This window comes from Rhizobium sp. BK181, from assembly GCF_014193305.1.
Taxonomy (GTDB): Bacteria; Pseudomonadota; Alphaproteobacteria; order Rhizobiales; family Rhizobiaceae; genus Rhizobium.
The window spans coordinates 57,672-98,564 of record NZ_JACHZA010000018.1 but is presented as its reverse complement, the minus strand read 5'-3'; the positions used below and the strand labels follow the sequence as shown (position 1 = coordinate 98,564).

Genomic DNA, 40,893 nt, shown 5'->3' with positions numbered 1-40,893 from the left:
ATTTACCCATGTGATTCACCTCCAACCGCAGTGAATCACACCGATACCCTCGTGAAAACCCCACTCGATTCTCAATTCAAGTGCGATGCTCTAACTTACGGGGCGGGCGTCACCGTCGAATATAAGGCAACCTTATGAGTTACTTGAACGGAAGAAATGGGTTGATTAATCTCCGTTTGCGTCCCCGACCTGGGCGCGATCTTCTGCTTACCTCCACGCCCCGCCATCCAGCGGGGCTCTTTTTCGTGGGCCGCCCGCGGACATCTCAGCAGTTATTTTCCCTTCCCTCTACCGTTGGGCCTGAAATCGATCAATATGGATTTTAGCTCGACCTCTCGCACGCGACGTGCGGCCTCGTTCGGGCTGACCCAAGCCAAGGCGCGCTGTCCGCGTTCCTTGAAGTCTGCAGCCTCCGTTTTGATTTCGATTTGGAATATATCAACCATGCAGGGCACGACGTCCCCATCGCTCAAAAGCTTCAGATAGGTGTATCTGCCGACGGGCTTCTTCCCGACCTTGCCTCGAACTCCCGCCTCTTCCCAAGCTTCGATAGCAGCAGATGCATGGGGCGCCTTGCCTTCCATAGGCCATCCCTTCGGGATGATCCATCGGCCGCTATCGCGCGATGTTACAACCAGTATTTCTATCGAAGCCCCGTCGTTCTTATAGCGGAAGCACAAGGCAGCGTATTGCTGACGAAACTTGCCGGCGAAGAGCTTGTCTGGCTGAGCCGCAAGCTGCTTCAAAAGGGACTTTGGTTGACCCACACGGGCCTCTGCCGATTTCTTCTTGGGCGCCATGGATTCTTTGAGGTATGGCAAGCTTCCGACAAGATCAAGGAACCTGCCGTTTTCCGACTGGATCTCTTGCGAATAAACGGTGTGGAAGAAACAGGTATGTCCTTTCTTGCCGCTGCAGCGCTGTTACGGTAGGTGCGCTCATGCGTCTTCTCCTTTATTGGTCCGGAAGCCGCCGGACACGGATCTCATGTTGATTTTTCCGCCCTCGAAGTAGGAGCTTAGAGGCTCCATCAGGGTCAGCTCGTGCCTAAAGCCCACCCATGCTACCTTTGTTGAAAACGGAGGAGACCAGCTTGGAAGACGCTGAAATCGAACGACGTGCGAAGCAGCTGTGGACAAAGGAAAACCCGGGAAGGCCCTGGCAACCTGTAGCCCAGCGTATTGAGCTGGGGCAGGATCTATCCATTAGCGCAACGGAAGAGGACCGAAAGCGCTACATTCAACGGGTTCGTGACGGCGACTAGCTAAGCCGCAAGCCGCAGGCCTATTCACTTCGACCTGGTTGCAGTATAGCTTCGACGTTCCCGTCTAAAGGGAGCGGAGATGGCAAAACGTTTTGTATATACGATCTTTGTTTTGGTGCTTGCCGGGTATTGTTTGTGGTGGGTCTACAACCATTGGTGAGAGCCGTAGTAAGCCGTGTGCTTGCCGAGGAGGCATTGACGGCAATTCAGGCCCGCCATGTTCAGACGTCATTCGGGATAAGTTCTCTCTGCGGCGATGATGGCGTCGGCCGGTCCGACTGCGAGGCGTTAGGTGACGGCGCGACGGGTCAGCTCGGCCAACCGTGCAACGATGCCAAACCGAATGTCATCGCCGCCAGGGCGAGATAGATTGCCCATGCAGCAGCGTTGCGGACAAGATGACGTAGACGAGCCAGACGGCTTTGCAGGCGATGTGCAGCGCTTGGTCCACGGCGGAAGTCGTTCTTCCGCGCGCCTTCGCCTCGTCGATAGACGGATGAGCCAGCCATTCTGCTAACCCGCGCTAACTATTACCTGTGACCACAGCCACACCGGCACCTTGTATGCCGGAATGAGCGATCAAGTGATCAATCGGCATCGGGCCGGATTGTTTCGCGTTAGACAGGAAGCGGCCCTTGAAGCTGGTAGGCGCACAGAAAGTGAGCGGCCAGCAACACCAGCGCATCAGGATATTTTCGATCATTGCTGCCCCAAGCTGTGGAGAAGTCGAACAACGAGCAAATCAGCCCCTCGGCCCTGTGAAAGGCGGCCAGTCCACGTTTATCGCTTTACTGAATCACCTGAATCCAGCTTCATTTGACCCAAGGTTGTTACCAGCGAAAGGGCACACAAATGGCTGATGAAACCACTACACCGGACGAAGTCGTAATCAGCAGCGGGCGCAAAATCGCTATGGGCGATCAATGGTGGGAGATCCGTGACAATGGAGAAACCATCAAGTTCACGGACTACCTAACCGAAGCTCGCATAATCAACGGGACCGTCTACCTCTCATTCGGCTCCTGCTTCATGGACGCGAACAATCAGGGCGTGGTCGACATCGCCTCTCGCCTTCGCATGGACTTGGGGACCGCGCAGATGCTGCACAATCTACTGGGTCAGATGATTAGCTCCGCCTTGACTCCTCCGGATATCTCGAAGGCGAACTAGCTGCCAATTGCCAAAGGGTGAATTTATTCGAGGCGCTTGTCTGGACGACCGGCTCCGAATGCTGAGAATATACAAGGATCGGCCAGAGACGCTGACCTCACTATCAAGCTCGTGATCCCGCCGGTGCTTGTGATGCCTGATCAAGGCTCTTACGTAATGCAAAAGAGGAGTGTCGGGTCAGCGGCCACTCCTCCTGATATCATACCGGCCTACCCTCCCGGCCGCCCGACGGGCCTAGGCGGCACGCACCCTACAGTTCGGGGCGCGTCGGCTTCTCCTCATATTTGCGCCTTGGCAAGGTCCGACCGATTCCTCTTGCTATTCAGCGGCCAATAACAGCTAAGTTTCTACGCGCCTCGACCAGGAGAACGTTGTGTCAAACATAAGGCCGCGACGCGGCAAATCCGATCCCGGGTTTTCGGACCGCAAACCCTACCACGTCGCCACGTTTGCCAAAAAGCATGGGATTACGACGTCCGATGCTACTCGCATCATTAAAACTCACGGATCTGATCGTGATGCATGTGACAAGGCGGCCAACCGCCTGAAATGAGATGGCCGGCGCCGGGAGGCTGATAAGCTCACACTCCATCGGAAGGGGATGACTAAAAGATCCCCCGCGATCTCGCCTCAGACGAATCTTTTAAACCGGGCCAGCGGCTATCTCGCCGCTTTCACCAGGGCGATCCGCTAGTATCAAAATTAGAGCATCGCGCTCCGGCCCAAACGGGCGCTTTTGCAAAAACTCACTCACCAGAGTTGTTGTTTCGTGACCGCCGGACGACGGGTTCCCACGGTGGATAACAAACTCTGTGTCCGTCAGCTTATCGACGCCCAAAAACCAGCGATCACCATTCGTGCTCGAGGCAAATTCTCTCAGGTTTTCCAATCTCGTTCTCCTTCTGAAGATAGAAGTAGAGCGCGGAACTGGAATTGCGATGAACGCTCTTCGCCAGGACCGTATTGTTTCAAAGGAAAGCGGTGTGATCGCAGGAACCGAAATTCGCCCGAAGGCGCCTCAAAATTCATGTCGCGTTCTGTTTTTCCAGTCTCTGGCGTCGCCGCTCGTTCTGCGTTTTGGCCCAAGAAAGGTCCCGCGCCTCGATGTCAGCGGCTGCGATGAAGGCTCCTCGAGCCATCCAAGCGAAGTGTCGCGGTTCCTTTATGGCGACCTGAATATGCTCGATTTGCGGCTCAAGTTGCAAGGTAGCGAAAACGCCATTCGTCAAATGATTGATGCGTTTTGAGCGAAACATTCGCAAACTTGATGCATTGCACGGTCGCAGCACTCTTCTCCGTAGTTCCGGTGGATGGCGAGCGGCAGGATCAGATTGCCGGAGCGCAGCATCGTCCCGACCACTACGGGCATCTCGTCGATGTCGTGTGGGTATTCCTCGATCCGGCATTTTACCTCGCGAGATGACGAAATATGGATTGTCCGTCCGTTTTTGTTTGTCTGGTTTGCACTTATGCTTCCGCTTGCTGCAACCCTTGTTGCGAGTTTCGTGCTGACCGGCCCCTTCGGCCTTGCAACCAGCCTGACGATCGCATTCGCCAAGACGGCGCTGATCTACTGGTTTTTCATGCACCTGAACAAGGAGCGCGGTCTGTCGCGCTTGACGCGCTTGCCGCGATCGGCTGGCTCGTCATCCTGTTTCTCTTTGTTCTGCTGAATCATGTCTCACGCTGAGCCTGCCCTTTCCTCACAGCCCGTGCGCCGAAAGGGAGAGCCCGGCAACCCGTCCGGTCCCTGTCCTGAAGAACGGACATCAAGAAAAAAGGGCGCCCATGGGGCGCCCTCTCGCCGCATCATTCGGCGTTACGGATCGTCAGGGCCGGGTTGTGGGCGAAGAAGTTATGCGGCTCGATGTGGATGGTCTTCCACTCCGTTGACATCACAGGCCAGTCCTCCATGCGGGGGATGTGATGGAAGCCGGCGGTAAACCAGGTCACGATGTCCTTGCCCATCAGCGGCTTGTTGGCCTTGACCCATTCCGGCAACGTGTCGGAGCCGTCGCTCTGCATGGCGAACTTTCCGCCCGCATATTGCTGGTCCGCATTGTAGACCGTGTTCCACACCGAGTACTCTATATAGGCGTTGCGCTTCATCGGCGGGTCCTTGGCGAAGTCGAAGGGACCGTAGGCCACGTCGCCATGGTGGATCATCCAGCCCGGTTCCTGGCCGAGGTAACCTTCACGGGACGGATCCGAGATCATGAAGTAACGCGGTTTTGCGGCGGACAGCTGGTAGCGGGCTTCCAGCTCTGTCTTCGGCATCGTGTGCTGCACTTCCCACATCGACCGGCGCGGGTTCGTCTTGTCAACCTTCGACGGAACGATGTCCATCGTGCCGAAATGGTTCTCCGGCTGGTCGACGTCGAAATCGATGCGGAAGTTGAAGTAGTGGTCGTGGTTGGCTGCCACCAGGTTCGGTGCAATCAGCGTGCCGTGTGCAGTATCGGCGGCAGCCGTCGGATCGTTCATCGAGGCCGATGCGACCCCCTTGACCGCGTCGAGGCCGGTTGCGCCGATCATGATGCGGATCTGGCCATCCTGTTGCAGGCGGTAGTCCATCAGATAGTCGTAATTGCCGACTTCGGACGCCGTGCGAACCACAAGTTCGGTGGCCGGACGGCCTTCGGCCGGAAGCGGTTTTTCCGGCGTCTGGGCAAAGACTTCGAAGTGACGCCAGGCCGGGTCGCCGATCGAGCGCTCGAAGACACAGATTGCGTTCGGAATGGTCAGCGGATTGCCCTTGTCATCGGCAATCGTTGCCGGCAGGAAGGTTGCATAGTCGGGGCAGTCAACGCCGGCACGCAACGGGCTCAGGAAAAGGCCGAACCCGTATTCCCCGCTGTCCATGTAGGTGCGCCAGTACCAGCCCTCGGTCGGGTCCATGTAGGGTACGAAGACTTCAGACAGGTGGGATTGATAGATGACCGAGCGCCACTTGTCGCCGTCCTTGACGTCGAGGTTGGAGAGCACCAGGCCCGGCCGCTTGTCGACTCGGAAGTTGAAGCGCCACAGGTCCCATTCGAGATGACTGCCCGATATCTTGTAGTTGGGGCCGCCCTGCTGGGAGAGCTCGGCCATGTTCATCTTCGGCCGCAGCGGCTCACGCGCTTCGACTTCCTTCTCGGTGTAGCCCCAATTATCCTTCGGGCCTTCGATCACACCGATGTCGATGACCTTCTCCACCTTCTTCTTGCCGATATCGTAGACGGCAAACAGGCCCTCGATCGGCTTGGCGTAGTAGTTTGATCCGTCAGGAACCTTGTAGCAGGGCACTTTCATCAGGCGGGAATTCTTGTAGTCCTCTGTGAAGAAGTTGCCCGCCGTCAGCGGCAGGCAGAAAGCCTGTTCAGGCGTCAGGCCCCGCTTCTTCAGGCCCATGACCATGTCCGGGTCCTTCAGCGCGCCCTGCAGCGCGTCCATGAACTCCGTGAACAGGACCATCGGCTGGCCCTTGACCGGCGTCGTACTCTCGACCCTGCCGGTCGTGATGTTGACGACGGCTTCCTTGAAGCCCTCCGGGCTCGTGAGATGCACCCGCGCCTCACGGTCGAGCGGCTTGTCGCCGTCCTTCCAGGAGATCACATCGGCCTTGGCCGGTTCCTTGAGTTCGATCAACGGATAGAGCGTATTCTCGTCAACCACCTTCGCATCGCGCAGGATCCCGTTGATCTTCTGGTATTCTTCCGCCGTCAAGCCATCCAGCGGATGGGCAATCGCAGCGGATGCTGAAAGGGCCAGCATCAGGCCGGCGGCGGCAATATAGGGCGTGCGATTCATCTCTCTCTCTCCCTCTTGATCTGTTGGTTGGGCGGCAACCTGCCCGCCCTCATTGTTCCTGCTCATACTGCAACGGTCGTCGCCGTTCGGACGGCGCGCTGGGCCTCAGCTGAAGACCACCTGGATGTCCGTGTATTCCAGTAGGCCTTCCTCGGCGAACTCGACGCCGAGCCCGGACGACTTGACGCCACCGAACGGGACATTGGGCTGGATAGCGCCGTGCTTGTTGATCCAGACGGAACCGCAGGCCATGCGGCTCGCCACGGCCTTTGCAGCCGCGATATCAGATGACCAGACGGAACCACCAAGACCGTTTGGGCTGTCATTTGCGAGTGCGATCGCTTCTTCGACGTCGTGGTAGCGGATGACCGGCAGGGCCGGACCGAACTGCTCCTCGTCGACAAGCGGATCGCCGTTCTTCAGGCCGGATATGATGGTTGGCGGATAGAACAGGCCCTCACCCGGCGCACCGCCAAGCAGGACCTTGCCACGCGTCGTGGCGTCCGCGACGAGACGTGACACCTTGTCGAACTGCATGCTGTTCTGCACCGGGCCAAGCACGCTCGTCTCCTCCATCCCATTGCCGACGGGAATGGCGCGGGCATAGTCTACCAGAGCTTCGCACACCGCGTCATGGATGCTGTCATGGACATAGAGCCGCTTCAGGGCGGCGCAGGTCTGGCCGTTGTTGATGAAGGCACCCCAGAACAGGCCCTCGACGATCGCCTTGGGATCGGCGTCGGGCAGTACGATGCCGGCATCATTGCCGCCGAGTTCGAGGGTCAGGCGCTTCATGTTGCCGGCGGCCGACTGCATGACCTTCTGTCCGGTCGCGCTGGAGCCGGTAAAGACGATCTTGTTGATCCCTGGATGGGCCGCCATCGCCGCGCCGAGATTGAAGCCCTTGTCGTCGCTTGTCACGACGTTGAGGACACCAGGGGGGAGAACCTCATTGATGATTTCCACCAGCCGCAGCGTCGACAGCGGCGTCAGCGGCGATGGCTTGATGACCACGGTATTGCCGGTGCGGAGCGCCGGCATGATATGCCAGATCGCGATCATGACCGGGAAATTCCATGGCGTGATGGAACCGACGACGCCGATCGGCTTGCGATGCAATTCGACGCGACCCTCGCTGTTGTCCTGTAGGACCTTAACTGGAACCGACAGTGCGGTCGTATATCCCGCCCAGGCGACAGCGCCCCCCATTTCCCATCGCGATCCGAGGCCGTTCAAGGGCTTGCCCTGCTCGCGCGTGATAATGTCGGCCAGTTCACCGGCATGTTCCTCGATACGGGAGGTGACGGCCGCGCACATGCGCTGCAGGTCCTCGTCACTTCTCGCCGACCATGCAAGAAACGCAGCGCGCGCAGCCTCGACGGCCTGGTCGAGTTCTGCGCCACCCATGTTCGGTGCGCGTCCAGCCACCTCGCCCGTTGCCGGATTGAAAACTGCGAAACCTGCCTCGCCAGTCACCGACGCCCCGTCGATGATTGCAGAATAGAACGTCATGATCAGCCTCCTCGCTGAGATCCGGTCCATCCCGGATTTGGAAGAAGCCTAGGCCAGAACCGTGCACCAGACTTGGACGAGAGCGTCCCGTCTGTTGGACAAAAGCGTCAATGACAGCGCACCACGGCGCCGGGAGTCGTGCAGTACTTCTTGCGGAACTCCCGGTAGAAATAGGAGAGATCGTTGAAGCCGGAACCGTAGGCGATGGCGGCGATGCCGTCGCTCGCCTGGTCGGCAGCACGTTCTGCCAGCCGGGCATGAGCCACCTCGAGGCGACGCTTGAGAAGGCGCTGCCCGGGCGTTTCCCCGAGCGGCCGGAAGTGGCGCTGCAGCATGCGCTCGGAGACGTTCAGGCGGCTCGCCAGTTCGCGCGGGCCGAAGGCCGGTTCGAGACCGTAGCGGTCAATCAGTGCCAATGCGCGCGACAGCAATGTCTCGGGCGCGCGATTGGGCATCATGCCCCGGTTCGATTGCAGATAAGCACCCATCAGGCAAAGGAAGGCCTCGCCAAGCTGCTGCTGGGCGCCCGAGGCGTCGAGCATCTTGGTCACCACGGCGCGGATGGCAAGCCACAGCGGATCGGAGCGGCTGATCGACACGCCGCCTGTGCAGGTATCGCCGAAGCGATGCACCATTTCGTCGCGCGGCAAATGGATAGAGACCTGGCTGGAACGGGCGCCGCCATACAGAAATCGCGACGGCTTGACGGAATCCACCAGAAACATGTCACCGGCAGCGAGCTCGGCCGTGCGGCCGTTCTGCTCGACGCGGCATTGGCCGCTGTCCTGGATCAGAAGAAAGAAATGCTCACCGGGATCCTGCCGGATCGCTTTGGCGCCGCGCTCCACATGACTGCTGGCATCGAGCCCGACAATGGCGGTATCGAACAGACCGATCCGCCGGGTCGCAACGTCGCCGGCAACCACGCCGGCCCCTCGCATCGGCTCAAGATCGAAAACACCGCAGACCTTTCGGATCTCAGCCTGCAAAATTTCCACTGGCACTGGCATATGGATTGGCGTGACAAGTGACTGCATCGTCCCTCCCGTGGCTTTGCAGATTGGCTTTTGCTTCAGTTATCGATAGTCACGATGCCGTGACCTGTGGAACGTATCGTCTCTGTGGCAAGAAAAGGCCGCATGGGCACAATCGTTCTACTGCGCTGCCGTCGCATACCCTCGGCGTGCGCATGGCATCGTGCGTGAACGTTTCGGACATTCTCTAGTCCTCCCGACGCGATCGCGCTCCATTCACCGACCGTTCGGTCACTTATTAGCATGAGATGCGTCACACATCAACATCATTGCTGGGAGCATGTGTGACATTGCATTTGCATGGGCCAGGTCATCAATCCGTCAACTGCGTCATTGATGACAAGCGAAACCGTGAAGGCTTCGCGCATCCCCTTTCCCGCGCTGTATCTGCGCCTGCCGCCTCCGAGTGCATAGTCAAACCTTACGGTCTTGCAGGTAAGGCGGCTGGCACCTGGTTCTGATCAACAATCCATTCAGCGGCGGTTGGGTAGATGTACCCGATTAGGCGCAGGATTGAGGCATAAGCTGCCTCGGCATTGCGGTTAGGGATCAACTCATGATGAGCCAGACGGTTGCGTAAGCGGCGAAGATTGTCTAGTGGCTGGAAGATCTGCGCGCCCGTGGGGCCAGCCGACGGTACAGGCTCTCCGTGCTGCAAGCCCTGAGTGGCATTACCCAAGAACGGCCTAGGCGTATCTCATTCGAGCGATCTCTGTTGTCGGCCGAGAGAAGTCTGTCCAGACCGCCTAGAAGAGCGAGGGTATCGAATTCATTCCAATGGCGGCGGAGATTTTCGACACTCCCGAGGATTGCCGCCACAGGACCACGCTCAATGTTCGCGGCATCAATGGCATGCTCTTACGCAGCGAGCTGCGGTCGGAAGACCACATCGGCATAGTAGTTCGCTGAATCAAAAGTGCTCGTCGGGAAGAGACCCGAGGTGGCAGAGCCGCCATAGGAATACACGCCGTTGCCGCCGGCGGCCGCGTTCGACAGCGCCGACAGCGGGCCGTTGGTGACGCCGTTCGCAAAGAAGCCATCGGTCGCCACATAGGCACCAGTCGTGTGGTACGACGCGATGTAGGTGGTGTTGGCGGTAATGTTGACAGGGGTCGCAAAGTTCACCGTCTGCCAACCACTCCCCGTGGTGCCGGTATATGTGGCAGTGCCGAGGTTGACGCCTCCAGTCGTCCACAGGTCGACGACGTTCTGGCCATTGTCGTTCGCGCTACGGTAGAACTTGATACCGGTAATATCACCAGCAACGTTCGACTGGAATTTGACACCAAGCTCGAGTTGCTGGCCATCGTTGAGATTTACCTGGGCCGGCGTGCTGGTAGCGCTGAACAGGCTGTAGGTCGACGGCACTGTCGTGGTGATATTGAAGGTCTCGCTGGTGGCAAGGCCGGCAAGGTCGGTTGCCGTCACCTTGATGCCTGACGTACCTGCAGTCGTCGGCGTACCGCTGAAGGTCTGCGTCGAGGCATTGAAACTCAGCCAGGTCGGAAGCGCCGAGCCGTTGTCAGATGTTGCCGTGTAGGTAAGCGTGTCGCCGCTGTCGACATCGGTGAAGGTGCCGGCCGGCAGCGCGAACGAGAAGGCGGTCCCCGCCGTCGCGTTTTGGGTGGCGGTCTGGGCGGCCAGAACCGGCGCGTCGTCGGCGCCGTGGATGGTGATCGTCAGCGAGGCCGTCGCCGTCGCACCGGCCGTGTCACGCATGGTGTAGCTGAAGACGTCACTCAGCGTGTTGGTCGACTGCCGCAGCGCCTGCACCGCAGTGTTGGTCTCGTTGATCGTGTAGCTGTAGGCGCCCGTCGCATCGAGCAGCAGGCTGCCATAGGTGCCGGCAAGCGCAGTGCCGAGCGTGCCTGTTGTCGCGCCGAAAACGACCGCCGTGACTGTCTTGGTGTCGTTCTGATCCGGGTCGGTATCGTTGGCAAGCACGTTGCCGGTGGCGGGCGAGCCACCAGAACCATTGGCAACACCGCCTTTCTCGGTCGCATCGCTGATATCGGCAACCGCCGTCGGCGTCGTGTTGCCCGCTATCGAAGTGGTGATATTGAAGATCTCGCTGGCAGCAAGGCCGGCAATGTCTGTTGCCGTCACCTTGATGGCTGACGTGCCGGTTGTCGTCGGCGTGCCGCTGAAGGTCTGCGTCGTGGCATTGAAGCTCAGCCAGGTGGGAAGTGCCGTGCCGTCCGAAGATGTTGCCGTATAGGTAAGCGCATCACCGGTGTCGACGTCGGTGAAGGTGCCGGCCGGTAGGGCGAATGAAAAGCCAGTGTTGACCGTGGCGTTCTGGGTGACGGTCTGGGCCGCCAGCACAGGGGCGTCGTCGGCGCCGTGGATGGTGATCGTCAGCGAGGCCGTCGCCGTCGCACCGGCGGTGTCACGCATGGTGTAGCTGAAGATGTCGCTCAGCGTGTTGGTCGACAGCCGCAGCGCCTGCACCGCGGTGTTGGTCTCGTTGATCGTATAGCTATAGGCGCCCGACGCATTGAGCACGAGGCTGCCATAGGTGCCGGCAAGCGCCGTGCCGAGCGTGCCTGTCGTCGCGCCGAAGGCGACCGCCGTCACCGTCTTGGTATCGCCGGCATCCGGATCGGTGTCGTTGGTCAGCACGTTGCCGCTGGCGGGCGAACCACCAGAGCCGTTGGCGACACCGCCCTTCTCTGTCGCATCGCCGGCATCGGCAACCGCCGTCGGCGGCGTGTTGTTTGCCGTCGCCGGGCGGAAAACCACATCCGCAAAGTAATTCGATGACTGGAAGGTGGCATTCGGGAAAATACCTGCCGAGGCGGTTCCGCCATAACGGTAGACACCATTGCCACCGGCCGCCGCACTCGAGAGTGCCGTCAGCGGGCCGCTAGTAACAGTTGCTGTGAAAAAGTTTCCGGTCGCCACATAGGCACCGGTCGTGTGGTACGACGCGATGTAGGTGGTGTTGGCGGTGATGTTGACAGGGGTTGTAAAGTTCACCGTCTGCCAGCCGCTACCAGTCGTGCCGACATAGTTGGCAGTCGCGAGCTTGGTGCCTCCAGTCGTCCACAGGTCGACGACGTTCTGGCCGGTATCGCTAGCACTTCGATAGAATTTTATCGCAGTGATCTGTCCAGCAACGTTAGCCTGAAATTTGACGCCGAGTTCGATCTGCCTGTTGTCGCTGAGATTTACCTGGGCCGGCGTGCTGGTAGCGCTGAACAGGCTGTAGGTCGACGGCACTGTCGTGGTGATATTGAAGGTCTCGCTGGTGGCAAGGCCGGCAAGGTCGGTTGCCGTCACCTTGATGCCTGACGTACCTGCAGTCGTCGGCGTACCGCTGAAGGTCTGCGTCGAGGCATTGAAACTCAGCCAGGTCGGAAGCGCCGAGCCGTTGTCAGATGTTGCCGTGTAGGTAAGCGTGTCGCCGCTGTCGACATCGGTGAAGGTGCCGGCCGGCAGCGCGAACGAGAAGGCGGTCCCCGCCGTCGCGTTTTGGGTGGCGGTCTGGGCGGCCAGAACCGGCGCGTCGTCGGCGCCGTGGATGGTGATCGTCAGCGAGGCCGTCGCCGTCGCACCGGCCGTGTCACGCATGGTGTAGCTGAAGACGTCACTCAGCGTGTTGGTCGACTGCCGCAGCGCCTGCACCGCAGTGTTGGTCTCGTTGATCGTGTAGCTGTAGGCGCCCGTCGCATCGAGCAGCAGGCTGCCATAGGTGCCGGCAAGCGCAGTGCCGAGCGTGCCTGTTGTCGCGCCGAAAACGACCGCCGTGACTGTCTTGGTGTCGTTCTGATCCGGGTCGGTATCGTTGGCAAGCACGTTGCCGGTGGCGGGCGAGCCACCAGAACCATTGGCAACACCGCCTTTCTCGGTCGCATCGCTGATATCGGCAACCGCCGTCGGCGTCGTGTTGCCCGCTATCGAAGTGGTGATATTGAAGATCTCGCTGGCAGCAAGGCCGGCAATGTCTGTTGCCGTCACCTTGATGGCTGACGTGCCGGTTGTCGTCGGCGTGCCGCTGAAGGTCTGCGTCGTGGCATTGAAGCTCAGCCAGGTGGGAAGTGCCGTGCCGTCCGAAGATGTTGCCGTATAGGTAAGCGCATCACCGGTGTCGACGTCGGTGAAGGTGCCGGCCGGTAGGGCGAATGAAAAGCCAGTGTTGACCGTGGCGTTCTGGGTGACGGTCTGGGCCGCCAGCACAGGGGCGTCGTCGGCGCCGTGGATGGTGATCGTCAGCGAGGCCGTCGCCGTCGCACCGGCGGTGTCACGCATGGTGTAGCTGAAGATGTCGCTCAGCGTGTTGGTCGACAGCCGCAGCGCCTGCACCGCGGTGTTGGTCTCGTTGATCGTATAGCTATAGGCGCCCGACGCATTGAGCACGAGGCTGCCATAGGTGCCGGCAAGCGCCGTGCCGAGCGTGCCTGTCGTCGCGCCGAAGGCGACCGCCGTCACCGTCTTGGTATCGCCGGCATCCGGATCGGTGTCGTTGGTCAGCACGTTGCCGCTGGCGGGCGAACCACCAGAGCCGTTGGCGACACCGCCCTTCTCTGTCGCATCGCCGGCATCGGCAACCGCCGTCGGCGGCGTGTTGTTTGCCGTCGCCGGATTGAATAGGACATCGACCCAGTAATTCTCACTGTTAAAGGTGCTGCTCGGAAAAACACTTGCCGAATTGTAGCTATAGACGCCGGCATTCGCCGGCGCCGTGAGTGATCCATTCGTTACGGAAGAGGCAAAATAGCCTCCTGTTGCCACATAGTGCCCGTAGTTGGTGTGATAAGAGACCACATATGTGGTGCCGGCAACGATCGAGACTGGCGTTGAAAAGCTGGCGGCCTGCCAACCGACCCCTGATTCGTTGGAAAAAGTGACCGTCGCCAATCTGGTGCCTGTGCTCGACCACAGCGACCCTGTGTGCGGTCCGATGTTCAAATCGCTCTTGTAATACCGAACACCCGTTACAGTGCCTGCGACGGAGGATTGGAACTTCATTCCAACTTCGATGGCATTTGCATCGCCGTCCGGCACGGTAGGCGGTATCGCTGAAGCGGAAAAGAAGTTGTTGCCCGTTACCGTCACTGTTCGGCCACTACCGGGGGTTTCGAGATTGAGGCTGTCGTCTACCGCCCTGGTCTTGATGGTGAACGTACCGGCTGTCTGCGCGACCCAGCTATAGGTCCAGGACTCGTCTCCAACCGCCCGGTGCCAGGTCGTACCACCATCGGTGGAGACCTCGACCGACGCGATAACACCGCCGACGTCGGATGCGGTTCCGCTAATGGTGATGGCATTGCCTACCTTAAGCGGGGTCCCGTCGTTCGGCGCAATGATCAATGACACAGGCTTTGTGGTATCCGTTGACTGTGTTTCGGCTACCAGTCCCGCTTCCAGCGTACCCGGCTGGATGCCCATGTCGGCCAGCAAATTGACCATCGCCTGCTTTACGCGCGGGTCGACGGGCGTGGCTTCTAGGTCATGGTTCGCATCAAGCCCCCATGCCCAGTAAACTGTGCCGGCACCGAATACCAATGCACCACTCGGCGCCCGGTAAAGCGTCAGGTTGTGCGTTGCGGTTGCATTGCCGGTTGTCGTACCGTAGTCCAGCAGATATTGGCTGACCGGCAACGTCGTCGACGACAACTCGATAAGCCCAGCGGGGCGAAATCCATTGTCAGGCGACTCATCCCATTCATATCCGAGATAGTTCTGCTGAAGGGTTGCTGTCTGGCCCGGCTGGAGGGTTGCCACGCTGGTATCGCGCCAGAACCGCAGGTTGGCGTCATCATACGGGATGGTAATCGCATCACTTCGGTAGGAATCGACCTGGAACATGGTACCAGTCAGCGCGTTTTCCGGCCGCCCTCCCCCGACCGCGGTCGGCGAGACATAACGTGGATCCCGGAAGGTTCCAGTCCATTGATTATCCGGATCAATTGGGCCGGCCCTTGTTTCCTTGTAGCTGACCAGGGTGCGATAGGGTTGCGCGCCCGCACTGATGCTTGGAGCGAAGCGAGTCTCCCAGTAAACCTCGTTGCCGCTCCAAAAGGAGAGGTTAACCCCGGCATCCCGCGCTGCCTCGACATTGGCACGCTGTTGTCCCGACCAATACTCATCGTGGCCTACACTCAGGAACATCTTATGATTTTTAATCAGGCTGCCGAGGCGGTCGGAGTCCATTCCAGCCATATAAGACACATCATATCCGTTTTTCTCAAGCCATTGAATGGCTGAGAATTCGACACCGAAGATATAATCCTGCGGCCCGGCCGCGAGGCCGCCGCCCCTGGTGGTGATCGGGCGATTGTAGCTGACAGCGTATGCACGACCCGGGGCGGAATCTCCCCCTGGCCCGTTGCCTTGGTAGAGATTGGCTCCACCCCAGGGGTTATAGGCCTGCCAGGTCTCATCGGAGGTTTGAAAGATAACATCGCTGTGGCTGCTGTCGTCGCGTACGATGAATGGGATTTGGTTCTCACCAGCGGTACCATCCTGCCGCACGAGCTTTGCAATATAGATGCCCGACGTCGCGTCTGCCGGAATTGCCCAGGACGCCGACACCGACCAGTTGCCGGCGTCGACCAGACCGGTAGCGTTATCGCGCAACGGTGTAGGCTGGTTCTGCACGCCTGTATGCTGGATCGTCGTAATCTTGCGCGCGCCCATGCCGCCGTAATAGCCGAGGCGATAGATGTCGATTCGATAGTTGTTGGAATTCGTGTTGATTTTGAAGCTGACAGTCTGGCCGCGATTGACGCTGATGTCGGTGGCAAAACCCTCGATGTTCGTGCTGCCTGCCCCGTCGATGCCCCATTCACTCTCCGGATTACCTTGCTTCTGGTTCTCGGTCACGATCGCGTTGCTGACCGCCGCTGCGGCCGCCAAACTTTGGATCGCCGCACTCTGAGTGCCGCCCAGATCGGCTGCGGGCGCAGCAAAAAGCGTGGCGCTCTTGGAGCTGGCGCCTCCGGTTACGGGCTCTCCAACACCAACTAGAGTTCCGCTCGAGACCGTTGAAACGGTCAATCTTGCGGTTTCACGAAAACCTGACATTCGGGACAGGCCATGCAGCTGGTCGGTCGCCGACGCGCCGAACGACAGACCAAGCGCCTGGAGTGAACGAGACCCAGTCGCGCTTCCTTGGTCGAGCGTGGCCGTCTGCGGCATGACGAACCTGCCGGAAGCGACGTGCCCACCCACCATAATGGCCGGGTCTTGTCCTGAAGTCTTGCCAACCGTGCTGTGACCGGCGTGCTGCGATGACTCTATTCCAAATGTTTGCGCACCCCAACTGCCTGAGAAATGATCCCATCCCCCGGCGACAGAGCGAGGCACGGCACCGTTGCCCCCCTGAGGTCCGTCTCCGTTGCCTTTTGCCAGTGATAGCGGCGTCAGATCGCTGATCACCTGACCGTGCGCATCGCAGACCGCCCCCCCGTTCCGACGATCTTCTCCATCGGCTATCGTTTCCTTAAACGGGTTGTCGGCCACGGCGCCGGAGGTCGTCCCCACAGCGGTCGGCGTGGCGAGCGCGACTTGATGAAATCCGTCGCCTCCGTGGGCCGCATTGCGGGATTTCGACTTTCGGCCGCCGGAAAGCCACCTGGGGAGCCATGAATCCATGAGTGTCGAGCTGGAAGCCCATCGGCGAGCGTTGCGATTCATGGCATGCTCCCTCATAAATTTTCAAGATCAAACCCCTGAGAACCGGCCAATAAGCAGGTTTTTTAAGTATAATCTATAACGCATGAAATACAGTGTACGCCTTTCGATGTAAAACAGTCGACATCTCTTTGGCGATAGGATTGCAGCATGCTCAATGTGTAGTTGCGCTAATGACGCTCGCTGGTCACAGACTATATTCGATACATAGCAACGCGTAGCGTCTGCTAGCACTCGACATGCGGCCGGACCTCAGGCAAGATGCGTTACTGCCCGCAAGTAGCACCTGCATTCGCAACCACCTGAAATCGCGTTCATAGCTCTTCTGCCAATCTAACGAAAAGCGGAGTTCATGACGATGGCTGCACCTACGTCTTCGCAAGGCGGCACCGTTGCCGACCAGCTTCTCGATTACCTGGTTCTCGAAAATGCGACGCTGATGTTCGGCGTTCCGGGTGCCGGTATCGCACATCTTTTGGAGCGGGTCAGGCAAAGACGCGAATTCACCTATATCGTGTGCCGGCACGAGTCCGCGGCTGCTTACATGGCCGACGGTTATTTCAGGGCGACCGGCAAGCCCGGCGTCGTCCTGGTCACCAGCGGCCCCGGTGCCACCAACGCCCTCACCGGCACGATGAACGCCAATTTTGGCGGTTCTGCCGTCATGACGTTGACCGGCGAGGTGCAGCAGGACTTCCTTGGCCGCGGCTATCTCCAAGAAGGGACAGACTGCGGTCTGAATATTCGTGACATCTACGCCGCGGGAACCCGTTATAGCGCCGATATCGCAGCATCGGCCGGGGCGCCTATCATTATCGAGCAGGCGCTGCGCGACATGCTGTCAATTCCCCGGCGCGCCGTACGTCTCGGCATTTCCGACAGTGTCGCGTCGGCAATGATCGACGACGAGGACCCGTTTCAGATCGTGGCGCCGCGCCCCCCGGCCCGTCCCACCAACTATCGTTCGCTGCCAGGCGGTGCACCGGTCGACGCCGTCCGGCGAGTGCTCAAGGTGATGTCGACCGCCATGCGTCCACTGATCCTGGTCGGCAGCGGCTGCCGAGACGCGGTTCGGGATCCTGACACGGCCGACGCGCTTCGGGCCCTGGCGGAGTGGTGGCAGGTTCCGGTCATGACGACCTCGGATGGCAAGGGCGTCTTTCCCGAAACGAACGAGCTGTCGCTTCGCACCTACGGGTTTGCTGGTTGCCAATGGCCGCAATATTGGATGATCAACAAGGATGGCACTGCGGCCCATGACGCCCTGCTCGTCATCGGCTCCTCGCTCGGCGAGCTTGCAACCTACCGATGGAACCCGATGCTGGTGCCGAATGGCCCATTCATCCAGGTCGATATCGATCAGGCGATGATTGGACGCGGCTTCCCCGTAACCGACGGAATCGTCGCGGAGGCCGGAGCCTTCATCCGGGCTCTTTGGGATCAGGCGCCAACCTGGCCGGCTTCCCCTGCGGTGGTTGCAGAGCGAAAGGCCGAGATCGCCGGGATCAAAAAGGCCAATTCGCCATTTTCCTCGCCCGACGACTACACCTCGGAAGCGGCTCCTCTCCAGCCGGCCGCCCTTTGCCGAACGCTCAACGAATTGCTGCCGGCTGATGCATCCATTTTCATCGATTGCGGAAATTGCGTCGGCTGGGGCCTGCATTCCCTGATCGTTGACCGAAAGCAGGAATTCCATAGCGCCCTTGCCATGGGCCCCATGGGATTTGGTGTCTGCGGCGTGATTGGCGCCAAGCTCGGACAGCCGGGTCGCCTCTCTCTCGCACTGGTTGGGGACGGAGCCTTCCTGATGCAGCTCGGCGAGATCTCCACCGCCGCCGCCCACAAGGTGGGCGCCATCTGGGTCGTCCTGAAGGACGAGGATCTCAACATGGTGGCACAGGGAATGGCGATGATGTTCGCGAGCGATGGCAGCTTCAGCGATGCCTACAGCCTTGGCACGACCGACCTTGTGAAGGTGGCGGAAGGCCTTGGCGCCAATGCGGTTGGCATCTCGAGCCCCGGCGACCTTCGGGACGCCTGGCCAAAGATCGTCGATGGCGCAAACAACGGGAGACCGCAGGTGATCGTCGCGCATATAGACCCCAAGGCCGCTCCTCCATACTGGAGCCCGCCTTACTGGCAAAAGAAGGTCGACTGAGGGAGGGGAAACCATGGTTGCATTACCTGATGTCGACGTTGCGATCGTCGGCGGCGGGATTGGCGGCATTTATGCCGGATGGCGGATGCTGACATCGCGTCTGACGGGCTCCGGCCTCGCAGGCTGGGAGACTGCCCGGGGAAAACTCAAGGTCGCCCTCTTCGAAGGGAGCGACCGCATTGGAGGCCGCCTGCTTTCGGCCCGTTCTCCGCATATGCCCGATACAACCGCCGAGGTCGGGGGCATGCGCTATGTCGCACCAGCACAAACACTTGTTACCGGCCTGGTCGAGTGCGTGTTGAAACTGCCCTACCATGCCCAGGTTGTCGATCTTCCTGGTAATATTGCCTTCCTGCGCGGCAAACTCCTGCGCACAAGCGATCTCGGCGATACGGCGGCACTCCCATACTGGTTCGATCCAGGGGAAGCGGCATGGCTGGCGGCCAGCGGTGCCGGGAGTCCCGCCTCGCTGATCGGGCGCGTTCTGACAAGCCTGATGCCCGGGCTGATGGAGAATCTCAATGCTGGGACACTGCGCCAGTATCTCGAGAAAGTTGAGATCGACGGATTGCCACTGTGGCAGCACGGACTGTGGAATCTCCTCGCCAAGGGCCTTAGCGCTGACGGATATGCCGCCGCCCGTGCGACTGTCGGATATGACTGTCTCGGAGGAAACACCAATGCACTTGACCTGACCGCCGAGTATTTCGATTTTACTCCTGGCGTCAGCTACCGGATGGTCAACGGCGGTTACGAGACTGTGCCCTGGGAGCTCCAGAACCGTTTCCAGGCGGCTGGTGGCGAGATCCAGTTCAACCAATGGCTTGCCGGTTTCAAAGGCATCACGCTTGAGGACGGCTCCACAGGTATCAAGCTGCGTTTCCGCGACGGGACGACAAGGACGGCGCGTGCCATCGTGCTCGCCATGCCGCGCCGTTCCATCGAACTGCTCGATCCGGAAGGCAAGGTTCTCGGCCCTGAGAACATCCAGTTCCGACAAGACCTCGCTTCCGTCGCACCAATTCCCCTCTTCAAATGTTTTTTGCTCTATCCGAACTGCTGGTGGCAGGATTCCAAGGTAAGTTCCGGTCGTTCGCTCACCGACATGCCGATCCGGCAATGCTACTATTGGCCCGCAGGGCCAGACGGCGGGATCATTCCCAAGCGGGACGCACCAGGCCTCGTCATGGTCTACGACGATCTCCTGAACGTGAGTTTCTGGGAGGGGCTGGACAAGCGGGCGGAAGTCCACAAGGCAGGCCTGCCGCTCAACCTTAAAAGCCCGGGTCACCATTGGGCGAAGTTCCAGCCAGACACAGCCGAAATCGCGGACCCGTCTGACCCGTTCGCCAAACGGCTCGCCGATAACTGGGCACTGCACCCCGCCACCACACAGATGGTAAACGAACTCCATCGAGAACTCATGCAGATGCACGGCAACGACAGCGCCCCGCGCCCCATCGATGCCGCTTATATGGACTGGTCGCGCGACCCCTACGGCGGCGGCGTGCATCTTTGGAACGTCAACGTCCAGTCGGATGTCATGCTTACCCGCATGACCCAACCGGTTGAGGATTTCCCCTGCTACATCTGCGGAGAAGCCTATTCGACCAACCAAACGTGGGCAGAGGGCGCCCTGCAGACGGCCGAGATCGTCCTGCAGCAGCGGCTCGGTTTGCCGAAAGGCGAGTGGCAGCATGGTTGAGAGCGATTTGGGGATCATCGGACTGGGCTACCAGCTACCAAAAGGCGTGCGGCTCAACGACGACCCGATCTTCAACGCACTGAGGAATAACGCCTCGGAAACGGAGATCCTCGCGCTGTTCCAGGGTTATGAGCGGCGGCATGTCCTTGGAGCCGACGAGACATTGGCCTCCATCATGGTGGCTGCCGCCAAGAAGGCGATGATCGACGCGGAGGTAACGGCTGATGACATCGACCTTCTGATCGGCTGCGCATCGCTCAGCCGTTACATCGTGCCGAGCGACCTCGGAGACGTGCACAAGGGTCTTGGTCTGCCTGAGCGGGCCATGCCATTGGCGCTCGGCAACGACTTTTCTAACTTTACGGAATCGCTCATCATTGCCGATGCCCTGCTCAAGGCGGGACGGGTCCGGCGTGTCCTCGTCGTTGCCGGCTGCGACTGGACGCGGGCTGTCGACTATAACGAGGCTCCCTCTATCAGCGCCGGCGACGGGGCTGCGGCTGCCGTGCTCGGCGGTGCAACGGCCGGTGTACGATGGGTCGTCCGGGACCAGCAGGCTCTTGTCCAGTCCGACCTTTACGGTGTCATGTACGTCGCCGGGAACCGGATAAAGACCGACGGGCAACCGGAAGACCAACTATATAGCGGTCCCTATTTTCACATGACAGAGAAGGGCATCGACGCCTTCAAGTCTTTTGGCGGTGAAACCGCTCCGAGGGCGGCGTTGGATGTGTTGCAGCGCCAGGGGCTTTCCGGCACAGACATCACCCTAATCGGCCACCAGGCCTCGACAGTGCTTTTGAAGAGCTGGTCCAGCAAGCTGGAAACCGGACCGGCGCTCAGCACCATCACCGATTTCGGAAACATGACCGTCGCGAGCATCGCCGTGACGCTGGCTGCTCGCGAGGAGGACATAACAACGCCCTACGTCATGCTCCTCGCACTCGGGCTGGACTTGCATGCGCATGCCGTGCTGCTGCAGCGGGTGATTTGACGAAACTTACGACAACACCCAATGAATTGAGCGCAGTTTCGTTCAGCGGTGCATTTTTGTGCGACCAAGATGGAGCGACACAATACGTCGAAGTCATCGTCTCGCAGTCCACACATCTCAACCTCAGGCAAATTCGTCAGCGAGGCGTGCGCGTTTCCCTTCGGCACCCCAAGTCCGGTAAGCAGCCAGCGCCCCGGGAAGCGAGCCCGGGACCTTGCCGACTGCTTTTTGCAGCCGGGCCAGGCATTCCAGGGCGAACGCATGGTCCTCCAGATGGCCAACTTTTGCCGCGCGTTGCGCGGCCGCACGAAACAACCTGTCAGCTACCTCAATATGCCCGGCACCCGCCTCGAGCAGCCCCTCGAGAATATCCGCCTTCGGACCGAGCCAGGACTCGTTCAGACCTTCCCAGTTGCGCATCTGGTCCGCGCAATCCCAACCCTCGGCACGCAGGGCCTGAGCGTCCTCCGGGGAGCCAAAAGCAGCAAGCGCCAGGGCCGCGACGCCATGATAGTGTAGCAGCATGACCTCGGAGGGTTGTCCGGCGAAGAATGGCAACAGGACACGTGCCTTTTCTGCCCAGGAGAGCGCGCTTCGCCAGTCTCCACCAAGCGCGGCCAATCGGAGTTTGGCAGTGTAATAGCAGGCAACCTGGTTGCTGAAGCGCGCTTGCAGCATGGAGGAGAACTCCGCCTCCTCGTCCACAGTAGCATCGGAAAGCTGATCGAACGCCCGTGTCTTGCCTGCCAGTGCTCGGGCCGACTGCAACTCCAGGAGGAGCGTGAAGGCAGAATTGCGCACCCGACCACCGTTTTGCGCGAGAAGCGCGATACCGGTCGATATCACCACATCGATAGGACGGCCCGCCGCAACAAGCAGCACGACGACCGTCGTCAGATTGAAACAGCCATAGACAATTTCACCGCTTGCAAGGCCTGCGTCGGCCCCCGCCGCGGCGCGGGCAATTCCGTCCTCCAGATTTCCTACCCAGTGATTGTGGAACCACACGTTGATAAAGGCGCAGCGGGCAAAGCTTGCGCCCTTGATGACAGGTTGCAGCTGCATGCTCAGATCGCTCCATGCAGCACCCGTCCGCCGGTCACCGGTCATAGCCGCGTGGACGATAGAATACATTGCGTAGACATCTGGCGTAAAATCTGCCTGCCCATGAGCAAGCGTCAAGCGCAGGCACCTCGCGCCAAGAAGCGCGAACAATTCCGGCTTCTGACTTTGATAGGCGTAGGGCGCGATGCTTAGCAACAGCGGGACGAGACTTGCGACATGTTCGTCCTCAAGTCTTGGCAAGTCGACGAGATCCGCCGGTCGCCTGTCGCCGAGGAGTGCTGTAATCTGCTCCATTTCCTGGCCGATTGCCCTTTGAAGTTCGGCGCCATCGACCGGCACCTGCGAACCAAGGAGTGCGGCACCATGAAGGCCGATCGAAAGCGATTGCCGAACGGAACCGAGACCGAAAACGCGCTCGGCCTCGAGCCGCAAATAGTGAGCCGCGCGAACCAGTTCGCCCGCTGCCTCCAGGTGATGCGCGATGAGCGCATAAACGCGTGATATGTCGAGGACGCTGTTTTGCTCGTACCAGCTAGCGATCGCCCGGTGCAGTTGCTTACGCTGCCCATAGAGCATCAGCTCATAGGCAACGTCGCGCATGATGCCATGGCAAAAGCTGTAGCCGTCCAGCTCGTCGATGTGATCAGTCTGCAGCATGCCGGCACGCTGGTGCATCAACAGGTGGCGGCCGACGATGGCCGGCTCGGCGTTGGCGGTCGGGTGAACGGCGGCCACAAGGGCGGTCGGGAAACGCAGGCCCGCGGCGCTTGCCACCTTGAGCGTCACTTGACTTTCGAGATCGAGACGGTCGATGCGGCGCGCCACGGCGGCGTGTATCGAATCTGGCAGGGGCAGGCGATCATCGGCCAGATGTTGCGCGATCCGGCACGTCCCGTCGACCACTTCGATCAAGCCATCGTCATGAAGCGCGCGAGCGAGTTCAAGACAAAAAAACGGATGCCCGCGGGCGCGTGCTCGCAAAAGGTTTGCCAGTTCGGGAGCGATGCGGTCTGCACCGAGCCTGGTCAATGCCAACCTGTCCTGTTCCTCGTCCGACAGACCGAGCAGCTTAAGGCGCACCACACCGCCCCCGGACAGGCTTTCGATCCGCGCGTCGTCCTCCATCGGCTGCATCGCCATGACGAGGCAGAGACCGCGCACGGAACGAATAGCCGTTGCCGCCAGGGTCCAACTCTCATCGTCGAGCCATTGGGCGTCGTCGACGGTAACCAGCAACGAGCCGTCAGACGCAAAGCGGCGGAGAAGTGATACGAACAGGTCGAGCCGAGCCTCCATGCGCAAGGGCGCGCTCATCGCTTGCAGTTCGGGCGTTTCGGAAAAGTCGAGTTGGAGGATGGGGTTAAGGAGCGCTGCGCGGGGTGAAAGCTCCGGGCCAAGTGCGCGCAACGTCGCCTCGCGCCGTTGTAACTCCGGATGTCTGACCTCCAGCCCAAGCAATTGCGTGAGTATGTCTCGCCAGCCTCGATAGGGGACACGATGCTCGATCCGGTCGGCGACACCGGCAAGCGTAGCCGATTGTTCGCTCCTGAGACGATGATGCAATTCCGCAAGGAGGCGTGACTTGCCCATTCCCGATTCCGCCTCGACAAGGACGAACCGGGAATTGCCGGATTGCCTCGTCTCCTCGAAAGCTTTCAAAATCCATGCGAGTTCACTGTCGCGCCCATGCATCGATTGGTCGAAGCCGGTGCGATCCTGCCGCCTCGGCGTCCAGACGGGGACATTCAGATCCCACCCACGAACCTGGCTGTGACCGATCGGAGTGAAAGAGATGGCGTCCTGTGCGCCGCGGACAGTGGCTTCGTCGCACTGGATGGTGCCCTGCTGCAAGCCCTGCAGCCGCGCGGCAAGGTTGACTGCCTCCCCGTAAGTGGTCCATGCCCGGAAAACGTCGTTTCCGATCAGTCCGCAGAATGCCGTTCCCGTCGCGACGCCGATACTGCTCGGCTGGCCTATGCCGCGCAGCGCATCACGCATGTCGATCGCAGATCGGACTGCCCGGACCGGATCATCTGCGTGCGCAACGGGCGGAATCCCGAAAACGATCACAAGATTGGCGCCGCGTTCATCGACGCGAATCTGCTGTATGAAACCGTCGTGCTCAGCGACCTTGGGTTCGATTGCGGCAACGACCGACTCCAAGCGGGACAGGATATCGGGCGAAGCGTGATCCAGACGTGAAAGAGCGACGAACACGACGGATATGCGCCTGAGCTCGGCAGTCCAGTCGAGGAGCTGGCTGTTGAGGCGGCTCGCGACAGGAAGCGGGATATGCCCGGCAAGTCGCTCGCGGTCTTGCGGCGTCATCGGCGGAATGGTCAGGGGAATGAGGTCGGCTTGATCGCGCAAGGTCGAAAGGATCGTTGCGTCGGGGCCGATCGAGCGCACGGCTATTGCATCACCGAGGATCGAACACGCGGCCGCGGATACCAGCAACTGTCCCTTCGCCCGTGTGATGCTCGCCGCCTGCAGGTCTGCGAGCCCCTTTCCTACGGTGACGTGGAGACGCAGGCTGCCCGTTCCGATCTCCGCCGTATGACATTGCCCGAAGGCGAGCACGGCATGGAGTTCGATCGGCTCGCCCGAAGGCAAGCTTGTTCGCGACGTGGCAAGAACGTGATTGCCGCAGGTGGCAGCGCGGAGAAGTGCGTCCGAAGGTGTCGAGCCTTCGCACGGCCAGCCGGCAAGCAGGCCGTCGCCCGCAAACATCAGCGGCTCGCCGCCATGGGCCACGATCACATCGATCAGTCCTGTGAAATGCAGTTCCAGCAGATTCGCCAGATCTTCGATGCCAGCCGGTCCCCGGGCCAGGAAATGACCGGTAATCCGGGTGAAGGCGACTACGTCGAGCCACAACAAGGCCATGCGGCGATCGGAAGGCTCATCCTTCTGTCTCCCGAAGAGCCTCAGCGGCGGTGGCGCGAAACTCTCAATCAGCCGAGCCTCATGCAAACTCGCATCCGACATAGGGGGCCTCGCGCTTTCCCGGAAACGCTGAGGGTAACGCAAATTTGCGAAACGATCCACGTCTGAGAGGCCCCTGCCTCATCCCGACAGCGGATTTCCGATCGTGTGCGATACCGTAATATACGCCCCTTGCATCGCCGATTGGGGCATAATGATGGCGGTTTGATGTGGATGCTTGGCGCGCCAATTTTTGAATGAGTCCGCCAGACGAGCGTTAGGGTCGATGCCCGATTGAAGGAATAGCTGTGACCCCGGAAACGAAAATGACGATAGGCAGAAACAATGGCGGCGCCGCGTTCTCATCCGGCCTCCGGCTCGATGTCGTGGCCGGCCTGACAGCTGCCGCGATCGTCCTGCCCAAAGCAATGGCCTACGCCACAGTCGCCGGGCTTCCGGTGAGCGTTGGCCTCTATACAGCCTTCGTGCCGATGATTGTCTACGCATTGCTGGGCACGTCGCGAGTGTTGAGTGTAAGTTCAACGACAACCCTTGCCATCCTGGCGGGGACCGAGCTCGCGATTGTCGTTCCGGATGGCGATCCAGCCAAAATGGTTACGGCACTTGCAACACTTACTGCTTTAACCGGTGTGCTCCTGCTTGCAGCCTCGGTCCTTCGGTTGGGGTTTGTGGCGAACTTCATTTCCTCTCCCGTGCTAACCGGTTTCAAAGCAGGCATCGGGTTTGTGATTGTGCTCGATCAAATACCGAAACTGCTCGGCGTGCACATCGAAAAGGCAGGCTTTTTCCGTGACATCGTCAGTCTTGTTCATCATTTACCTGATACATCGCTGCTTACGCTGACAATCGCAGTCGTGGCACTGGTCGCGTTGGCAGTCATGGAACGGCGTTGGCCCCATTCTCCGGCCCCACTCGTGATCGTCGCTGCGGGCATCCTGATTTCGTGGGTCATCGGCCTGGATGCCCTGGGCATCGCGACGGTCGGCTTCATTCCGCGATCACTGCCGTCACTCACTCTTCCCAGTGCCGGTTTGGTCGAGCAGCTTCTCCCGGGAGCACTCGGCATCGCTCTCATGAGTTTCACCGAAACGATTGCCGCTGGCAGGGCATTCGCAACCCCGGCCGAACCACCCATACGACCCAATCGCGAACTTCTCGCGACCGGCGCTGCGAATGCAGTCGGCGCGTTCTTTGGCTCAATGCCTGCAGGCGGTGGAACGTCACAGACGGCCGTGGTTCGAGCCGTCGGCGGGCAATCCCAGACGGCCTCCCTTGTCGCTGCCGCAACGTCGGCCGCAACCATGTTGTTCCTTGCCCCGCTGCTTGGCTTGCTGCCGCAAGCTGTGCTCGCCGCGATTGTGATCATCTACTCGGTCGGGCTCATTTCCCCAGTGGAGTTTGCGTCCATCCGAAAGGTCCGGCGGATGGAATTCCGTTGGGCGCTGGCGGCGTTCCTGGGTGTGCTCGTCTTTGGCACGCTCCAGGGCATCGTGGTCGCGATCATTCTTTCGATGATCGGCTTGGCCAGCCAGTCGGCAAAAGCGAAAGTTTATGTCATCGGCCGCAAGCGGGGCACCGACGTCCTCCGGCCGCTTTCGCCGGAGCACCCTGACGATGAAACATTCGATGGTCTGCTCATCCTTCGCCCTGAGGGTCGTCTGTTTTTCGCCAATGTGCAGCAAGTCGCTGATCAAATTCAGGCATTCGCAGCCGAATATAAACCGCGAGTGCTCGCACTCGATATGAGCGCGGTTTTTGATATCGAGTATTCCGCACTCCAGACGATGATCGACAGCGAACGCCGTGTTACCGCTCAAGGCGTAACCGTTTGGCTTGCAGGATTGAATCCGGATGTACTCGATTATCTTCGAGCCTCCGGTTTCGCCGAAACGATGGGGCGGGAGCGTCTGTTTTTCAGCACGAATGCAGCCCTGCAACACTATTTGGAAGGACTTAGTGACAGCTAGTCAGAACTGACCAGCCGCGCTGCGGTCGTATTTCGCCGCACGGCTTGTCTGCGGGGTTACCGCCATTCCTGCATTGCAAACTTCATGAGGGAGCAACTTTCCTCGACCTAATGCCACAGGCGAACCGGTCGAACACAAGCGCTCCTGCGAGTTCTAGAGAACCATTCATGCCGCGCGCTTGTTCCGAGCCGCGCGGATCGTCGTCTCACGTATGGAACGGAGGAAACACCCATGCGATCTAAAGTGGAAAGCCTCTTTCGAAATGCCGGACTGCTGGCGGCGGCAACTGCCTTGACCGCACTTTCCTGCGCGACGTCGGCCCATGCGGACGAGAAGCAGGCCAAGAGCCTTTTGAAGGCGATGTCCGATTACATGGCAGCCCAGCAGGCAATATCATTCGAGTATGATACAAATCTGGAGGTCGTTACCAAGCAGGATCAGAAGATTGCGCTAGCAAGCTCCGGCGCAGTCAAGATCAATCGGCCAGACAAGCTGTACGTCACACGCCAGGGTGGCTTCGCCAACGTCGAAATCGTTTTTGATGGCAAGACACTGTCGATCCTCGGCAAGGACGCCAACCTCTACGCCCAGGCCGAGGTGCCAGGAACGACCGATCACCTCATCGACGCCCTGCGCGAAAAATTCCATCGGCCACTGCCGGCCGGAGACATCCTGATATCGCATCCTTACGACGCGCTCATGTCCGAGGTGGTTGACGTCAAGGATCTCGGCAGTGGCGTCATACGAGGCGACGAATGCGACCACCTGGCTTTTCGCACCAGGGAAGGGGTTGATTGGCAGATCTGGATTGCCCAGGGCCAGACCCCCTACCCCTGCCGCTATGTTGTCACATGCACCAAGGTCAAAGGCTTCCCGCAATATACGATCGACATACGATCATGGAAGGCCGGAACCGACGCGGCGGCCGGCGATTTCAATTTCAAGGCGCCTGATGGCGCTAAAAGGCGAGATTTGAAAGACCTGCCGGATGCTGACGAACTCCCCGAAATATTCTCCAAGAAATGATTAGCCTGAAAGGAGAGAAGACATGCTCAAATGGATCGCGATTGCAATGCTGGCAGTTGTTGCCTGCGCCTCAAGCATCGAGCTACACGACGGTCTCGTGGTCGATTTCAAGCTACCGCCTACCGCAGAGGCAAGGGTCGGGCGACCGTTGACACCCGTGAGTGTCGCCGGTGTTGCCCGCAGAAGCGCACGTCGGTGCGCGGCAGGCGTTTACTACTGCTAGCGTGCGATTATTCATGCGCCGATTGGCGCGCCCACGCGAAGGGCGTAATCGTGGCATGCGAACTCCTCGGTGTTTGCTTTGGGAGCTCGCCCCGACCGCTTTTCGCCCGGTGACCGAGGTCCGAAAAGTCGGATTCGAGCCGGCTTTTCGTCCTGCGTCTTCAACCCATTCTTGACTTTAACCTATTAGCCCAATGGTCTGAAAGACAACCGGATTTCGCCTATGGATCCCAATTGTTTCCGAGTTCAGCTTCCAGGTGTCCGCTGGATCTTGGAAGCTTTCGGTGGCATGATAAATTTGCGCTTTCCGGTGTGCACACACAGGGCTGTGGATCGTTTTTTCGGGTCCCAGTAAGGCATTTCGCGCAGAAAACACGACTCTGAAATGCGTAGATCCGAGGCACGCGCATGCGAACGGGCATAGACGAGTCTCTGGCTTCCTGGGCTGAGCGTGTTGTCGGCCTACTCATCATTGGCGCGATTTGCCATTCCATGGCGAAGGGACGAAAGAGAAGGCATCTGTTTTTCGGCACTTCTGAACCAGCTTTATCTGCTATGGGCCATTATTCGGGACGGCTCGTCGTCATGGTCGGCTGCGGACTCGTGATCGGCGCATTGAAGATTGGAGGTTCGGCGACGCCTTGTACTTCCCGTTCGTGACGGGCCTTACCATCGGATTGGCGATGTAAAGCCGAAGCACGGGTTTGCCCGTATCCTGGCTCTCATCATCGGATTTTCCCGCATCGTGATGACCGGGATTATTGCAGCGGTCAGCCTACACCCGCTCAGCCATGTAGATCGCGGTCGGGAGCAGTAAAGGAGCAGTAAAGATGGGCAATTTCCATGAGGATTTCTGTGGAAATCTGACATTTCGCGACACGAACATGCCCGCTGTGACGCGGCCAATGCAGAGTCGGCTAAAATCCTGATCAATCGGAAAAAAGCGGTTGCGCAATGACGGGGCGCGTCAGGTAATTCAACCTTCTGCTTCAGGCGGCGTACGTAGATTTATCTTGTGACGATAAAAAAATCTGATTTACTGCACGAAGTTTCTTGGCATTGAGGGGATGTTGCCAATGGGATGGACGCGCAGGGATTTTGTGCTTGGCGGAGCGGCTTTGCTTGGCACTTTGGCAATCAATACTCCGACATTCGCTGCAGCACCTTCATATTTTTCCGGAACCCGTGTCGACAACGGCGTGACGTTTCGCAGCACCAACTTTGCCAGGATCGACAGGAAATGGCAGCGCCAGGTCGTCAAGTATTTCAGTAGCGAGCCGATCGGAACCGTCGTTGTCGATACCACCCATCACTTTCTCTACCTGATCATGGAGAACAAGACTGCCATCCGCTATGGCGTCGGGGTCGGGCGTGACGGTTTCAAATGGTATGGTCGCGCCACGATCGACCAGAAGGCACTCTGGCCACGCTGGACGCCGCCGCCGGAGATGCGCCAGCGTCACCCGGAACTGCCGGAGTTTGTCGATGGAGGGTCACCGAAGAACCCTCTTGGTCCGCGCGCCATGTATCTGCATCGTGACGGCGTCGATACCGGCTATCGCTTCCACGGAACTCTGGAGCCGGGCAGCATTGGGAAGGATGCCTCCAGCGGCTGCATCCGCATGTTCAACGAAGATGCAATCGATCTTTATCAGCGCTGCCCCATCGGCACAGCTGTACAAGTCCTGCCGCACATTGCCGATCAGGGTGAAAGTGCCGCGAAGATCAGCCAGGCCAACGCGGTCGAATGAGGGAAATGCCCTGATGTCTGCTCTAACCGGATATTCGAGGCTGGTTGTCGCTGCGACCATCCTTATGACTCTTGCCGCCTGCAGCACCACCGATGTTGCCGAAGTCGAGGAGCCTGCAGTCGCGCCGATGACCGGGCAAACGAACGATCCTGCGCCCGGTTTTGCAAATGTCAAAGCCGGCAGCGAAGAGGACTTCATCTTGAACGTCGGCAGGCGGACCTACTTCACGCAGGATTCCGCCACACTCGATCCCGTCGCCAAGGCGACACTGGACAAGCAAGCCATCTGGCTGAAAAGCAACCCGCAGTGGCTGGTCAAACTGCAGGGATTTGCTGACGATTCCGGGTCCACTTCAGCAATGGCAACACTATCGCAGAGACGTGCCGATGCGGTCATGGCCTATCTCGTCTCGCAGGGTGTAGACGCCAGCCGCGTGTGGGCCAAGGGTTACGGCAATGACCGCGAGGTTCGCGACTGCACGAGCCGCTCCTGTAAGGTGCAGAACCGGCGTGTCGTCTCAAACCTGCGCACGGAGCGCGACGCGGTCTGATCGTTCTTGGACTTGATGGAACAGCTCCTGTCGCAGCGCGCCAGTTTCGAACATCCTTCGCGACAAAAGGCTCCAGCGCACAGCTAATTTGCCGCAAGCCCCATGGCAGGTTGATCCATCCCGCAGCCGAGATCGATGAGGGCAGCGGTGAAGCGTGGATCGCGAGGGCGTAACAGTGGCTCGAGAGGTGTAGTCATCAGCGGCCGGCGGCCTGTTCTAGTGATCGAACCAGAGGAGGTCGCCGAACGGGCCGGCTACTGAAGGCCGCACACAGTCCACTGCGGCCCCAAGGGCATTTATGTTGCTGCACTTGGCAATGCCGACGGCAAGGGATCTGGCGGCGTTTTTGATGGATCACAAGACATTTGATGTGCGTGGCCAGTAGGAAATGGATCCAGGACCAGAACGGCTCTCCTATGACGTCTGGCGGCACCCTGGCCATGACACGCTTGTCACCAGCGACATTGACCGCTGCGATCGCCATCGCCGCGGACTGATCGCCGCCAACGTCGCGGAGTGGCGACCCCATTAGACAGAGCGGCATCAGCGCCGCCAAGATCTTTCGTCGAATGGCCACAGTCGCATCACCCACACCGGGTCCGCCTACAGGGCGGAGACTGCTCGCCAGGATCGGCGGGTTCCGCCGGGATATCGATCATTTTGATGCCCCCCCATTTTTGCCCCGTCCCGGCGCAAGACCCAAATTGAGGAAGAGAGGTCCTCGAGACTTAGGACGCTATTGACGAAACCGTAGGCCTTGGTCGGATCATGTGCCGGCCGAAGCTCGAACACAGAGCTGATACTTCTCGCCGAAATCCCCAGGTCGGCAATGTTGACTCGATAGCAAAATGGAACATAATGGGAACATCCAAAACACACAGAGGACGACGGCCATGCCACGCGTGCCGATAGCGCAGCCGCGCGCTCAACAAATCGCGGGCACCTATTGGACACCTCCCACCGAAGCAACAATCGCCGAAATCCATCCCCTTTTGATGGCAATCATTATCATGACGCCGAACCCTCGGGGTTGGGGTTTCTATTCGGCGAATGTCTATGACATCTGTTCGGGCGAGCCTCTCGGCTATTTCGATATCGCTTTTGACCAAGCTACGCGTAGAGCCTGTGGTCACTACAGTGCGGTCGGCTCCCGCGTCGTGATGCGGTCACCGATATGGTTCCAGTGCGCGGGAGATGAGTACGACGCTATTCAGCTCTTCTATGAACTCGTAAGAGAGGCAGGTCATGTCGAGTAAATCAGCAAAGCAGCTGGATATTGATTTCGAGGTCGAAGCCGCCCTCGCCTTCCACGATGAGGATGCCAAGGCGACCATCGCAACTCTTCTTGGAGATATCAAACACCTTCGCATACAGCTGGCGTTGGCCGAAGCCGCAATGAGCCGAGGCATGACTCGCGGGTGTACACCCCAATTCGAACGGGAGCCTTTAGGCGCTGGAAAGAAATAGGCGATCGCAAAGGCCGAGCTTCGAGACCGCTCCAAAAATGGCACTTCGCCCAGGGGCCGGACTTCGGAAGGCGGGTCGCGCTAAGTCGACCGGGAGATTATTCCGGGCGAGATAGTCGTCTGGTCGCCGCGCCAACCTCGGCCGTTATATCTTCATGGCGGCCGATATTGGATAAGTGTTTGGGCTGAGGGGATGCCGGAGGCGAAACGGAAGCGGCCGCCGAGGCGGACGTCAGGGCTGCAAGACGCGGTTGGAAGCGCCCCAAAATGGGTGGGACCTCAAAAAGGTTCTGTGAACGGCGAACGACCAAAGCCAAAGTCGCGAAAAATCCTGGGGGCCGAGGTCGAATCCTTCACTTCGTAGAGCTACGTCCGGAACAGGTTCCTGTACTGCGACGGTTGCGACCTCAGATACTGCGGAGGAGCCGATACCTGACCGCCAAGTGCCGCGGCAGCGTGCCAAGGCCAACGAGGATCGTAAAGTGCCGCCCGTGCAATTGCAATCAGATCCGCGTCGCCCGTCGATACAATCGCTTCAGCCTGGACCGGCTCAGTTATCAATCCGACAGCCACAACGGGGATTTTCACTGCATTCTTGATGGCCCGTGCCAGCGGGACCTGGTAGCTTGGACCCACGGGGATCGATTGTTTGGGATGCAGGCCGCCGCTTGATACATGAATGGCGTCACATCCCCTCGCCTCAAGCGCTTTCGCAAAGGCAATGACTTCGGCCAGTTCAAGGCCACCCTCAACCCAATCCGTCGCCGAAACCCTCATCGTGACGGGCTTGCCTGCCGTGAACGCGCTTCGGACCGCGTCGAAGACCTCCAACGGGAAGCGCATTCGATTTTCGATCGTTCCGCCATAGTTGTCCATCCGCAGATTGGACAGCGGTGACAGGAATTGATGCAACAGATAGCCGTGCGCACCGTGTATCTGGACGGCATCGATACCGATATTGGCCGCCCGTCTTGCAGCTGAGGCAAAAGCATTGCAAATGCGCTCTAAACCGCCGAGATCCAGAGCCGTCGGTAGCACGTACTCCGAACTGAACGCTACAGCAGAAGGCGCTTCAGTCTGCCAGCCGTTCATCTGATCAGGCGGGATTTGTTGGCCACCGCGCCATGGGATGCTTGTCGAAGCCTTACGCCCAGCGTGAGCGAGCTGAATCGCGATCGGCATGTCCGAATATCTGCGTACCCCTTGAAGGGTCCTTGCCATGGCGGCTTCCGTAACGTCATCGTATAGCCCGACATCGGCGAAGGTGATCCGCCCCTCCGGCGATACGGCAGTCGCTTCTATGGTCAGCAATCCCGCTCCCGATAGGGCGAGCTGGCCCAAATGGATCAGATGCCAGTCAGTTGTGCATCCATTTTCCGCTGAATACTGGCACATCGGGGCGATGACAATTCGGTTTGAAAGCTCCATCCCGGCTACGCGAAAAGGAGTGAAAAGAACAGGAGTTGGCATAGGGTTCCCTTACTTGAGCGATAAGAAATGCAGGACGGTGGCACCATATTGTCCGTGAGTTGCCACTTTCGCAAGTTGACGGGTAATCTATCGACGGTCCCTTGCGCAGTCGTGCTGTTTTCGGACCGTAGAGCCAGCAGCGTACAATTTCGATGAGACGATCCGAACCAATGCAATCAATTTCATTCCCGACTAGACGGCTCCCACCGAAACGGAAGCCAAAAGGCTTTCCTCACTTGGGGGTCTCAAGACCGCCGCTTGCTCCATAGTGCGCAGGATGCGCATGCTCACCCCCTAGTTTCCGGGGCTTGAAGATGCTGATACTTTGGAACAAACGCGAGCGGCTACTGCTTGAGGCGTCGAAAAAGCGATTTGATTGCGCTCCACCGTTGTTTTCCTCAGTGTGGCCCCGCTTGTTCTCAGGCAAGCGGGGCTTTCGAGTTAGTATCGTCATTGGGAGGGGAAGAGGTTTCAGCAAGGCCGAGAGCGCTCTTCTCCATCCAATCGTTCGAAACAGCGTCGACAAATATGTGAGCCCTCTCCTTCAGCATGCAACAAACGTTGAGATGGTATGTTGGAGGCCGGAAGAACGGGGTTCCACGTTCCGTTGTTCCTCACCTAGCCAGCACTGCCCCGCTTGCTCGAACCAAGCAGGACCCTTTTTGTGGGATCGCCTGGCTCGATGCCCCCAGGCAGCACGTCGGATCTGGAGGTCAGCAATTGTGGCCAAGTGCGGACAGATTCCGGATCTGATCCGCCGCCCAGATTGCCTCGGCGGGGATACACTTGAAGGACTGCGGCCAACAATCATCTGCTGGCCCGGCTTGCGAAGTGCGGGGCGAGCTTGCAATCCTCGAAAGTGTGATGAAGATACGGGTAGGTTTGCGGTCGCAAGAACGTTGGAGTTCAAATCTCTTGACAGTCACCACCAACCTCGTCGTCGATCTCGTCCGAGCGGCGAACCATCTTTCCAAGCTACCGATGGCGGATCGGCGCCGCCTGTTGGAGCGCAGCATTGCCGCATCTAGCGCTCTGCGGGATCTACTCGTCAAAAACGGAAAGATTTTCCCTATCGACGCGTCCACCGAACAGGTGATTGATGACATCGCCCGAAATGTTGAGCTGATGTCGGACGAAACTGTTGCGAAGGCGCTGTTGACGCTTGCGGATCAGATAAGGACGCTAGGAATCTTAAATCGCGAGCCATACTGAAGCGCCTGACGTCACAACACTCAAGGAGAGCGGCGTCATTTGCGGGCATAGCGCGTTTATTGAATAGGTCTCCGTTCGGTTGCGAACAAAAGCCCCCTGCTGTTGCGGATGCGAGGGTCAGCGCAGGACGTCGGGTCGCTTCAATTCACCAAACTTGATCTAACGCACCCTGTTACGGGCGCATTCCTCAGCGAAGATCTGCCCGAAGATCGCCAGTACGTCTCGCATCGAAATAGGGTCCAGTTTGTCTCGATCGTCGAGTTCACAACTCGACCAATCGCCATAAACGGATCGTTCACCATCCGCAAAACGGAAGATATCAACCATGGCGCTCGGCCACCTTCTTCATAGTTGCATAATACGTTGTGCCTAACGTTCGCCATAAGCCAATCAGGCTGTGAGGAATGGAATGAGCGCCCGCAGAAAAATCCGGCAAGAAGCGACCAAGCCGGCAGTCCCTGACACAAACGAGAATACCAAGCACACACAATCTTCGGACCCACGCGAGCGACATGAATGGCTTAAGGCGATGATCGATCACGTGCCAGATTTCATCTATGCGAAGGATCTCGAAGGCCGGTTCCTGTTCGCGAACCGTGCGGTGGTGAGGAACAACGGCTTTTCGCATGTGGACGAACTGGTGGGACTGACTGACTTCGATATTCACCCGTCGTCGTTCGCACAGGAGATCGACGAGATCGAGCGACAGGTCATGACGACCGGTCTCGCGGATCTCGGCGTGGAGGAGCCCCGCCTCACAGGGGATGGCTGGCTGATGATGACTCGCGTTCCACTGCGCGACCGCAACGGCAACGTCATCGGCGTTGTAGGCGCCTCGCGAGATATCACAAGCCGCAAGCGCGCCGAAGAGCTGATGCGGGCCCAGACGCAACTTCTGCAAAACGTTGCGCGAGGTGTCGAAATCCAATCACTCCTGCAAGATTTCATCGTCACGCTGCGCAGCCTCTTTCCATCACGAAGCGTGCAGATCGTGATCCATGGCGAGACCCTGGACGCGCCCTCCCCCGAAACCCTGGCGCTCCCGATAGCCTCCCGAGATGGCGGGCGGCACGGGTCACTGATGATCTCCACACTCGCAGACGAAGACGCGGGCGTACTGGAATTCCTGTCCGCTGTCGCGCAGACAATCGGAATCGCACTCGATAGAAACCGGGACGTCGAACGTATCGCCCATCTGGCGGAACACGACGTGCTCACAGGCCTGCCGAACCGAACTTTGCTTGACCGCACCCTTCAGAGGATGCTCACCAATGCCGTAGACGACGACAAAGCCGTCGCCGTCGCCTTTCTTGATCTCGATAACTTCAAACTCATCAACGACAGCCTCGGGCATGCCGCCGGTGACGAACTTCTCAAGGCCGTTGCCCACAGGATCGTCCGTGAGGTCGGCGAAGCCGGATTGGTGTCACGCATAGGCGGCGACGAGTTTGTCTTGATTCTAGGACAGACCAACGAATCTTTCAGAGATCGGCTTGAACGTTTGCGAGCGGCGATCGCAACTTCGATATCGATCTCGGGAATCGACCTTCGCATCACGGCCAGTATCGGTGTGGCATGCCTGGAGCGGCCTGGAGTGACCTCCTCGGAACTCTGCGCCAATGCGGATCTCGCGCTTTACCGAGCGAAAGAGGCTGGGCGTGACGGTATTCAGATGTTCACGCCTGTGATGGCCGCGGAAGCAAGAAACAAACTTGCGCGCATCGATGACCTCCGTCGGGCAATCGAGAGCGATGAATTCGTCGTTCACTACCAGGCTCAATACGCCAATACAGGCAATGTGATTGGTGTCGAGGCGCTTGTCCGATGGAACCATCCTACAAGAGGAGTCCTTGCTCCATCGGAGTTCGTACCCCTCGCCGAGGAAACGGGTTTGATTGTCGCGATCGGCGATATCGTCCTCAACAAGGCATGTCAGCAAGCCAAAGACTGGCAGAAACGTAGTGTTGCCCGCGTGCGCGTTGCGGTCAACGTTTCGCCTCGCCAGTTCCTGGAGCCGTCGTTGACCTCTCACGTCAGTCAGGCACTGGCCGACGCGGACCTTGACCCGGAGTGGCTCGAATTGGAAGTCACAGAAAGCCTCATCATGCAGGACGTTGAGGGAGCTATCGCACGGATGCATGAATTGAAGGCCCTGGGGGTAAGCCTCTCGATCGACGACTTCGGGACCGGTTATTCCAGCTTGAGCATGCTCAAGAAATTTCCATTGTCCCGACTCAAGATTGATAGATCGTTCATCGCAGATATCCCGAACGATTCAGAAGACATGGCAATCACCAATGCCATCGTTTCGCTGGCAAAATTGTTGAGACTGGAAGTCGTTGCGGAGGGTGTAGAGACCGAAGCACAGGCGCGTTTCCTGGAAAGGGCGGGATGCGAGGTCTTCCAGGGATATCTCTTCGCGAGGCCGCTTCCGACCGTGGACGTCGAACGCCTTTTTGACTGCCGGCTGAGCTCGAAAGAATTGCTACCTCAGTCTGCGGTTAACTCTGGCAGAGCTTGGCCACGTTTTTCTCCAGGCTGCGGCGAAGCGCGCTCGCGATCTCATCCTCCAGTCCCTTGACGATGTCACCGAAACGACCGCCTGTCCCGACGATCTCTATCGAGCTCTCGGTCGTCTTGCATGTGGCGAGGTCGACCTTTAGATGAACCTGTGCGGTCGCCGAGAAGCCTCCTCTCACGAGGGCATCGTCAGATGTCTTGCAAGCAAGCGTCCCCCTCGCACTTGCCTCGGCTGCGTCGCCATTCACCGAGATCTGCAGACTTTCGATCTTGGCCGTGTCGAACCTGTCGATTCCAACATCGATGCTCACACCGAAGCTGGACACCTTCGCTTTCAGTGACTTGCATGGCTGTGCCTCCCCGATCGCTCGTTCGAGCGCGTTGGCTGCGTCAGCGTTCGTGGCCAGCAATTGGAATAGAAGTCCCGCTGCAAGCAGGCACGCCACCATCTTACCCATGTCTTCGTCCTGGCTCGTGTACCGGAAAAATTAAAGCTAGCGTACCGTGCCAGATGTTCAAACGGTACACTGGCAGCCGCTACGAGGCTGCAACAAAGGTTTGGGTGGTGACGAGATCGGCGCAGTTTCGCTGACAGGAAAAAACCGGGCGTTCAATTCTCTGTCATTCCGGTGTGAAACTGCTGATTGGATGGCGCACGCTACTTGGGCAGCGGCCCGCCGGACTGCTCGGCGGCGATGAAATGCGCATACCATACCGGCCAATTCTCGTCGTGCCTTCCCGTGATTTTCTCATGTTCACCATGAGCAGCAGCCGCCCTTCGCAGGGCGCCTTCGATTTCTGCAGGTGACGCGAACGTAACCTCGGTGCTCTGCCGTCCCTCAAGCCGTTGCGTGATTTCCTGCAGCAGCCAGGCATTTCCGTCCGGATCCTTGAAGGTCGCATAGGTCCTGTAGCTTCGTCCGTTTGGATCCCGGCCCTCGATTGCCGGTTGCCCGGGGCCGTCGCGATGAAAGATCTCGCTCACCTGCGCACCGCCGCTCGCGAGCGAAGCACGAGCCGCCTCGATGTCTGTGACGACGAGATAGAGTCCTTGAGCAGAACCGGGAGCGGCGCTGGTGATGCCGACGCCGAAATGGATGGACGCGGGTGAGCCAGGCGGCGTGAATTGCACCACCCTGAAGTCATTGCCGACCGGGAAGTCGGCGTCGAGCCGCCACCCCAACGCGGAATAGAAGCGTTTCGAGCGATCAACATCAGCGACGGGAATCGCGACGACTTCAAGCTTTAGATCGACGTTCGTCTTGCCAGCTTTGCCGTTGCCTTCACCAAGAATACTCATTCTTGTCTCCTCCGTCCTCGATCCCGAGATGATCGCGTTCCAGTGATTCCAGTTGCGGTTCGCTTGGAGGCCTGGATCGGCTTCCGTATGAATTTGAATGATGCGTGCTACGTAAAAATGAACTCGAGCTGCTGCCAGGTGGTCGATCGCCTACCCTTGAGCGCTCAATAGTAATTCATGAACACCGGATAGGCCATTTCCAAACTTTACAACGGGGCTTTTGCACAAGGTGAAATGGGCGCTGATCCTTCTTCGGCAAGCCTCGAAGAGCGCCTGTTTCCAAAGCCTCATGTTAAAACCATGAGTAGGCTTGCCGTCCCGGGGATTGGTTTTCAGACCGCTCGCTGCGCCCTCGTCTGACATAGAGCAGGTAGCAGCAATGCCTCAGGCCGCAATTTCCCTGGCGTCGCTCTCTGTGATGGCCTTATCCCAGATCGCTACCGAAATGCCCAAAGCGAGAAGCAACTCCGCAAGCTCAGCATCGTGTTTGCGGGGATCTTTGTAATCGCGACCAATCTCGATGAGGCGCTCAAGCAGCCTGTTGTTGATTGAAGCAAGCTCACCTTTGGAATCCGCCTCGGCAAGCAGCTGAAGGATAGACCGCTTGGGCACCGGAGCTCCGGGCGTACGCATCGTCGCTTCCTTTCCCTCGTTATCGTCCTTTGTATCGGGCTTCCAGAGCCCCGAACTCGCCAATGCAGCGCCACCCACAATCAGTGCGCCTGACCAAAACAAGGAGGCTTCAATCGCTGCTGAGGAAAAGATCGCAACAAGGACCGCTCCGATAAATGGCTCGACATAAGAGAACGCGCCAAGCGCCTGAATGTCGCCACGCTTCATTCCGTGATCCCACATGTAGATCGCCAGGCCCATGGGCAGAACGCCGAGTGCTGCCATCGCGGACCATTCCGCCACACTAGGCGCCACCCAGCTTTCAAGCGCCAGATGTGCCAGGAAGGATACGGCCGCAGATGCTGCGTAGAACCACCCGAGAGCAGACGAGGGTACTGCGGCCTGTGTCCGGGTCAGCACCGAATAGATGCCCCAGAGCGCGGCAGCGATCCCGATGAGCGTCAGGTAAAACGGCGCACCCTCGGATATGGATGCATCACCGCCGCGCTCGATGAGCAGCAGCACGCCGAACAGTCCGACGGCAACACCGACGACGTGCCACCATCTGAGTCTCTCGCCCGGCAGAAGACAGGAGCCAAGAACGATCATCAGTGGGGTAGTCCCTTGAAGCAGCGCAGCTGCGGCCGGCGGCGCCTTCTGGGTCGCGTAATAGATGCAAGCATGATAGCCAACAAGCGCGCTCACCGACAGCAGCCAAACATGGATCGGCTGCCGGAAGGCGAGAAGAGGATGGCTTCCGGTCAGGTACCATACAGCCGGCGACAGAGCCGCCGCGAAGAGGAACGCCATCGAAACCGTCTGCAGTGGAGGGATGGAAGTCGTATAGGTTACGAGCACGGTCTCGCTTGCCCAAAGCACGATCCCCATGGCTCCGATTGCAGAAGCGGCCAATCGTTTCATTTCGAAGCCTGTCTCCTATGCTCCGATCGTCACGATCTTGTCGGCAAAAAATCCGTTGAAGTGAGTGCGCATGGAGAGGCTATAAGCTCCCATCATGCCCACCTCGATCCAGTCCCCCTCACGCACATCATCCGGGAGGCTGAAAGGTGCACCGAGCACGTCGTTTGAATCACAGGTCGGCCCCCAGACCTTGAAATCGGTGTATGTGGCGGATACACGCGGTGTGCTCGGAATGAGACGCACCGGCCGGCGTTCTTTTGAATGCCCGAGTTCCTGCAAGGTGCCAAATACTCCGTCGTTCAGAAAAAGATTGTGATCACGCCTCATCACCACTTGGACGAGCGTGATCCCGGCGGTGGCGACGAGCGCTCGGCCGGGCTCACATAAGATGGAGCAGGAGCGAGGTATTCCGCCATTGCGCAGTGCGCGCGCGACGCTCTTGAAGTAATTCCCCGGGCCAACAACGTCATCGCCTGGATAAGGAGCAGGAAAACCACCACCGACATTCAGAACCGCGAGCTCCACTCCTGCCCGCTTCGCCACGTCTCCGGCAAGTTCCACAGCCTCTGAAAACGCACCAGGTGCGAGGCACTGTGAA

General features: G+C 59.1%; 29 protein-coding genes (1 of these 29 cut by a window edge). 17 read left to right on the top strand and 12 right to left on the bottom strand.

Annotated elements, in window-relative coordinates; translation table 11 throughout:
• Window positions 1-272: 272 nt before the first annotated feature.
• Window positions 273-800: an NUDIX hydrolase gene (locus tag FHT77_RS26445; protein WP_183757924.1), complete on the bottom strand. Its 528-nt coding sequence runs from the start codon at window positions 798-800 to the stop codon at window positions 273-275.
• Window positions 801-1,093: 293 nt separating this feature from the next.
• Between FHT77_RS26445 and FHT77_RS26440 the strand changes: the two genes are divergently transcribed.
• Window positions 1,094-1,264 carry a hypothetical protein gene (locus tag FHT77_RS26440; RefSeq protein WP_183757922.1) on the top strand — a complete coding sequence of 57 codons (171 nt, stop codon included), beginning with the start codon at window positions 1,094-1,096 and terminating at the stop codon, window positions 1,262-1,264.
• Between the two features lie 852 nt (window positions 1,265-2,116).
• Window positions 2,117-2,434 carry a hypothetical protein gene (locus FHT77_RS26435; protein WP_183757920.1) on the top strand — a complete coding sequence of 106 codons (318 nt, stop codon included), beginning with the start codon at window positions 2,117-2,119 and terminating at the stop codon, window positions 2,432-2,434.
• Between the two features lie 643 nt (window positions 2,435-3,077).
• Here the strand turns inward: FHT77_RS26435 and FHT77_RS26430 are convergent.
• On the bottom strand, window positions 3,078-3,323 hold the full coding sequence (locus FHT77_RS26430) for a hypothetical protein (protein WP_183757918.1): 246 nt from the start codon (window positions 3,321-3,323) through the stop codon (window positions 3,078-3,080).
• A 49-nt stretch (window positions 3,324-3,372) separates the two neighbouring features.
• Here FHT77_RS26430 and FHT77_RS26425 point away from each other — a divergent pair, with 49 nt between their 5' ends.
• Genes FHT77_RS26425 through FHT77_RS26415 form a run of 3 tightly spaced genes read left to right on the top strand, consistent with a single transcriptional unit; the run spans window position 3,373 to window position 4,107 of the window.
• A complete protein-coding gene (locus tag FHT77_RS26425; protein ID WP_183757916.1) occupies window positions 3,373-3,681 on the top strand; it encodes a hypothetical protein in 309 nt (102 codons plus the stop codon).
• Between the two features lie 20 nt (window positions 3,682-3,701).
• Window positions 3,702-3,857, top strand: coding sequence for a hypothetical protein (locus FHT77_RS26420; protein ID WP_183757914.1), 156 nt, complete (start codon window positions 3,702-3,704; stop codon window positions 3,855-3,857).
• A complete protein-coding gene (locus tag FHT77_RS26415) occupies window positions 3,811-4,107 on the top strand; it encodes a cytochrome C oxidase subunit IV family protein (RefSeq protein ID WP_259186306.1) in 297 nt (98 codons plus the stop codon). Before FHT77_RS26420 ends, FHT77_RS26415 begins: the two co-directional genes overlap by 47 nt.
• Before the next feature lie 136 nt (window positions 4,108-4,243).
• Here FHT77_RS26415 and FHT77_RS26410 read toward each other — a convergent pair whose 3' ends face one another.
• The 4 genes from FHT77_RS26410 to FHT77_RS26395 all read right to left on the bottom strand — a co-directional run bounded on the left by FHT77_RS26410 (window position 4,244) and on the right by FHT77_RS26395 (window position 16,413).
• A complete protein-coding gene (locus FHT77_RS26410) occupies window positions 4,244-6,226 on the bottom strand; it encodes a tyramine oxidase (protein ID WP_183757910.1) in 1,983 nt (660 codons plus the stop codon).
• Between the two features lie 105 nt (window positions 6,227-6,331).
• Window positions 6,332-7,738 carry an aldehyde dehydrogenase family protein gene (locus tag FHT77_RS26405; RefSeq protein WP_183757908.1) on the bottom strand — a complete coding sequence of 469 codons (1,407 nt, stop codon included), beginning with the start codon at window positions 7,736-7,738 and terminating at the stop codon, window positions 6,332-6,334.
• Window positions 7,739-7,845: 107 nt separating this feature from the next.
• Window positions 7,846-8,775: a helix-turn-helix domain-containing protein gene (locus FHT77_RS26400; RefSeq protein ID WP_183757906.1), complete on the bottom strand. Its 930-nt coding sequence runs from the start codon at window positions 8,773-8,775 to the stop codon at window positions 7,846-7,848.
• An 855-nt stretch (window positions 8,776-9,630) separates the two neighbouring features.
• The gene (locus FHT77_RS26395) at window positions 9,631-16,413 is read right to left on the bottom strand and encodes a DUF4082 domain-containing protein (RefSeq protein ID WP_183757904.1); all 6,783 of its coding nucleotides are present in this window, start codon (window positions 16,411-16,413) and stop codon (window positions 9,631-9,633) included.
• 355 nt (window positions 16,414-16,768) lie between these two features.
• Here FHT77_RS26395 and FHT77_RS26390 point away from each other — a divergent pair, with 355 nt between their 5' ends.
• From FHT77_RS26390 to FHT77_RS26380, 3 genes are read left to right on the top strand one after another with little or no spacing between them, the layout of a single operon-like run.
• Window positions 16,769-18,568, top strand: a complete 1,800-nt coding sequence (locus tag FHT77_RS26390) for a thiamine pyrophosphate-binding protein (protein WP_246720189.1) — start codon at window positions 16,769-16,771, stop codon at window positions 18,566-18,568.
• Window positions 18,569-18,581: 13 nt separating this feature from the next.
• Entirely contained in the window at window positions 18,582-20,273 is a 1,692-nt protein-coding gene (locus FHT77_RS26385; protein ID WP_183757900.1) for a flavin monoamine oxidase family protein, read from the top strand.
• Window positions 20,266-21,267: a 3-oxoacyl-ACP synthase gene (locus tag FHT77_RS26380; RefSeq protein WP_183757898.1), complete on the top strand. Its 1,002-nt coding sequence runs from the start codon at window positions 20,266-20,268 to the stop codon at window positions 21,265-21,267. Before FHT77_RS26385 ends, FHT77_RS26380 begins: the two co-directional genes overlap by 8 nt.
• 123 nt (window positions 21,268-21,390) lie before the next feature.
• Here the strand turns inward: FHT77_RS26380 and FHT77_RS26375 are convergent, their stop codons facing one another.
• Window positions 21,391-25,320: an AAA and adenylate/guanylate cyclase domain-containing protein gene (locus tag FHT77_RS26375; RefSeq protein WP_183757896.1), complete on the bottom strand. Its 3,930-nt coding sequence runs from the start codon at window positions 25,318-25,320 to the stop codon at window positions 21,391-21,393.
• A gap of 263 nt (window positions 25,321-25,583) precedes the next feature.
• On the opposite strand from FHT77_RS26375, the gene FHT77_RS26370 reads away from it, so the two are divergent.
• The 7 genes from FHT77_RS26370 to FHT77_RS26330 all read left to right on the top strand — a co-directional run bounded on the left by FHT77_RS26370 (window position 25,584) and on the right by FHT77_RS26330 (window position 32,261).
• Entirely contained in the window at window positions 25,584-27,245 is a 1,662-nt protein-coding gene (locus tag FHT77_RS26370) for a SulP family inorganic anion transporter (RefSeq protein ID WP_183757894.1), read from the top strand.
• A 231-nt stretch (window positions 27,246-27,476) separates the two neighbouring features.
• Window positions 27,477-28,271 carry a DUF2092 domain-containing protein gene (locus FHT77_RS26365; protein ID WP_183757892.1) on the top strand — a complete coding sequence of 265 codons (795 nt, stop codon included), beginning with the start codon at window positions 27,477-27,479 and terminating at the stop codon, window positions 28,269-28,271.
• 22 nt (window positions 28,272-28,293) lie between these two features.
• On the top strand, window positions 28,294-28,494 hold the full coding sequence (locus tag FHT77_RS26360; protein WP_183757890.1) for a hypothetical protein: 201 nt from the start codon (window positions 28,294-28,296) through the stop codon (window positions 28,492-28,494).
• A 1,075-nt stretch (window positions 28,495-29,569) separates the two neighbouring features.
• Complete coding sequence (locus tag FHT77_RS26355) at window positions 29,570-30,244, top strand: L,D-transpeptidase (RefSeq protein ID WP_183757888.1); 675 nt, start codon at window positions 29,570-29,572, stop codon at window positions 30,242-30,244.
• Between the two features lie 13 nt (window positions 30,245-30,257).
• On the top strand, window positions 30,258-30,794 hold the full coding sequence (locus FHT77_RS26350) for an OmpA family protein (RefSeq protein WP_183757886.1): 537 nt from the start codon (window positions 30,258-30,260) through the stop codon (window positions 30,792-30,794).
• Between the two features lie 893 nt (window positions 30,795-31,687).
• Window positions 31,688-32,050: a hypothetical protein gene (locus tag FHT77_RS26335; RefSeq protein ID WP_210281035.1), complete on the top strand. Its 363-nt coding sequence runs from the start codon at window positions 31,688-31,690 to the stop codon at window positions 32,048-32,050.
• Entirely contained in the window at window positions 32,040-32,261 is a 222-nt protein-coding gene (locus FHT77_RS26330) for a hypothetical protein (RefSeq protein WP_183757884.1), read from the top strand. Before FHT77_RS26335 ends, FHT77_RS26330 begins: the two co-directional genes overlap by 11 nt.
• Before the next feature lie 365 nt (window positions 32,262-32,626).
• On the opposite strand, the gene FHT77_RS26325 is transcribed toward FHT77_RS26330, so the two are convergent.
• Window positions 32,627-33,730 carry an NADH:flavin oxidoreductase/NADH oxidase gene (locus FHT77_RS26325; protein WP_183757882.1) on the bottom strand — a complete coding sequence of 368 codons (1,104 nt, stop codon included), beginning with the start codon at window positions 33,728-33,730 and terminating at the stop codon, window positions 32,627-32,629.
• A 915-nt stretch (window positions 33,731-34,645) separates the two neighbouring features.
• Here FHT77_RS26325 and FHT77_RS26320 point away from each other — a divergent pair.
• Window positions 34,646-34,942 (top strand): hypothetical protein, encoded by a 297-nt coding sequence (locus FHT77_RS26320; RefSeq protein ID WP_183757880.1) that lies wholly within the window; start codon window positions 34,646-34,648, stop codon window positions 34,940-34,942.
• A 409-nt stretch (window positions 34,943-35,351) separates the two neighbouring features.
• Window positions 35,352-37,523: a bifunctional diguanylate cyclase/phosphodiesterase gene (locus tag FHT77_RS26315; protein WP_183757878.1), complete on the top strand. Its 2,172-nt coding sequence runs from the start codon at window positions 35,352-35,354 to the stop codon at window positions 37,521-37,523.
• Here the strand turns inward: FHT77_RS26315 and FHT77_RS26310 are convergent.
• From FHT77_RS26310 to FHT77_RS26295, 4 genes are all read right to left on the bottom strand, one after another.
• Window positions 37,444-37,911: a hypothetical protein gene (locus FHT77_RS26310; RefSeq protein ID WP_183757932.1), complete on the bottom strand. Its 468-nt coding sequence runs from the start codon at window positions 37,909-37,911 to the stop codon at window positions 37,444-37,446. The genes FHT77_RS26315 and FHT77_RS26310 overlap by 80 nt on opposite strands.
• Window positions 37,912-38,120: 209 nt before the next feature.
• Window positions 38,121-38,762 carry a VOC family protein gene (locus FHT77_RS26305; RefSeq protein WP_183757876.1) on the bottom strand — a complete coding sequence of 214 codons (642 nt, stop codon included), beginning with the start codon at window positions 38,760-38,762 and terminating at the stop codon, window positions 38,121-38,123.
• Window positions 38,763-39,146: 384 nt separating this feature from the next.
• The gene (locus FHT77_RS26300) at window positions 39,147-40,295 is read right to left on the bottom strand and encodes a DMT family transporter (protein WP_183757874.1); all 1,149 of its coding nucleotides are present in this window, start codon (window positions 40,293-40,295) and stop codon (window positions 39,147-39,149) included.
• Between the two features lie 15 nt (window positions 40,296-40,310).
• Window positions 40,311-40,893, bottom strand: partial view of a type III PLP-dependent enzyme gene (locus FHT77_RS26295; RefSeq protein ID WP_183757872.1) — the 3' end only. It continues 659 nt past the right edge of the window; 583 of the gene's 1,242 nt are visible here — the last part of the coding sequence; the start codon falls outside the window, past its right edge; the stop codon is at window positions 40,311-40,313.

Bases quoted from the DNA above. Each gene is read 5' to 3' on its own strand.
- FHT77_RS26445 (WP_183757924.1), bottom strand. From the start codon at position 800: ATGGCGCCCAAGAAGAAATCGGCAGAGGCCCGTGTGGGTCAACCAAAG.
- FHT77_RS26435 (WP_183757920.1), top strand. From the start codon at position 2,117: ATGGCTGATGAAACCACTACACCGGACGAAGTCGTAATCAGCAGCGGG.
- FHT77_RS26425 (WP_183757916.1), top strand. From the start codon at position 3,373: ATGAACGCTCTTCGCCAGGACCGTATTGTTTCAAAGGAAAGCGGTGTG.
- FHT77_RS26420 (WP_183757914.1), top strand. From the start codon at position 3,702: ATGCATTGCACGGTCGCAGCACTCTTCTCCGTAGTTCCGGTGGATGGC.
- FHT77_RS26415 (WP_259186306.1), top strand. From the start codon at position 3,811: ATGTCGTGTGGGTATTCCTCGATCCGGCATTTTACCTCGCGAGATGAC.
- FHT77_RS26410 (WP_183757910.1), bottom strand. From the start codon at position 6,226: ATGAATCGCACGCCCTATATTGCCGCCGCCGGCCTGATGCTGGCCCTT.
- FHT77_RS26405 (WP_183757908.1), bottom strand. From the start codon at position 7,738: ATGACGTTCTATTCTGCAATCATCGACGGGGCGTCGGTGACTGGCGAG.
- FHT77_RS26400 (WP_183757906.1), bottom strand. From the start codon at position 8,775: ATGCAGTCACTTGTCACGCCAATCCATATGCCAGTGCCAGTGGAAATT.
- FHT77_RS26395 (WP_183757904.1), bottom strand. From the start codon at position 16,413: ATGAATCGCAACGCTCGCCGATGGGCTTCCAGCTCGACACTCATGGAT.
- FHT77_RS26390 (WP_246720189.1), top strand. From the start codon at position 16,769: ATGGCTGCACCTACGTCTTCGCAAGGCGGCACCGTTGCCGACCAGCTT.
- FHT77_RS26385 (WP_183757900.1), top strand. From the start codon at position 18,582: ATGGTTGCATTACCTGATGTCGACGTTGCGATCGTCGGCGGCGGGATT.
- FHT77_RS26380 (WP_183757898.1), top strand. From the start codon at position 20,266: ATGGTTGAGAGCGATTTGGGGATCATCGGACTGGGCTACCAGCTACCA.
- FHT77_RS26375 (WP_183757896.1), bottom strand. From the start codon at position 25,320: ATGTCGGATGCGAGTTTGCATGAGGCTCGGCTGATTGAGAGTTTCGCG.
- FHT77_RS26370 (WP_183757894.1), top strand. From the start codon at position 25,584: ATGACGATAGGCAGAAACAATGGCGGCGCCGCGTTCTCATCCGGCCTC.
- FHT77_RS26365 (WP_183757892.1), top strand. From the start codon at position 27,477: ATGCGATCTAAAGTGGAAAGCCTCTTTCGAAATGCCGGACTGCTGGCG.
- FHT77_RS26360 (WP_183757890.1), top strand. From the start codon at position 28,294: ATGCTCAAATGGATCGCGATTGCAATGCTGGCAGTTGTTGCCTGCGCC.
- FHT77_RS26355 (WP_183757888.1), top strand. From the start codon at position 29,570: ATGGGATGGACGCGCAGGGATTTTGTGCTTGGCGGAGCGGCTTTGCTT.
- FHT77_RS26350 (WP_183757886.1), top strand. From the start codon at position 30,258: ATGTCTGCTCTAACCGGATATTCGAGGCTGGTTGTCGCTGCGACCATC.
- FHT77_RS26335 (WP_210281035.1), top strand. From the start codon at position 31,688: ATGCCACGCGTGCCGATAGCGCAGCCGCGCGCTCAACAAATCGCGGGC.
- FHT77_RS26330 (WP_183757884.1), top strand. From the start codon at position 32,040: ATGTCGAGTAAATCAGCAAAGCAGCTGGATATTGATTTCGAGGTCGAA.
- FHT77_RS26325 (WP_183757882.1), bottom strand. From the start codon at position 33,730: ATGCCAACTCCTGTTCTTTTCACTCCTTTTCGCGTAGCCGGGATGGAG.
- FHT77_RS26315 (WP_183757878.1), top strand. From the start codon at position 35,352: ATGAGCGCCCGCAGAAAAATCCGGCAAGAAGCGACCAAGCCGGCAGTC.
- FHT77_RS26310 (WP_183757932.1), bottom strand. From the start codon at position 37,911: ATGGTGGCGTGCCTGCTTGCAGCGGGACTTCTATTCCAATTGCTGGCC.
- FHT77_RS26305 (WP_183757876.1), bottom strand. From the start codon at position 38,762: ATGAGTATTCTTGGTGAAGGCAACGGCAAAGCTGGCAAGACGAACGTC.
- FHT77_RS26300 (WP_183757874.1), bottom strand. From the start codon at position 40,295: ATGAAACGATTGGCCGCTTCTGCAATCGGAGCCATGGGGATCGTGCTT.